Annotated in this window: 55 protein-coding genes; 25 read left to right on the top strand and 30 right to left on the bottom strand. The window is 72.3% G+C overall.

Annotated elements, in window-relative coordinates; all coding sequences use genetic code 11:
• Positions 1 to 386: 386 nt before the first annotated feature.
• The gene (locus AB0E88_RS31115; RefSeq protein ID WP_361637601.1) at positions 387 to 1,037 is read right to left on the bottom strand and encodes a DNA-3-methyladenine glycosylase; all 651 of its coding nucleotides are present in this window, start codon (positions 1,035 to 1,037) and stop codon (positions 387 to 389) included.
• A 157-nt stretch (positions 1,038 to 1,194) separates the two neighbouring features.
• Here AB0E88_RS31115 and AB0E88_RS31120 point away from each other — a divergent pair, with 157 nt between their 5' ends.
• From AB0E88_RS31120 to AB0E88_RS31130, 3 genes are all read left to right on the top strand, one after another.
• Positions 1,195 to 1,977: a sporulation protein gene (locus AB0E88_RS31120; protein WP_361637603.1), complete on the top strand. Its 783-nt coding sequence runs from the start codon at positions 1,195 to 1,197 to the stop codon at positions 1,975 to 1,977.
• Positions 1,978 to 2,017: 40 nt separating this feature from the next.
• Positions 2,018 to 2,557, top strand: a complete 540-nt coding sequence (locus AB0E88_RS31125; protein WP_361637605.1) for a YbhB/YbcL family Raf kinase inhibitor-like protein — start codon at positions 2,018 to 2,020, stop codon at positions 2,555 to 2,557.
• Between the two features lie 144 nt (positions 2,558 to 2,701).
• Complete coding sequence (locus tag AB0E88_RS31130) at positions 2,702 to 3,208, top strand: HNH endonuclease (protein WP_361637607.1); 507 nt, start codon at positions 2,702 to 2,704, stop codon at positions 3,206 to 3,208.
• 112 nt (positions 3,209 to 3,320) lie between these two features.
• Here AB0E88_RS31130 and AB0E88_RS31135 read toward each other — a convergent pair whose 3' ends face one another.
• The 3 genes from AB0E88_RS31135 to AB0E88_RS31145 form a co-directional block, all read right to left on the bottom strand.
• Positions 3,321 to 4,268: an SPFH domain-containing protein gene (locus AB0E88_RS31135; RefSeq protein ID WP_361637609.1), complete on the bottom strand. Its 948-nt coding sequence runs from the start codon at positions 4,266 to 4,268 to the stop codon at positions 3,321 to 3,323.
• A gap of 152 nt (positions 4,269 to 4,420) precedes the next feature.
• Positions 4,421 to 4,852 carry an NfeD family protein gene (locus AB0E88_RS31140; RefSeq protein ID WP_361637611.1) on the bottom strand — a complete coding sequence of 144 codons (432 nt, stop codon included), beginning with the start codon at positions 4,850 to 4,852 and terminating at the stop codon, positions 4,421 to 4,423.
• A gap of 60 nt (positions 4,853 to 4,912) precedes the next feature.
• Positions 4,913 to 5,710, bottom strand: a complete 798-nt coding sequence (locus tag AB0E88_RS31145; protein WP_361637612.1) for an ABC transporter ATP-binding protein — start codon at positions 5,708 to 5,710, stop codon at positions 4,913 to 4,915.
• A gap of 151 nt (positions 5,711 to 5,861) precedes the next feature.
• Here AB0E88_RS31145 and AB0E88_RS31150 point away from each other — a divergent pair, with 151 nt between their 5' ends.
• Entirely contained in the window at positions 5,862 to 6,641 is a 780-nt protein-coding gene (locus AB0E88_RS31150) for a hypothetical protein (RefSeq protein ID WP_361637614.1), read from the top strand.
• A 705-nt stretch (positions 6,642 to 7,346) separates the two neighbouring features.
• Here AB0E88_RS31150 and chpE read toward each other — a convergent pair.
• The 3 genes from chpE to AB0E88_RS31165 all read right to left on the bottom strand — a co-directional run bounded on the left by chpE (position 7,347) and on the right by AB0E88_RS31165 (position 9,517).
• Positions 7,347 to 7,592 carry a chaplin ChpE gene (chpE, locus tag AB0E88_RS31155; RefSeq protein WP_361637616.1) on the bottom strand — a complete coding sequence of 82 codons (246 nt, stop codon included), beginning with the start codon at positions 7,590 to 7,592 and terminating at the stop codon, positions 7,347 to 7,349.
• A 145-nt stretch (positions 7,593 to 7,737) separates the two neighbouring features.
• A complete protein-coding gene (locus tag AB0E88_RS31160) occupies positions 7,738 to 8,379 on the bottom strand; it encodes a response regulator transcription factor (RefSeq protein ID WP_361637618.1) in 642 nt (213 codons plus the stop codon).
• Positions 8,372 to 9,517 carry a GAF domain-containing sensor histidine kinase gene (locus tag AB0E88_RS31165; RefSeq protein ID WP_361637619.1) on the bottom strand — a complete coding sequence of 382 codons (1,146 nt, stop codon included), beginning with the start codon at positions 9,515 to 9,517 and terminating at the stop codon, positions 8,372 to 8,374. The genes AB0E88_RS31160 and AB0E88_RS31165 overlap by 8 nt, the downstream gene beginning before the upstream one ends.
• Before the next feature lie 285 nt (positions 9,518 to 9,802).
• Between AB0E88_RS31165 and AB0E88_RS31170 the strand changes: the two genes are divergently transcribed.
• The 3 genes from AB0E88_RS31170 to AB0E88_RS31180 all read left to right on the top strand — a co-directional run bounded on the left by AB0E88_RS31170 (position 9,803) and on the right by AB0E88_RS31180 (position 12,648).
• Complete coding sequence (locus tag AB0E88_RS31170; RefSeq protein WP_361637621.1) at positions 9,803 to 10,501, top strand: SDR family oxidoreductase; 699 nt, start codon at positions 9,803 to 9,805, stop codon at positions 10,499 to 10,501.
• On the top strand, positions 10,498 to 11,568 hold the full coding sequence (locus AB0E88_RS31175) for an S-adenosylmethionine:tRNA ribosyltransferase-isomerase (protein ID WP_361637623.1): 1,071 nt from the start codon (positions 10,498 to 10,500) through the stop codon (positions 11,566 to 11,568). The genes AB0E88_RS31170 and AB0E88_RS31175 overlap by 4 nt, the downstream gene beginning before the upstream one ends.
• Positions 11,569 to 11,883: 315 nt before the next feature.
• A complete protein-coding gene (locus AB0E88_RS31180; RefSeq protein ID WP_361637625.1) occupies positions 11,884 to 12,648 on the top strand; it encodes a transglycosylase SLT domain-containing protein in 765 nt (254 codons plus the stop codon).
• Between the two features lie 136 nt (positions 12,649 to 12,784).
• Here AB0E88_RS31180 and AB0E88_RS31185 read toward each other — a convergent pair whose 3' ends face one another.
• Positions 12,785 to 15,331 carry an FHA domain-containing protein gene (locus AB0E88_RS31185; protein ID WP_361637626.1) on the bottom strand — a complete coding sequence of 849 codons (2,547 nt, stop codon included), beginning with the start codon at positions 15,329 to 15,331 and terminating at the stop codon, positions 12,785 to 12,787.
• 239 nt (positions 15,332 to 15,570) lie between these two features.
• Here AB0E88_RS31185 and AB0E88_RS31190 point away from each other — a divergent pair, with 239 nt between their 5' ends.
• Complete coding sequence (locus tag AB0E88_RS31190) at positions 15,571 to 17,559, top strand: streptophobe family protein (RefSeq protein ID WP_361637628.1); 1,989 nt, start codon at positions 15,571 to 15,573, stop codon at positions 17,557 to 17,559.
• A gap of 222 nt (positions 17,560 to 17,781) precedes the next feature.
• Positions 17,782 to 19,023 carry a phosphoserine phosphatase SerB gene (serB, locus tag AB0E88_RS31195; protein WP_361637630.1) on the top strand — a complete coding sequence of 414 codons (1,242 nt, stop codon included), beginning with the start codon at positions 17,782 to 17,784 and terminating at the stop codon, positions 19,021 to 19,023.
• 75 nt (positions 19,024 to 19,098) lie between these two features.
• Here the strand turns inward: serB and AB0E88_RS31200 are convergent, their stop codons facing one another.
• The 4 genes from AB0E88_RS31200 to AB0E88_RS31215 form a co-directional block, all read right to left on the bottom strand.
• Positions 19,099 to 19,617 (bottom strand): histidine phosphatase family protein, encoded by a 519-nt coding sequence (locus tag AB0E88_RS31200; protein ID WP_361637631.1) that lies wholly within the window; start codon positions 19,615 to 19,617, stop codon positions 19,099 to 19,101.
• A gap of 80 nt (positions 19,618 to 19,697) precedes the next feature.
• Entirely contained in the window at positions 19,698 to 19,904 is a 207-nt protein-coding gene (locus AB0E88_RS31205) for a hypothetical protein (protein WP_361637633.1), read from the bottom strand.
• Between the two features lie 188 nt (positions 19,905 to 20,092).
• Positions 20,093 to 20,209 (bottom strand): SGM_5486 family transporter-associated protein, encoded by a 117-nt coding sequence (locus AB0E88_RS31210; RefSeq protein WP_361637635.1) that lies wholly within the window; start codon positions 20,207 to 20,209, stop codon positions 20,093 to 20,095.
• Between the two features lie 280 nt (positions 20,210 to 20,489).
• Positions 20,490 to 21,815: an MFS transporter gene (locus AB0E88_RS31215; RefSeq protein WP_361637637.1), complete on the bottom strand. Its 1,326-nt coding sequence runs from the start codon at positions 21,813 to 21,815 to the stop codon at positions 20,490 to 20,492.
• Between the two features lie 70 nt (positions 21,816 to 21,885).
• On the opposite strand from AB0E88_RS31215, the gene AB0E88_RS31220 reads away from it, so the two are divergent.
• The gene (locus tag AB0E88_RS31220; protein WP_361637638.1) at positions 21,886 to 22,575 is read left to right on the top strand and encodes a FadR/GntR family transcriptional regulator; all 690 of its coding nucleotides are present in this window, start codon (positions 21,886 to 21,888) and stop codon (positions 22,573 to 22,575) included.
• Between the two features lie 42 nt (positions 22,576 to 22,617).
• Here the strand turns inward: AB0E88_RS31220 and AB0E88_RS31225 are convergent, their stop codons facing one another.
• The 3 genes from AB0E88_RS31225 to fabG form a co-directional block, all read right to left on the bottom strand.
• Positions 22,618 to 22,959: a hypothetical protein gene (locus tag AB0E88_RS31225; protein ID WP_361637640.1), complete on the bottom strand. Its 342-nt coding sequence runs from the start codon at positions 22,957 to 22,959 to the stop codon at positions 22,618 to 22,620.
• 164 nt (positions 22,960 to 23,123) lie between these two features.
• Positions 23,124 to 23,891 carry an enoyl-ACP reductase FabI gene (gene fabI, locus AB0E88_RS31230; RefSeq protein WP_361637641.1) on the bottom strand — a complete coding sequence of 256 codons (768 nt, stop codon included), beginning with the start codon at positions 23,889 to 23,891 and terminating at the stop codon, positions 23,124 to 23,126.
• A gap of 5 nt (positions 23,892 to 23,896) precedes the next feature.
• Positions 23,897 to 24,601, bottom strand: coding sequence for a 3-oxoacyl-[acyl-carrier-protein] reductase (gene fabG / locus AB0E88_RS31235; protein WP_361637643.1), 705 nt, complete (start codon positions 24,599 to 24,601; stop codon positions 23,897 to 23,899).
• Positions 24,602 to 24,856: 255 nt separating this feature from the next.
• Here fabG and AB0E88_RS31240 point away from each other — a divergent pair, with 255 nt between their 5' ends.
• From AB0E88_RS31240 to tyrS, 3 genes are all read left to right on the top strand, one after another.
• Complete coding sequence (locus AB0E88_RS31240; protein WP_361637644.1) at positions 24,857 to 26,380, top strand: TldD/PmbA family protein; 1,524 nt, start codon at positions 24,857 to 24,859, stop codon at positions 26,378 to 26,380.
• Positions 26,377 to 27,771: a metallopeptidase TldD-related protein gene (locus tag AB0E88_RS31245; protein ID WP_361637646.1), complete on the top strand. Its 1,395-nt coding sequence runs from the start codon at positions 26,377 to 26,379 to the stop codon at positions 27,769 to 27,771. The genes AB0E88_RS31240 and AB0E88_RS31245 overlap by 4 nt, the downstream gene beginning before the upstream one ends.
• Before the next feature lie 91 nt (positions 27,772 to 27,862).
• Positions 27,863 to 29,131, top strand: coding sequence for a tyrosine--tRNA ligase (gene tyrS, locus AB0E88_RS31250; RefSeq protein ID WP_361637648.1), 1,269 nt, complete (start codon positions 27,863 to 27,865; stop codon positions 29,129 to 29,131).
• A 49-nt stretch (positions 29,132 to 29,180) separates the two neighbouring features.
• Here the strand turns inward: tyrS and AB0E88_RS31255 are convergent, their stop codons facing one another.
• On the bottom strand, positions 29,181 to 29,465 hold the full coding sequence (locus tag AB0E88_RS31255; protein ID WP_361637650.1) for a GlsB/YeaQ/YmgE family stress response membrane protein: 285 nt from the start codon (positions 29,463 to 29,465) through the stop codon (positions 29,181 to 29,183).
• Positions 29,466 to 29,678: 213 nt separating this feature from the next.
• On the opposite strand from AB0E88_RS31255, the gene AB0E88_RS31260 reads away from it, so the two are divergent.
• Positions 29,679 to 30,080, top strand: coding sequence for a DUF3099 domain-containing protein (locus AB0E88_RS31260; RefSeq protein WP_361637652.1), 402 nt, complete (start codon positions 29,679 to 29,681; stop codon positions 30,078 to 30,080).
• A gap of 212 nt (positions 30,081 to 30,292) precedes the next feature.
• Positions 30,293 to 30,511 carry a hypothetical protein gene (locus AB0E88_RS31265; RefSeq protein WP_361637654.1) on the top strand — a complete coding sequence of 73 codons (219 nt, stop codon included), beginning with the start codon at positions 30,293 to 30,295 and terminating at the stop codon, positions 30,509 to 30,511.
• A 25-nt stretch (positions 30,512 to 30,536) separates the two neighbouring features.
• Here the strand turns inward: AB0E88_RS31265 and moaA are convergent, their stop codons facing one another.
• From moaA to AB0E88_RS31280, 3 genes are all read right to left on the bottom strand, one after another.
• A complete protein-coding gene (gene moaA / locus AB0E88_RS31270) occupies positions 30,537 to 31,526 on the bottom strand; it encodes a GTP 3',8-cyclase MoaA (RefSeq protein WP_361637699.1) in 990 nt (329 codons plus the stop codon).
• 193 nt (positions 31,527 to 31,719) lie between these two features.
• Positions 31,720 to 33,342: a cation acetate symporter gene (locus tag AB0E88_RS31275; protein ID WP_361637656.1), complete on the bottom strand. Its 1,623-nt coding sequence runs from the start codon at positions 33,340 to 33,342 to the stop codon at positions 31,720 to 31,722.
• Positions 33,339 to 33,695 (bottom strand): DUF485 domain-containing protein, encoded by a 357-nt coding sequence (locus AB0E88_RS31280; protein ID WP_361637658.1) that lies wholly within the window; start codon positions 33,693 to 33,695, stop codon positions 33,339 to 33,341. The genes AB0E88_RS31275 and AB0E88_RS31280 overlap by 4 nt, the downstream gene beginning before the upstream one ends.
• Positions 33,696 to 33,941: 246 nt before the next feature.
• Here AB0E88_RS31280 and AB0E88_RS31285 point away from each other — a divergent pair, with 246 nt between their 5' ends.
• The 4 genes from AB0E88_RS31285 (at position 33,942) to AB0E88_RS31300 (ending at position 39,639) form a co-directional block, all read left to right on the top strand.
• On the top strand, positions 33,942 to 35,468 hold the full coding sequence (locus AB0E88_RS31285; RefSeq protein ID WP_361637660.1) for a S8 family serine peptidase: 1,527 nt from the start codon (positions 33,942 to 33,944) through the stop codon (positions 35,466 to 35,468).
• A gap of 65 nt (positions 35,469 to 35,533) precedes the next feature.
• A complete protein-coding gene (locus tag AB0E88_RS31290; RefSeq protein WP_361637662.1) occupies positions 35,534 to 37,054 on the top strand; it encodes a S8 family serine peptidase in 1,521 nt (506 codons plus the stop codon).
• 72 nt (positions 37,055 to 37,126) lie between these two features.
• Positions 37,127 to 38,497: a CoA transferase gene (locus AB0E88_RS31295; protein ID WP_361637664.1), complete on the top strand. Its 1,371-nt coding sequence runs from the start codon at positions 37,127 to 37,129 to the stop codon at positions 38,495 to 38,497.
• Positions 38,498 to 38,628: 131 nt separating this feature from the next.
• Positions 38,629 to 39,639: a CopD family protein gene (locus AB0E88_RS31300; RefSeq protein WP_361637666.1), complete on the top strand. Its 1,011-nt coding sequence runs from the start codon at positions 38,629 to 38,631 to the stop codon at positions 39,637 to 39,639.
• Positions 39,640 to 39,725: 86 nt separating this feature from the next.
• Here AB0E88_RS31300 and AB0E88_RS31305 read toward each other — a convergent pair whose 3' ends face one another.
• Positions 39,726 to 40,775 (bottom strand): zinc-dependent alcohol dehydrogenase family protein, encoded by a 1,050-nt coding sequence (locus tag AB0E88_RS31305; protein ID WP_361637668.1) that lies wholly within the window; start codon positions 40,773 to 40,775, stop codon positions 39,726 to 39,728.
• A gap of 193 nt (positions 40,776 to 40,968) precedes the next feature.
• Positions 40,969 to 41,679: a VIT family protein gene (locus AB0E88_RS31310; RefSeq protein ID WP_361637670.1), complete on the bottom strand. Its 711-nt coding sequence runs from the start codon at positions 41,677 to 41,679 to the stop codon at positions 40,969 to 40,971.
• 236 nt (positions 41,680 to 41,915) lie between these two features.
• Here AB0E88_RS31310 and AB0E88_RS31315 point away from each other — a divergent pair, with 236 nt between their 5' ends.
• The 5 genes from AB0E88_RS31315 to AB0E88_RS31335 all read left to right on the top strand — a co-directional run bounded on the left by AB0E88_RS31315 (position 41,916) and on the right by AB0E88_RS31335 (position 46,830).
• Entirely contained in the window at positions 41,916 to 42,914 is a 999-nt protein-coding gene (locus AB0E88_RS31315) for a DEDDh family exonuclease (protein WP_361637672.1), read from the top strand.
• Positions 42,915 to 42,994: 80 nt separating this feature from the next.
• Positions 42,995 to 43,228 carry a hypothetical protein gene (locus AB0E88_RS31320; protein ID WP_361637674.1) on the top strand — a complete coding sequence of 78 codons (234 nt, stop codon included), beginning with the start codon at positions 42,995 to 42,997 and terminating at the stop codon, positions 43,226 to 43,228.
• A gap of 186 nt (positions 43,229 to 43,414) precedes the next feature.
• Positions 43,415 to 44,212: an SURF1 family protein gene (locus tag AB0E88_RS31325; RefSeq protein WP_361637676.1), complete on the top strand. Its 798-nt coding sequence runs from the start codon at positions 43,415 to 43,417 to the stop codon at positions 44,210 to 44,212.
• A 69-nt stretch (positions 44,213 to 44,281) separates the two neighbouring features.
• Positions 44,282 to 46,069, top strand: coding sequence for a glycoside hydrolase family 15 protein (locus AB0E88_RS31330; protein ID WP_361637678.1), 1,788 nt, complete (start codon positions 44,282 to 44,284; stop codon positions 46,067 to 46,069).
• 5 nt (positions 46,070 to 46,074) lie between these two features.
• A complete protein-coding gene (locus AB0E88_RS31335) occupies positions 46,075 to 46,830 on the top strand; it encodes an SDR family oxidoreductase (RefSeq protein WP_361637680.1) in 756 nt (251 codons plus the stop codon).
• A gap of 18 nt (positions 46,831 to 46,848) precedes the next feature.
• Here the strand turns inward: AB0E88_RS31335 and amaP are convergent, their stop codons facing one another.
• From amaP to AB0E88_RS31360, 5 genes are read right to left on the bottom strand one after another with little or no spacing between them, the layout of a single operon-like run.
• Positions 46,849 to 47,436: an alkaline shock response membrane anchor protein AmaP gene (gene amaP / locus AB0E88_RS31340; RefSeq protein WP_361637682.1), complete on the bottom strand. Its 588-nt coding sequence runs from the start codon at positions 47,434 to 47,436 to the stop codon at positions 46,849 to 46,851.
• On the bottom strand, positions 47,433 to 48,071 hold the full coding sequence (locus AB0E88_RS31345) for a DUF6286 domain-containing protein (RefSeq protein ID WP_361637684.1): 639 nt from the start codon (positions 48,069 to 48,071) through the stop codon (positions 47,433 to 47,435). Before AB0E88_RS31345 ends, amaP begins: the two co-directional genes overlap by 4 nt.
• Positions 48,068 to 48,442 carry an Asp23/Gls24 family envelope stress response protein gene (locus AB0E88_RS31350; RefSeq protein WP_361637686.1) on the bottom strand — a complete coding sequence of 125 codons (375 nt, stop codon included), beginning with the start codon at positions 48,440 to 48,442 and terminating at the stop codon, positions 48,068 to 48,070. The genes AB0E88_RS31345 and AB0E88_RS31350 overlap by 4 nt, the downstream gene beginning before the upstream one ends.
• 5 nt (positions 48,443 to 48,447) lie before the next feature.
• Positions 48,448 to 48,633, bottom strand: coding sequence for a hypothetical protein (locus tag AB0E88_RS31355; protein ID WP_361637688.1), 186 nt, complete (start codon positions 48,631 to 48,633; stop codon positions 48,448 to 48,450).
• 49 nt (positions 48,634 to 48,682) lie between these two features.
• Positions 48,683 to 49,156 carry an Asp23/Gls24 family envelope stress response protein gene (locus tag AB0E88_RS31360; RefSeq protein WP_361637689.1) on the bottom strand — a complete coding sequence of 158 codons (474 nt, stop codon included), beginning with the start codon at positions 49,154 to 49,156 and terminating at the stop codon, positions 48,683 to 48,685.
• 85 nt (positions 49,157 to 49,241) lie between these two features.
• Here AB0E88_RS31360 and AB0E88_RS31365 point away from each other — a divergent pair, with 85 nt between their 5' ends.
• Positions 49,242 to 49,991: a nucleopolyhedrovirus P10 family protein gene (locus tag AB0E88_RS31365; RefSeq protein WP_361637691.1), complete on the top strand. Its 750-nt coding sequence runs from the start codon at positions 49,242 to 49,244 to the stop codon at positions 49,989 to 49,991.
• A 61-nt stretch (positions 49,992 to 50,052) separates the two neighbouring features.
• Here AB0E88_RS31365 and AB0E88_RS31370 read toward each other — a convergent pair whose 3' ends face one another.
• The 4 genes from AB0E88_RS31370 to AB0E88_RS31385 form a co-directional block, all read right to left on the bottom strand.
• Entirely contained in the window at positions 50,053 to 50,856 is an 804-nt protein-coding gene (locus tag AB0E88_RS31370) for an enoyl-CoA hydratase/isomerase family protein (RefSeq protein ID WP_361637693.1), read from the bottom strand.
• 159 nt (positions 50,857 to 51,015) lie between these two features.
• A complete protein-coding gene (locus AB0E88_RS31375; protein WP_190220789.1) occupies positions 51,016 to 51,237 on the bottom strand; it encodes a helix-turn-helix domain-containing protein in 222 nt (73 codons plus the stop codon).
• Positions 51,238 to 51,571: 334 nt separating this feature from the next.
• Entirely contained in the window at positions 51,572 to 53,170 is a 1,599-nt protein-coding gene (locus AB0E88_RS31380) for an ABC-F family ATP-binding cassette domain-containing protein (protein ID WP_361637695.1), read from the bottom strand.
• A gap of 226 nt (positions 53,171 to 53,396) precedes the next feature.
• Positions 53,397 to 54,707: a hypothetical protein gene (locus tag AB0E88_RS31385; RefSeq protein WP_361637697.1), complete on the bottom strand. Its 1,311-nt coding sequence runs from the start codon at positions 54,705 to 54,707 to the stop codon at positions 53,397 to 53,399.
• Positions 54,708 to 54,990 lie beyond the last annotated feature (283 nt).

Below are 54,990 nucleotides of genomic sequence, written 5' to 3' on the forward strand. Positions count from 1 at the left end.
ATCTGGCGTTGACTTTTGGCACGCTGTTGAGTTCTCAAGGAACGGTCGCTTCCTTTGTACTCACCCTCTCGGGCTTTCCTCCGGGCTTCCCTTCGGTCTTGCGTTTCCGACTCTATCAGATCCTTTCGGCGTCCGATTCCCGGTCGGCGGGATGTCTCCGGGGTTTTCGGCTTTCGCCGTCCGCCCTTTCGACATTCACTACGTTAGCTCATTCTCTCGGCGACTCATAATCGAGTCTCGCGAGTTCGAATTCGGGTACGCGAACGCACCAGAATCGACCCCGTTGAGGGGCTGTAGCTAGATAGTGGGTTGGCCGCTCCGGCTGCAGGCGATCGCCGTACCCGGTTCAGCGGCTCGGGCCACATTACGCACCTTCGCGCGCTGCGTCAACTGCGGCGCCGCCTCGGCACATGGGCCCGGTAGGGGCTCACCGTCGGGTCGTTGGCGACCCAGAAGCGCCAGGGGTGGGCGTCGCCGTTCCCGCCCTCGCCGGCCACGCCGGTGCGGGGGCCGTTGCGTACCTGGTCGGAGGGGATGGGCGTGCCCGTCAGCACCCGCAGCGGGGTCTCCCCCTCGGCGCAGGCGTCCGTGCCGTCCAGGGCGCGGCCCACGTCCAGGGCGGTGGCCAGGCGGGCGGGGCCCTTGGCCAACTCCTTGTCGTTCTTGGCCGAGAGACGACGGACACGGGCCAGTTCGGCGCCCTCGATGATCTCGCCGGCGCGGAGCAGGACGGCGCTGGCCCGTCCGACCGGTCCGCAGACCAGGTTCATGCAGTGCCACATGCCGTAGGTGAAGTAGACGTACACATGACCGGGCTCTCCGAACATCACGCTGTTGCGTGCGGTCTGGCCGCGGTAGGCGTGGGAGCCGGGGTCGTTCGGGCCGTCGTAGGCCTCTACCTCTGTCAGGCGCAGGGCGATCGGGCCGTCCGGGGTGGAACGGACGAGGACACGGCCGAGGAGGTCGGGCGCGACCTCGAGGACGGGCCGGTCGAAGAAGGCGCGGGGCAGGGGCGTACGGTCGGGGCTCGCGATCATGCTCTCCGAGCGTACTGGAGTCGGTCCGTGCCATGGGGTGGTCAGGGGGCGTGCGGCTTGCCAGGGTGAGGGCGCGGAACCGGCCGGGACCGGTTCGCGTTTGTACGGATCAAGGGCGCAGTCGCAGCCGTTGCAGTCGTAGTCGTTGAGGAGAGCCATGGCGTTCAAGAAGCTGCTCGCGAGCCTGGGGGCCGGCGGGGCCTCGGTCGAGACCGTGCTGACCGAGGTGAACGTGGTGCCGGGTGGCGTGGTCCAGGGTGAGGTGCGGATCCAGGGCGGGTCCGTCAGCCAGGACATCGAGGGCCTGTCGGTGGGGCTGCAGGCCAAGGTCGAGGTGGAGAGCGGCGACCAGGAGTACAAGCAGGACATCGAGTTCACCAAGGTCCGGCTCGGGGGTGCCTTCGAGCTGCAGGCGGGTGCCGTGCACGCGGTGCCGTTCGGGCTCGAGATCCCGTGGGAGACGCCGGTCACCATGATCGACGGGCAGTCGCTGCGCGGGATGCACATCGGCGTGACCACCGAGCTGGCGATCGCGCGGGCCGTGGACTCCTCCGACCTGGACCCGATCAACGTCCATCCGCTGCCGGCGCAGAAGGCGATCCTGGACGCGTTCATCCAGCTGGGCTTCCGCTTCAAGAACGCCGACATGGAGCGCGGCCACATCCGGGGCACGCGGCAGAAGCTGCCGTTCTACCAGGAGATCGAGTTCTTCCCGCCGTCGCAGTACCGCGGGCTGAACCAGGTGGAGCTGAGCTTCGTCGCCGACGAGCACGCCATGGACGTCGTCCTGGAGATGGACAAGAAGCCGGGTCTGTTCAGTGAGGGCAGCGACACCTACCGCTCCTTCCAGGTCGGTCTGAACGACTGGCAGGGGACCGACTGGGCGGCATACCTCAACCAGTGGCTGTCCGAGGTCGGCTCCAAGCGGAACTGGTTCTAGGCTCGGACCCACTGAACGCAAGCGATCAGGAGGTACCGAGGTGACCGAGCTCAAGAGGCGGCCTCTCCCCCACGACTTCCATCCGCCCGTGCCGTCCTTCACGGTCACGAGTGAGGACGTCCGCGAGGGTGCCACCCTCAAGGACGCTCAGGTCTACGCGAAGGGCAACACCTCGCCGCAGCTGCGGTGGGAGGGCTTCCCGCCGGAGACCAAGAGCTTCGCCGTGACCTGCTACGACCCGGACGCCCCGACGGGCAGCGGGTTCTGGCACTGGTCCGTGTTCGACATCCCGGTCTCGGTGACCGAGTTGCCGGCGGGTGCGGGGACCGGCAAGTTCGAGGGACTGCCCGAGGGTGCGGTCCAGGTGCGCAACGACTACGGCTCGAAGGACTTCGGCGGTGCCGCGCCGCCGCCCGGGGACGGCCCGCACCGGTATGTGTTCACGGTGTACGCCGTGGACCAGGAGAAGCTCGGTCCGGATTCCGACGCCTCTCCTGCCGCCGTCGGTTTCAACCTGCGGTTCCACACGCTCGCCCGGGCGCAGCTCATCGGTGAGTACGAGGAGTCCGCGGAAGCCTGACGTTCACGGAAGGTTTGCCCGCCTCTGGTCTTGGAAGTGATCGGAGGCGGGCATTTTTTATTGCGTTGTCCATCTCGGCGCGCCCGTCCAGAGTTGATCCAAGCCCGCCGGGGGGTGGGCCGGTGCACACGGGAGGTGGGCTTGATGCGTGACACGCTCGTTCTGAACGCCAGCTTCGAACCGCTGTCGACGGTGACGCTGAACCGAGCCGTCGTTCTGGTGCTTCAGGACAAGGCCGTCGTCGAGCAGGCCCACCCCGAGCTGCGGATGCGCGGTGCCGATGTGGACATACCCGCGCCCCGGGTGATCCGGCTGTGCCGGTACGTACGGGTGCCGTTCCGAAGACAAGCGCCGTGGTCGAGGCGGGGTGTGCTGGTCCGGGACCGGCACCGGTGCGGGTACTGCGGGCGCAGGGCGACGACCGTGGACCACGTGGTGCCTCGGTCCCGGGGTGGGCAGGACACGTGGCTGAACACGGTGGCCGCGTGTGCGGAGGACAACCACCGGAAGGCGGACCGGACGCCGGAGGAGGCCGGGATGCGGTTGCTCCGGGAGCCGTTCGAGCCTACGCCGGCCGATGCGATGCTGCTGACGCTGGGGGCGGATGATCTTGCCGCTCTTCCCGGGTGGCTGGCCCGGGACGCGGCCTGACCATTCACCGTAGGGCTGTGTGTGCGTTGTCGGCCGCGGGTTCGTCGTGGCTTGTCGCGCAGTTCCCCGCGCCCTTGTCGGGTCGCGGGGAACGTTGCTTCGGCCGGTCCCGTCAGTCGATCGACGGCTTCTCGCGGCGGTCGGTGCCGTTGCTCGTCGAGCCGCCGTTGCCCGAACCGCCGCCCATGCCGCCGAAGTTGCCCATGGCGCCGGAGAGGCCCTTGAGGGCGTCGCCGATCTCGCTGGGGACGATCCACAGCTTGTTGGCGTCGCCTTCGGCGATCTTCGGCAGCATCTGGAGGTACTGGTAGGACAGCAGTTTCTGGTCGGGGTCGCCGGCGTGGATGGCCTCGAAGACCGTGCGGACGGCCTGGGCCTCGCCCTCCGCGCGCAGTGCGGCGGCCTTGGCCTCACCCTCGGCGCGCAGGATCTGGGACTGCTTCTCACCCTCGGCGCGCAGGATCTCGGACTGCCGCACACCTTCTGCCTGGAGGATCGCCGCGCGCTTGTCCCGGTCGGCGCGCATCTGCTTCTCCATCGAGTCCTGGATGGAGGTCGGCGGTTCGATGGCCTTGAGTTCGACGCGGTTGACGCGGATGCCCCACTTGCCGGTGGCCTCGTCGAGGACGCCGCGCAGGGCAGCGTTGATCTCCTCGCGGGAGGTGAGGGTGCGCTCCAGGTCCATGCCGCCGATGATGTTGCGCAGCGTGGTGACGGTGAGCTGCTCGATGGCCTGGATGTAGCTGGCGACCTCGTAGGTGGCCGCGCGGGCGTCGGTCACCTGGTAGTAGATGACTGTGTCGATGTTGACGACCAGGTTGTCCTGGGTGATCACCGGCTGCGGCGGGAAGGGGACGACCTGTTCGCGCAGGTCGATGCGGTTGCGGATGGTGTCGATGAACGGGACGACGATGTTGAGACCCGCGTTCAGCGTCCGCGTGTAGCGGCCGAAGCGCTCCACGATGGCGGCGCTCGCCTGCGGAATGACTTGGATGGTCTTGATCAGGGCGATGAAGACCAACACCACCAGAATGATCAGGACGATGATGACCGGTTCCATCGTGGCTGCCCGTCCCCTTCTCCGCCTCGGCGCTTTCGGAAGATCTTATGGCTGTTGAAGATCTTGCTGGTCGAGTCTGACAGACCGTCGGAGGGCTCGGGGGGTGTTCGGCCGAGTCCGCACCGGGTCGCCTCTTGTCGCGTCGTAGGAGGTCACATGACGATCGCGGTGGCCCCCTCGATGTCCACGACGTCCACGTGGTCGCCCACTTCGAAGGCGCGGCCGGTGTCGAGGGCGCGGGCCGACCAGATCTCGCCGGCGAGTTTGATACGGCCGCCGGAGCCGTCGACGCGTTCGAGGACGACGGCCTGTCGGCCCTTCAGGGCGTCGATGCCGGTGGCGAGTTGGGGGCGCTGGCGGCTGTGCCGGGCCGCGATCGGCCGTACGACGGCGATGAGCGCGATCGAGACGGCGAGGAAGACGAGCACCTGGACGACGACGCCGAGGCCGAAGCCCGCGACGACCGCCGCGGCCACGGCGCCGACGGCGAGCATCCCGAACTCCGGCATCGCGGTGACCACGAGCGGGATTCCGAGCGCTGCCGCACCGACGAGCCACCACACCCATGCGTCGATGTCGTTCACACGGCAATCGTAGGGCCGCCGGTCCGGTTGCGGACAGGGCGCCGGGCGGGGCGCACGGGGTCAGGACAGGGGCAGGCCCTGGGCCGTCCAGCGTTCGCCGACCTGCTCGACGACGAGCGGGAGGCCGAAGCACAGGGAGAGGTTGCGGGAGGTGAGTTCGAGTTCCAGCGGGCCGGCGGTGAGGACCTTGCCCTGACGGATCATGAGGACGTGGGTGAACCCCGGCGGGATCTCCTCGACATGGTGCGTGACCATGATCATGGAGGGGGCGATGGGGTCGCGGGCCAGCCGGCCGAGGCGGCGGACCAGGTCTTCACGGCCGCCGAGGTCCAGGCCGGCGGCGGGCTCGTCGAGGAGCAGCAGTTCCGGGTCGGTCATCAGGGCGCGGGCGATGAGGGTGCGCTTGCGCTCGCCCTCGGAGAGGGTGCCGAAGCGGCGCTCGAGGTAGTCGCTCATCCCGAGACGGTCGAGGAAGGCGCGGGCGCGCTGCTCGTCGATCTCGTCGTAGTCCTCGTTCCAGGTGGCCGTCATGCCGTACGCGGCGGTGAGGACGGTCTCCAGGACGGTCTGGCGCTTGGGGAGCTTCTCGGCCATGGCGATGCCGGCCACGCCGATGCGGGGGCGCAGTTCGAAGACGTCGGTGCCGGGCTTGCCGAGGGTCTCGCCGAGGATGGTGGCGGTGCCCTTGCTGGGGTAGAGGTAGCTGGAGGCGACGTTGAGGAGGGTGGTCTTGCCGGCGCCGTTCGGGCCGAGGATGACCCAGCGCTCGCCCTCCTTGACCGACCAGGAGACCTGGTCCACCAGAGCCCGGTCCTCACGGACCACGGATACGTCCTGAAGCTCCAGAACATCGCTCATGAGCGCGTTGTCTCCCCTTGCAGTGTGGCCGGTCTCGGCTGTCGCGTACGCCTGTGGCTCTGTTCGCCGCGCCGGTGGGCGCGGCCCTGAACGAATCTACGCCACGGACCGGGCGAGCCGTTCCATCGGTCCGGTCCTTAGGGTGGGGGGCATGCTCGTGGAACCGCGCGCCGGCCGCCTTGCCGCCTGGGGAAATGCCCTTCTTGCCGGACTTGTCTCTCCGGATGACGCCGTGCTCGCCATCGTGGGCGAGGACGCGGTGCACCGGGTGGAGGGGCTGCCGGGTGAGTCGGCCCCGGTCGGCCTCACGCTCGCGCTCGGGCGGCTGCGGTCGCTGGGCGTGAGCGGGCTGCGCGTCGCGCTCCCGGCGCCGGGGCATCCGCTCGGGCTGAGCGGTCCGCCGGAGTTCAACAAGCGGGCGCTGGAGGCCGAGGAGGCGGTGATCTGCCACGGGGGCGCGCTGGGGCTGGTGCCCGAGGTGTACGAGGCCGGGCCCGACGGTGATGTGCATGTGGAGGTCGTCTGGCACTGCCTGCCGGTCCGGGAGGCTCCGCCGGCCGATGTGCCGTCGCTGGGTGAGGCCGAGCGGGAGCTGGCGGAGGGGCTGCGGGAGGCGACCGCAGCGCTGACACGGCTGGACGTCGCCGGGTCGGGGCCGGTGGCGCAGGCGGCGATCGACGCGTACCGGGCGCGGGCCGAGCGGGGGCGGGAGGTGCTGGCGCCGGGGTATCCGCCGCGGGCGGTGCGGGTGCTGGAGCTGGCGCAGCGGGTGGGGTTCCTGGTGTCCCTCGCGTCGGAGAAGGGGCACGGGGGTGCGGTGAGCGCCGGGGAGATGTTCGCGCGGGCGGAGGCGTTGCGGCCGGTGGAGCGGGTGGCTCGGCGGGCGCAGGTGGCCGCGTACAACGCGTATGTGGAGGAGCGTGAGCGGTGAGACGCGCCTTCGGCGGTTTTCCAGGGCGGTGAGCGTTCGTCGTTCTTGTGCCGGGGGGCGGCGGGGCAGGGCGGGTTCGTGGGCTTCCTTGCGTGGTGACCGGCGTCGCTGGTGACGGTCGGCTCGGCCGGGTTCCTCAGGCGGTGACCGGCGTCGCAGGTGCCAGGTCGGCTCGGCCGCGTTCCTCAGGCGGTGACCGGCGTCGCAGGTGCCAGGTCGGCTCGGCCGGGTTCCTCAGGTGGTGACCGGCGTCGGCGCTGAGGGGTTGGGTGCGTGGACCGGCGCTGCGGGGTGCCGGCCGCGCCCACCCGTGCCGCCCTGCGGCACGACTGCCCGCGGCTTGTGCGGCTAGGCAGCGCGGCTGCCCGGCTGCGGCCGGGGCGCGGCTGGTGCGGTGCGGCTGCGGGCGACCGGAGCCGGGGCGCGGCCGGAGCCGGGCGCGGCTGGTTCGGTGCGGCTGCCCATAACCGGAGCCAAGGGCAGCTTGTGCTGTGCGGCTGCCCGCAACCGGAGCCGGGGCGCCGACGGAGCCGGGGGTCGGCTGGTCCGGTGCGGGTGGCTGCGACCGGAGGCGCGGCCAGGCTGGTGCGGTGCGGGGGGCTGCGACCGGACCCAAGGGCAGCTTGTGCTGTGGGGGGGGACGAAGTCGGCAACGGCCTCCCGGGTGGGGCCGGGAGGCCGGGGCGGCGCGGGTGGTGCGGAGTGTCAGTGGTTCAGGCCGAGGTTGCCGAAGGCCGGGTTCAGCGCGCCGATGACGTTGACGCTGTTGCCCACGACGTTGACCGGCACGTGGACCGGGGCCTGGATGACGTTGCCCGAGACGACACCCGGCGAGCCCACGGCGGTGCCGTCGGCGTGCGCGCCCTCGGTGGCGGAGGCCATGCCCGCACCGGCGGCGATCAGCCCGCCGGCCACCATCGTCACGGCCGCTGCCTTCTTCAGGTTCTTCACTTCAAAGCCCTCCTTGCGATTGCCGCGGCAGTCGCCGCAGCACGCACTGGAGAACGGCGCGCCCCCACCGCGGGATACGCCATCCGGGGGACATTCCCACGACGGTATGAATCTCAGTCCGGAAGGGAACCTTCCGAGTTGCCGATCACCCGGACACACCGTGACGAACAGCCCACAGCGCGGCCTGCGTGCGGTCCGCCAGGTCGAGTTTCATCAGGATGTTCGAGACGTGGGTCTTCACCGTCTTCTCGGACAGGACCAGCGCGCGGGCGATCTCCCGGTTGGAGCGGCCGTCCGCGATCAGGCCCAGCACCTCGCGCTCCCGCTCGGTGAGCGCGTTCCCCCGGCCCTGACCGGAGTTCGCCTCCTCCTGGGAGAGCAGAGCGGTGGCGACCTCGGGCTGGAGCAGCACGTGCCCGGCGTGCACGGAGCGGATGGCGCCGGCCAGCGCGTCGGGGTCCACGTCCTTGTAGACGTATCCGGCGGCGCCGGCGCGCAGGGCCGGGACCACCGTGCGCTGCTCGGTGAAGCTGGTGACGATGAGCACGCGCGCGGGGTTGGCGAGTTCGCGGAGCCTGCGCAGGGCCTCCACGCCGTCCATGCCGGGCATCTTGACGTCCATGAGGACGACGTCCGGCTTCAACTCCTCGGCGCGGGCGACGCCTTCGGCGCCATCGGCGGCCTCGCCGACGACCTCGATGTCGTCCTGCACCTCCAGGAAGGTGCGCAGGCCCCGGCGGACGACCTGGTGGTCGTCGACGAGCAGCACCCTGATTGCCTCAGCCACCGGGGACCTCCATCTCGATCGTGGTGCCCTTGCCGGGCGCCGATTCCACGGTGAGCCTGCCGCCGGCCCCGTCCGCCCGGTCGCGCATGGAGACCAGGCCGAGGTGGCGTCCCGCGCGCCGTATCGCCTTCGGGTCGAAGCCGGTGCCGTCGTCGGTGACGCGCAGCACGGCACCGGGGCCGCGCCGGTCCAGGGTGACGTCGACATGCTCGGCCGAGGCGTGTCGCAGGGCGTTGTGCAGGGCCTCCTGGGCGACGCGCAGCAGGGCTTCCTCCTGGGCGGCGGGCAGGGCGCGGATGCCGCGGGCGGCGAACGTCACGCGCGCGGAGTGGGCGCGGTCGAGGACCTGGATCTGGGTGCGCAGGGTGGCGACCAGGCCGTCCTCGTCGAGCGCGGCGGGGCGCAGCTCGACGACGGCGGCGCGCAGTTCGTCGGCGGCCTCGGCGGCGAGGGCGGCCACCTGCTGCAGCTCGCCCTTGGCGCGGGCCGGGTCGCGGTCGACGAGGCGGGCGGCGGCCTGGGCGGTCAGACGCAGCGAGAACAGCTTCTGGCTGACCGCGTCGTGCAGTTCGTGGGCGAGGCGGGAGCGTTCCTCGGCGATGGTCAGCTCGCGGCTGCGCTCGTACAGGCGGGCGTTGGTCAGGGCGATCGCCGCGTGCTGCGCGAGGAGGGCCAGCAGTTCCTCGTCCTCCTCGGTGAAGCCGCAGCGGCCGTCCTGGCGCGGGCAGTTCTTGTTCGCGAGGAACAACGCGCCGATGACCTCGTCGCCGTCGCGGATGGGCAGGCCCAGGAAGTCGGCGAGTTCGGGGTGGGCGGAGGGCCAGCCCTCGAAACGGGGGTCCTTGCGCACGTCGGCGAGGCGCTCGGGCCTTGCCTCCTTCAGCATCGCCGCGAGGATGCCGTGCTGGCGCGGCAGCGGGCCGATGGCCTTCCACTGCTCCTCGCTGACGCCGTCGACGACGAACTGGGCGAACCCGCCGTGATCGTCGGGGACGCCGAGGGCGGCGTACTGGGCGTCGAGCAGTTCGCGGGCCGAGGCGACGATCGTCTTCAGGACGTCGCGCACCTCGAGATGCCTGCTCATGGCCAGCAGCGCGGCGCTCACCGCGGCGAGGCCGGACCGGGGACCGTGACTCATGACCTCACGGTACCGGCGGCCTCGGACATCACGGATCCGCCCCGTGACGGCCACCGCCCGGGTCCCGGGACCTAGGGCCGGGCCTAGGACGGGGCCTAGGACCGGGGTCGGTACGGGCGGACCCAGGGCGAGGGGGGCGGGCCTACGGCCGAGGGCGGTGGGGCGGGCCTAGGGCGAAGGGCCGGGCCGCTGTGCTGCCCGCGTCCGAGGCGGTGGCCGGGGCGGCGTTCCTACGGTGAGGTCACCGCCGGACGGAGGCGGCCGAGGGACGAGGAGACGGTTGTCATGCCGGTTGCGATCATCACGGGGGCCTCTAAGGGGCTGGGGCGGGCGCTGGCCGGGGCGCTGGCGGCGCGCGGCTGGGATCTGGCGCTGGACGCGCGCGGTGCCGGGGCGCTGAAGGAGACGGCGGCGGCGCTCGCGTCGTACGGCACGCGGGTGGAGGGGGTGGCCGGGGACGTGACGGACGCCCGCCACCGGTCGGAGCTGGTGGCGGCGGCCTGGAAGCTGGGCGGCGTCGATCTGCTGGTCAACAACGCCGGGGTGCTGGGCGTGGAGCCGCTGGTCCCGCTGGAGCGCCACCCGCTGGACGGGTTCCGGGCGGCGCTGGAGACGAACGTGATGGCTCCGCTGGCGCTGGTCCAGGAGGCGCTGCCGCTGCTGCGCCAGGCCGGGGCCGGGGCGGTACTGAACGTGACCTCGGACGCGGCCGTGGAGGCGTACCGCACGTGGGGCGGGTACGGCGCGACGAAGGCGGCCCTGGATCAGCTGTCGGCGGTGCTGGCCGTGGAGGAGCCGGGGCTGCGGGTGTGGTGGGCCGATCCGGGCGGCATGCGGACCGGGATGCTGGCCGCGGCGGAGCCGGACGAGGACCTCACGGGGACGCCGGCGCCGGAGGAGATCGCTCCGGTCTTGCTGCGGCTGCTGGACGAGCGCCGGCCGAGCGGGCGGTACACGGCGGCTGAGCTGCGGGAGCGGTCGTGACGCTCGCGCTGCGGGTCCCCGGGGAGCTGTCCGCGCGCGTGCCGGTGGAGCAGCGGGGGCCGGGTCTGGACCGGGACGCGGTGCGGCTGCTGGTGTCGCGCGGGTCACAGGTGTCGCATCACGCGTTCACGGAGTTGCCGCGGCTGCTGCGGGCCGGGGACCTGCTGGTGGTGAACACCTCGCCGACGCTGGCGGCAGCGGTCGACGGGCGGCTCGGGCACGCGCGCGTGGTGGTGCACTTCTCCACCCGCGGCGACGACGGCCGGTGGGCGGTGGAGCTGCGGGAGCCGGACGGCCGGGGCACCACGCGCGCGCGTGCGGGGGCGCCCGCGGGTGCGTCCATAGGTCTGCCCGGAGGCGTCCGGCTCGTTCTGGAGGAGCCGGTGAGCGAGCGCGGCGCACGGCTCAGGTGGGCGCGGGTGACCGCGGGGGACGTACTGCGGCTGATGCGGGAGCGTGGGCGGCCCATCCGGTACGCGTACACGGAGCGGGACCAGCCGCTGTCCGCCCACCAGACGGTGTTCGCGCTGCCGACGGCGGACGGCACGGGCAGTGCGGAGATGCCGAGCGCGGCGCGGCCCTTCACGGCACGGCTGGTGGCGGAGCTGGTGAGCCGGGGGGTGCAGTTCGCGCCGGTGACGCTGCACACGGGGGTGGCCTCGGCCGAGGCGCACGAGCCGCCGTATCCGGAGCGGTTCGCGGTGCCGCGGGCGTCGGCGCGGCTGATCGACGCGGCCCGTGCGGGAGGCGGGCGGGTGATCGCCGTGGGGACGACCGCGGTCCGGGCCGTGGAGTCGGCGGTGGGCGCCGACGGGGCCGTACGCGCGCGTGGGGGGTGGACGGACCTGGTGGTGACGCCCGCGCGCGGGGTGCGCGTCGTGGACGGGCTGCTGACCGGGCTGCACGAGCCGCAGGCCTCGCACCTTCTGATGCTCGAGGCCGTCGCGGGGAGGGCGGCGGTGGCCCGTGCGTATGAGGAGGCGCTGCGGGGTCTGTACCTCTGGCACGAGTTCGGCGACCTGCATCTCATCCTGCCGGAGGAGGGCCCTCACACAGCGCATTGCTGACGCAACTGCCGGTGAGAGCGGACCCCGGCCGGTGTGAGCCCGCGCATAGGGTCCAGGTCACGTACGAAGGGGATTAGGAGGACAAGCACCCCCACATGAACGGGGCAGACAGTCCAGTCTGTCCCGTTTTGCCATTACCTGATCCACTATCGGGCTTCGTACGTCACACCTTTGCCAGCGAATTTTGCGGCCGCTAAGAATTGCTTCGTCGCTCAGCGCCGCGGGCTCCAGGTCCGCGGCGTTCGTGCGGGAAGTGCCCGTAGTCCCCCGCCGGACGTGAGCGACCTCCGCGCTATTCGAAGAGGTCCGTTACGCATGCCCAAGAACTTTTCCTCCCGTCTCTATAGTCGCTCGCTGACCAAGCACCAGAAGCTCGCGGCCGCCGGTGTCGGCGTCCTCGGTGCCGCGGCGATCGCCATGTCCGCGGTGCCCAGCAGCGCCGAGGGCAAGACCACGGTCACCAGCGAGGCCGCCGTGGCGCCCGCGAAGGTCGCCTACAGCACCGAGCAGATCAAGGACGTCAAGGCGAGCATCACCGACCAGCTCGCCACGGCCGACCTCAAGGCGCAGCAGATCGCCGCGCAGAAGAAGGCCGAGGCCGCTCAGAAGGCCGCCGTCGCGAAGGCCGTCGCCGCGAAGAAGGCCGCCGCCGCCAAGGCCGCCGCCGCCAAGAAGGCCGAGGCCGTCCGCAAGGCCAAGGAGGCCGCGAGCCGCGCCGCCAAGCGCCCGGCCCTCAAGCCGCACGTGGTCAAGAGCTACCCGAACAACCTCGACGGCTGGATCCGTGAGTCGCTCGACATCCTGAAGAAGCACCACATCCCGGCCAGCTACTCCGGCATCCACCGCAACGTCATGCGGGAGTCCTCCGGCAACCCGATGGCGATCAACGACTGGGACATCAACGCCATCAACGGCATCCCGTCCAAGGGTCTGCTCCAGGTGATCCCGCCGACCTTCAAGGCGTACCACGTCCCCGGCACGTCCTGGAACATCTACGACCCGGTCGCCAACATCACCGCCGCCTGCAACTACGCGGCCGACCGCTACGGCTCGATGGACAACGTCAACAGCGCGTACTGAGGTCGGCGCGGACCTCTTCTCGCACCCGCGACGTATCCGCGAAGACCCGGTTCTCGACAACCGTTCTCGCGAGCACAGACGCCGAAGGGCGGCACCCAACTGACGGGGTGCCGCCCTTCGGGGTTGTCCGGGCGTCCTACTTGCGCATGACCTCGGGCTCGTGGCGGCGCAGGAAGCGCGCCACGAAGAAGCCGCAGACCACGCCGAGCGCGATCAGCGCGACCATGTCCAGGCCCCAGGCGCCGACCGTGTGGTCCCACAGCGGGTCGGTCTCGCCGGCCTTCTCCGGCGGGCTGATCTTGTTGAAGTCCAGCGTGGCACCGGCGGCGGCCACCGCCCAGCGCGACGGCATCAGGTACGAGAACTCGTTGACGCCGATCGAGCCGTGCAGGCTGAACAGGCAGCCGGTGAAGACCACCTGGATGATCGCGAACATCACCAGCAGCGGCATCGTCTTCTCGGCGGTCTTCACCAGCGAGGAGATGATCAGGCCGAACATCATCGAGGTGAAGCCCAGCGCCATGATCGGCAGGGACAGCTCGACCAGCGTGGCGCCGCCGAGGACCAGGCCCTGCGAGGGGATCTCCCGGCTGGCGAAGCCGATCACACCGACCAGCAGGCCCTGGCCCACGGTGATCAGGCCGAGCACGAAGACCTTCGACATCAGATACGCCGACCGGGACAGGCCGGTCGCGCGCTCCCGCTCGTAGATCACCCGTTCCTTGATCAGCTCACGGACGGAGTTGGCGGCGCCGGCGAAGCAGGCGCCGACCGCGAGGATCAGCAGGACCGTGGTCGCCGTGCCGTTCGGGATGATCCGGCCGGTCTGCGGGTTGACCGGGTTCGGCAGCAGGCCGCGGTCGTGGTCGATGAGCAGGCTCACCGCGCCGAGGACGGCCGGCAGGATCACCATCAGGGCGAGGAAGCCCTTGTCGGAGACGATCACCGAGACGTAGCGGCGCACCAGCGTGACCCACTGCGACAGCCAGCCCTGCGGCTTCGGCGGCTTCATCGCCTGCATCGGCGGGAGCTGTACGGCCTGCGGGGCGACGGCGTCGATGTCCGCGGCGTACATCTGGTAGTGCTGGGAGCCCTTCCAGCGGCCCGCCCAGTCGTAGTCGCGGTAGTTCTCGAAGGCGGAGAAGACGTCGGCCCAGGTGTCGTAGCCGAAGAAGTTCAGCGCCTCCTCCGGCGGGCCGAAGTAGGCGACCGAGCCGCCCGGCGCCATCACCAGGAGCTTGTCACACAGTGCCAGCTCGGCCACCGAGTGGGTGACCACGAGGACGGTGCGGCCGTCGTCGGCGAGACCGCGCAGCAGCTGCATCACATCGCGGTCCATGCCCGGGTCGAGACCCGAGGTCGGCTCGTCGAGGAAGATCAGCGACGGCTTGGTCAGCAGCTCCAGGGCGACCGAGACGCGCTTGCGCTGGCCACCGGAGAGGGACGTGACCTTCTTGTCCTTGTGGATGTCGAGCTTGAGCTCGCGCAGCACCTCGTCGATCCGGGCGTCACGCTCGGCGCCCGTGGTGTCCGCCGGGAAGCGCAGCTTCGCCGCGTACTTCAGCGCCTTCTTGACGGTCAGCTCCTTGTGCAGGATGTCGTCCTGCGGGACCAGACCGATGCGCTGGCGCAGCTCGGCGAACTGCTTGTAGAGGTTGCGGTTGTCGTACAGGACCTCGCCCTGGTCGGCGGGCCGGTAGCCGGTCAGCGCCTTCAGCAGCGTGGACTTGCCGGAACCGGACGGGCCGATGACCGCGATCAGCGACTTCTCGGGGACGCCGAAGGAGACGTCCTTGAGGATCTGCTTGCCGCCGTCGACCGTGACGGTCAGGTGGCGGGCGGAGAAGGACACCTCACCGGTGTCCACGAACTCCTCGAGCCGGTCGCCGACGATCCGGAACGTCGAGTGGCCGACACCGACGATGTCGGTCGGGCCGAGCAGCTGCGAGCCGCCCTTGGGGATCGGCTGGCCGTTGACGTACGTGCCGTTGTGCGAGCCGAGGTCGCGGATCTCCATGCGCCCGTCGGGCGTGGCGTGGAACTCCGCGTGGTGCCGGGAGACCTGCAGGTCGGACACGACCAGCTCGTTCTCCAGGGCACGGCCGATGCGCATCACGCGGCCGAGGGAGAACTGGTGGAAGGTGGTCGGGCTGCGGTCGCCGTAGACCGGCGGCGCCCCCGCGCCACCGCCGGGCGTGTGCTGCGCCGGGCCCTGCTGCTGCGGGATGCCCGGGGCGGACTGCTGCTGCCACTCGGCCTGCGGGGCCTGCGGCTGCGCGGTCTGCGGCTGGGGCGTCTGCTGCCAGTCGGCCTGCGGCGTCTGCGGCTGGCCCCAGGCCGGGTTGGCGGCCTGCGCGGCGTACGGCTGCTGGGGCTGGGCCACCGCGGCGCCCGCGCCGGAGAGCTTCAGCAGCGGGCCGTCGGTGGCGTTGCCCAGGTTCACCGCCGTGCCGGCGGCGAGTTCCAGATGGTGGATCCGCTGGCCCTGCACGAACGTGCCGTTGGTGCTGCCGTGGTCTTCGATCGCCCAACTGCGGCCGTTGAAACTGACCGTGGCGTGACGCCAGGAGACCCTGGCGTCGTCGAAGACGATGTCGCCCTGCGGATCGCGTCCGAGGGTGTATGACCTGGATGGATCGAGCGTCCAGGTACGTCCGTTTGATTCCAGTACGAGTTCCGGCACTCCATGCCCCACTGAGTTGTCCCCCGAGTTACCCCCGTCGCAGGGAGTCTAGGGATGTCGAACATCGGGGGGAACTATTTCAGTAGCGGCCCCCTGACCGAAAGTCGGGCCTTGTGAAGAGCGCTCACGAGCGTCTGCGCCGTTTCCGTTGACGGGGTGGAAACCGGGCCGGAGAGTGGTAATCCCCCGCGAGGGGGACAAGCACGGCGCAAGCCGCGGCGCGGATCGGGGGGTCTGCCATGGGCTCAGCTGCGAGGACCGGGGACGCGCGGTCCGGCGCCGAAGTGCCCTGGACCGACGTCCTGTTGTCCTCGATCGCCGCCGTGAGCTGGGCGCTCGCCGGTATGGCGGCCACCGCCGCGCTCGGTCTGCATCTCCTCGGGGCGGACACGGCGGGCTCGTTGGGGCCGATGACCGCGGCGATGGTGGCGCTCGGGGCGGGTGGGGCGGTCGACCCGTCCGGGAAGGTGTCCGCGTTCGGAGTCCAGGGCGCCGAAGCCCACACCGCCATCGAGATCACGCCACTGGGGGTGAGCCTGGTCGGCGCCCTGCTCCTGTCGTGGTTCTTCCTGCGGTCCCTGCGGACGGCCGGGGTTGTCGTCGCACCGGCCGAACTCCTCGCGCGGGTCGGCACGGTGCTCGTCCTGTTCACCGGCGTGATGGGCCTGCCGGCCTGGGCAGGGCACGACGTGGTGACGATCGACGGGGGCGCGCCGGGGCCGGCCCGGTTGCCGGGCGGTGCCGGTGGCGGCGGTGGGCTGGAGATCCCCGGGCTCGGTGACGTCGGGGACATCGGCGGGTCGCTGCCGGACCGGATCGGCGACCTGGCCGGCGCCAAGGCGACCGTGGGGTTCAGGGTCGACGCGGTGCCGACGCTGCTCGGCGCGCTGGGCTGGGCGGCCGGCGTGCTGCTCGTCGCGCTGCTGGCCTCACGGCGCACTCCCCTGCCGCGCGGCTGGGAAGCCGTCCACCGGGTGATACGGCCGGCTGCTTCCGCGCTGGTGACGGTGCTGCTCGTGGCGGTGGCCGCCGGGCTCGCGGCAGCGGCGTACGCGGCGATCGGCGACGCCCATCCCCGGCGGATCGCCGGCGCGGCGCTGCTCGGCGCGCCCAACGGGGTCTGGCTCGGCGTGCCCCTCGGCCTGTTCGTCCCGTGGGACGGCCGGGCGAGCGGAGTCCTGTCCCGGGTTCTGCCGGACCCCGTGGACGACCTCCTGGGCTCCGGCGCCGACCGGCCGCTGACGCTCACCCGGCTCGCCGAGCTGGACGGCCGGGTGTGGCTCCTGGCGCTGGGCGCGGCCCTGCTGATGCTGCTCGCGGGAGTGCTGACGGCGGTACGGCTGCCGGCGGGCGGCGCGGAGCTCCGGGCCACGGCTTGCGCCGGGCGGTGCGCGGCGGGGCTGGCCGCCGTGACCGCGCCGGCCCTGGTGCTGCTCGGGTGGCTGACGGGGCTGTCGGCCGACGCGTCGGTGTCCGTCCTCGGCTTCGACGCCTTCGGCGCCGCGCTCGAACTGCACGAGCGGTGGGGCCCGGCCTTGCTGCTGGGGGCTGTGTGGGGCGCGGGGGCGGGGGCTGCCGGGGGGTTGCTGGCGTACGCGGCGGGGAAGGCCGGGGCACGGGCTGTGACGTGGGAGTTCGCGGGGGCCGAGGGGGCCGACGGCGCTGATGACGGGGCGGTGAAGGCATGGGGGGCGCCCGGGGCCGGCCCGGAGTGGCCGGACGGGGCCCGCCGTGCCGACGGGGCTGACGGTGGCGACGGGATCGACGGGATCGACGGGGCCGGAGAGCCTGCCGTGGCCCCGGCGCCGTACAGGCCGGCCGAGCCGTCGGGGCCGTATGCCCCGAGGACCCCGTACCGGCCGCCGAACCCGGACACGAACCCCTATCTCCGGGTCTCGGAGCCCCGAACGGAACCGGAGGACGCACGGCCGGCCGCGGAGCCGGGGCGCGAGGGGCCGGAGCGTGGAGGGCCGGAAGGTCAAGGGCCGGAGCGCGGAGGGCCGGAAGGTCAAGGGCCGGAGCGCGGAGGGCCGGAAGGTCAAGGGCCGGAGCGCGGAGGGCCGGAGCGTGCCGGGCCGGGGGCGGACGTGTACGGCGCTCCGACTGTCGTCGGTCCGCTCGCGCCGCCTCGGAAGGGCCGGCGGTCGCCGTCCTGGCCCGACGAGGTGCCGCCTCCGCCACCGCCACCGCCCGCTCCCCCGCCGCGCGGGCCCAAGAGGCCGCGCTGAGCCGCGGGACCCGGCGGGTGCGGGACGGCGTGTCAGCGGGGGACGCGCCCGCGTACGCCTCCCCGCGCGCCCCCGCGCGCCGCCCCGGCGGGGGACCCCGCCGCACCGGGCCGGACTCCTCCCCGTCGACCCGGCGTCACCCGAGTGTCGTCGAGTGTTCCGTGTCCGCCAGGCGGACCTCGAGGGCGCAGGGCACTCGGTGCCGGATACGGTGGGAACACCATGAGCGCTTCGCAGACCTCGACCCCCGGGACTCCCGAGACCACCGAGTACTCGGACGTCCCCACCCTCCTCGTCAAGATCTTCGGCAAGGACCGGCCGGGCATCACGGCGGGACTCTTCGACACCCTCGCCGCCTACTCCGTCGACGTGGTCGACATCGAGCAGGTCGTCACCCGTGGCCGGATCGTGCTGTGCGCGCTCGTGACCCAGCCCCCGCAGGGCCTGGAGGGTGACCTGCGGGCGACCGTGCACAGCTGGGCCGAGTCGATGAAGATGCAGGCCGAGATCATCTCCGGCCACGGCGACAACCGTCCGCGCGGGCTCGGCCGCTCCCTGGTCACCGTGCTGGGCCACCCGCTCACCGCCGAGGCCACCGCCGCCATCGCCGCGAAGATCACCAAGGCCGGCGGCAACATCGACCGTATCTTCCGCCTGGCCAAGTACCCCGTCACCGCGGTCGAGTTCGCCGTGTCCGGCGTGGCGACCGAGCCGCTGCGGACCGCCCTGGTGACGGACGCGGCGGCACTGGGTGTCGATGTCGCGGTCGTCGCGGCCGGTCTGCACCGCAGGGCGCAGCGGCTCGTGGTGATGGACGTGGACTCCACGCTGATCCAGGACGAGGTCATCGAGCTCTTCGCCGCGCACGCCGGCTGCGAGGACAAGGTCGCCGAGGTGACCGCGGCCGCGATGCGCGGGGAACTGGACTTCGAACAGTCGCTGCACGCGCGCGTGGCCCTGCTGGAGGGCCTGGACGCGTCCGTGGTGGACAAGGTGCGCAGCGAGGTGCGGCTGACGCCGGGCGCGCGCACGCTGATCAGGACGCTGAAACGACTCGGCTACCAGGTCGGCGTGGTCTCCGGTGGCTTCACCCAGGTGACCGACGACCTGAAGGAACGCCTCGGCCTCGACTTCGCCCAGGCCAACACGCTGGAGATCGTCGACGGCAAGCTGACCGGCCGGGTCACCGGCGAGATCGTCGACCGGGCAGGCAAGGCGCGGCTGCTGCGCCGGTTCGCCGCGGAGGCGGGCGTACCGCTGTCGCAGACGGTGGCGATCGGTGATGGCGCCAACGACCTGGACATGCTGAACGCGGCCGGGCTCGGCGTGGCCTTCAACGCCAAGCCGGTGGTACGGGAGGCCGCGCACACCGCGGTGAACGTGCCGTTCCTGGACACGGTGCTGTATCTGCTGGGGATCACCCGTGAAGAGGTCGAGGCGGCGGACACGGTCGCCGGGGAGTAGAGCGACGGACATGCCAGGGGCCCGGCACCGCGAGGGTGCCGGGCCCCTGTGCGTCGGGCCGCGGGGGTGGGGTCGTCAGTCGGAGGGCGCCCAGTAGTCGGCCAGCGTGGCCACGCCCGGCTCCAGGGACTTCCAGGGGGCGTCGAAGGTGAGCGCGGCGAAGGCCGCGGCCGGGAAACCGCGTCGGTTCATGCTCGCGCGTGCTTCCTCCTCGGCCGCGCCGGCCAGGACCTCGGCGAGGCCCTGGACGCCCGGGTTGTGGCCGATGAGCAGCAGACTGCGCACGTCGTCCGGGGTCTCGTTGAGCAGGGCGATCAGTTCACCCGGGGAGGCCTCGTAGATCCGCTCCTCGTAGACCGTTTTCGGCCGGTGCGGGAACTCGTGGGCGGCGAGCTTCCAGGTCTCGCGGGTGCGGGTCGAGGTGGAGCACAGGGTCAGGTCGAAGGGGATGCCGGTGTCGGCCAGCCTGCGTCCGGCTTCGACGGCGTCCTTGCGGCCCCGTTCGGCGAGCGGCCGCTCATGGTCGGGCACGGGGGGCCAGTCGGCTTTCGCATGCCGGAAGAGGACGATCCTGCGGGGTTCTGCGACGCTCATGCGTCCCAGCTTCGCATGAAACAGGCCATGGGGCGCAGGGAGTTGACCGGCCTTCCCTCCATGGGAGTCCTGGGCACCCCTCAGCGCCCGACGAGCGCCTGAAGGTGCTGGAACAGCTGGGTGATCGCCGGCTCGCCGGTGCCCGCCTGCGCGTCCGTCGGGTTCAGTATCAGCACGAACAGGGTGACGAAGGCGAGGGCGGGCAGAGCGAGGGCCCACCAGGGCAGCCGGGTCTGGACGCCGCCCGTGGTCGCCGGGTGGGGCGGGGTGTGCGAACGGGCCGACATGGGTGCCTCCGCGGTCGTCGAGCGTGCCGTGAACGGTCGTGATCCGCCGTTCGGCGGCCACGTCTCGACGCTACGGAAGCCGCGGGCCGCGGCCCATCCGGTGATCCACCCACTTGACCCTGACCCTGGCCCCCTAGGGGACGGTGGGGGTAGCCCCACCGTCGGCCGGGGCGGAGATCAGTGAGGGTTCACGGGGAGGCGATCGTCGCGATGACGGCGATGATCACGAAGATGGCGAGGAACGAGCCGAAGACGATGAGCATCTTCTTCTGGCCGTTCTGGGGGTTCGGCTCGAGCACGGGCATGGCGCCAGTCTCGCACCCCGGCCCGGAACGCCCGGCTCCGGGGTCCACCGAAGCCCCCCGTCACCCACCGGACGCTGTCACCCGGCGGGCACCTTCACCCACCGGACGCTGTCCCCCGCGGACACCTTCACCCGCCGGACGCAGTCACCTCGCGGACACCTTCACCCACCGGACGCAGTCACCTCGCGGACACCTTCACCCACCGGACGCAGTCACCTCGCGGACACCTTCACCCACCGGACGCAGTCACCTCGCGGACACCTTCACCCGCCGGACGCAGTCACCTCGCGGAAGCAGCCGCCTCGTCCTCCACCGTGCGGTCGCGTCCGGCGAGGAAGCCCACGGCCATCTGCGGCACCATCAGCGCGGCCATCAGGGCGATCGGCAGGCCCCAGCCGCCGCTGCTCTGGTACAGCACGCCGACCAGCAGCGGTCCGGGGATCGAGATCAGGTAACCGGTGCTCTGGGCGAACGCCGACAGCTGGGCCACGCCCGCGCCCGTCTTCGCGCGCATGCCGACCATGGTCAGCGCGAGCGGGAAGGAGCAGTTGGAGATGCCGAGCAGCAGCGCCCAGGCCCAGGCGCCGGCGGCCGGCGCGAAGTACAGGCCGGCGTATCCGGCGAGGCCGCAGGCGCCGAGGGCGAGCACGATGGGGCCCTGCTGGGGCAGGCGGGTGGCCAGTCGCGGGATGACGAAGGCGAGGGGCACGCCCATCGCCATCGTGACGGCGAGGAGCACGCCGGCGGTGCCCGCGGAGACCCCCGAGTCACGGAAGATCTGCGCCATCCAGCCCATCGTGATGTAGGCGGCGGTGGCCTGGAGGCCGAAGAAGGCGGCGAGCGCCCAGGCGGTGCGGCTGCGCGTGATGCGCAGCGCGGGCGCCGCCTCCTCGGCCGGGCCGCCGTGCCGTGAGGCGGCGGTGGCACTCCGCCGCGACGGGGCGGGATCGGCGGTGCCGCGTTCCCGCAGGACCGGCAGCCAGGGCACCACGGCCGCGGCGGCCAGGACGGCCCACACCACGAGGCCGGACTGCCAGTCGCCGCCCAGGGCGCGGGTCACCGGCACGGTGGTGGCGGCGGCGATCGAGGTGCCGCACGCGAGGAACATCGAGTACAGGCCGGTCATGGAACCCACCCGGTCGGGGAACCAGTGCTTGACGATGACCGGCATGAGCACGTTGCTGACGGCGATGCCCATCAGGGCGAGGGCGCTGGCCGCGAGGAAGCCGCCCGTGCTCCCGGCGTACGGCCGTACGGCCAGGCCGACGGCTATGGCGGCCATGCCCGCGCACACGACGGCGGCGGGGCCGAAGCGGCGGGCGAGCCGGGGGGCCGTCACCCCGAACACGGCGAAGCACAGCGACGGCACGGAGGTGAGCAGGCCGGCCACGCTGCCGCTCATCCCGAGCCCGTCGCGCACCTCCTCCAGGAGGGCGCCGAGGCTGGTGATGGCGGGGCGGAGGTTGAGCGCGGACAGCATGATGCCGATCACGACCAGGCGCGTCGCCCACGTGCGCGGGGCGGCACCGCCGGTCTTCCTGCTCGCCTCGGGCTGGGTCGGGGTCGTCATCGTCCGGGTTTCCTCACTAGCCATGCCACCCATCATAGAATCATGGGATGATTGGTTGTCCATTCCCGGGCGGCCGGCCCCGGCCGCGCGCGTGCGAAGGTGTCCCATGCCCCTGAGCCATCCCCGACGTTCGGTGCTGTCCGAGCAGGTCATCGCCGAGCTGCGCAACCAGATCACCTCCGGCGAGTGGCCGGTCGGTTCCCGCATCCCGACCGAACCCGAGCTGGTCGAGCAGCTCGGTGTGGCCCGCAACACCGTCCGCGAGGCCGTGCGCGCCCTCGCGCACAACGGCCTGCTGGACATCCGCCAGGGCTCCGGCACCTATGTGGTCGCGACCAGTGAGCTGGCCGGTGTGATGCACCGCCGGTTCGCCGACGCGGACCCCCAGCACGTCGCCGAGCTGCGCTCCACGCTGGAGTCGAGCGCGGCCCGGCTCGCCGCGCACCGGCGCACGGAGAAGGACCTCAAGCAGCTGGACGCGCTGCTGCTGCGGCGCGAGGAGGCGTGGGAGTCGGGGGACGCGGAGGCGTTCGTGACGGCGGACGCCACCTTCCACCTCGCGGTGGTCTCGGCGTCCCACAACGACGTGCTGAAGGCGCTCTACGCCGACCTGGGCGAGGTGCTGCGGGACTGGCTGCGCGAGGACGTCGGCGGTCAGCTGACCCCGGAGACGCACATGGACCACCGGCGGCTGCTCGACGCGCTGCGCGACGGCGACGCCGAGACGGCCGCCGTGGAGGCCGCGAGCTACCCGTTCCTGTGCCGCCCGGGCCGGTTCACGCCGCCTGGCGCCTGACCCGCGCCGCCGGAAGGCGGCCGCCCCCGTCGTCCGCCCCGCTCACCCCTTGTCGTGGCTGATCCACACCGCCTCGACCTCCTTCCAGCAGCGCCCGGTCAGCCGTACCGTCGTCGCCGGTCCGGCGGCCACCGGGGCGGAGTCGGTGTCGAGGTCCCACCATCGGGCGCACTCGATGTGCAGAGCGACACGATCGGTGTCCACATAGGGGTTGTGGCACCAGGCGACGACCTCGGAGCCATGGACGGTCGTGCGGCACTCGGCGCCGAAGGGCTGCTCGGCGGCCGGGCGCGCCGCACGCCCGTAGGGCAGCGCGTCGTACGGAAGGCAGAGGACGACGACGGCGGCGACGGTCACTGGGGCGAGGCTGCGGAACAGGCGCACAAGCAGACCTCCTCGGCCGTACGGCTGCGGGGCGGTGCCCTTCCAGCGTGCGTGGTGAGCGGCGCCGTCCGCCCGGCCGGTGAGCCGAACGGGTGACGCGGAAAAGGCCCGCACCCAGGGGGTGCGGGCCCTTCACGGCCGGTCGTGACCGGGGTCGGCGGTGATCAGGCGCCGATGGCGTGCAGACCGCCGTCCACGTGGATGATCTCGCCGGTGGTCTTCGGGAACCAGTCGCTCAGCAGCGCGACGATGCCGCGGCCGGCCGGCTCCGGGTCCTTCAGGTCCCACTCCAGCGGGGAGCGGGTGTCCCACACGGCGGCCAGGTCGCCGAAGCCCGGGATGGACTTGGCGGCCATCGAGCCGAGCGGGCCCGCGGAGATGAGGTTGCAGCGGATGTTCTGCTTGCCCAGGTCGCGCGCGATGTAACGGCTGGTGGCCTCCAGGGCGGCCTTGGCCGGGCCCATCCAGTCGTACTGCGGCCAGGCGAACTGCGCGTCGAAGGTGAGACCGACGACCGAGCCGCCGTTCTGCATCAGCGGCAGGCAGGCCATGGTCAGCGACTTCAGGGAGTACGCCGAGACGTGCATCGCGGTGGCGACGGACTCGAACGGCGTGTTCAGGAAGTTGCCGCCGAGCGCGTCCTGCGGCGCGAAGCCGATGGAGTGCACGACGCCGTCGAGGCCGCCCAGCTCCTCGCCGACGACGTCGGCGAGGCGACCGAGGTGCTCGTCGTTGGTGACGTCGAGCTCGATGACCTTGGTGGGCTTGGGGAGCTTCTTGGCGATGCGCTCGGTCAGCGTGGGCCGCGGGAACGCGGTCAGGATGATCTCGGCGCCCTGCTCCTGAGCCAGCTTCGCGGCGTGGAAGGCGATGGAGGACTCCATCAGCACACCGCTGATCAGGACGCGCTTGCCCTCGAGGATTCCGCTCATGGTGATCAGTGACCCATTCCCAGTCCGCCGTCAACGGGAATGACGGCTCCAGTGATGTACGAGGCGTCGTCCGAGGCGAGGAACCGCACCGTCGCGGCGATCTCGTCCGGCTGCGCGTAACGGCCGAGCGGCACCTGCGCCACGATGTTCTTGCGCTGCTCGTCGGTGAGCGTCTTGGTCATGTCGGTGTCGACGAAACCGGGCGCGACGACGTTGAAGGTGATGTTGCGCGAACCCAGCTCACGGGCGAGGGAGCGCGCGAAGCCGACCAGGGCGGCCTTGGAGGCGGCGTAGTTGGCCTGCCCCGCCGAGCCGAGCAGCCCGACGACCGAGGAGATCAGGACGACCCGGCCCTTCTTGGCGCGCAGCATGCCGCGGTTGGCGCGCTTGACGACCCGGAAGGTGCCGGTGAGGTTGGTGTCGATGACCGAGGTGAAGTCCTCCTCGGACATGCGCATCAGGAGCTGGTCCTTGGTGACGCCGGCGTTGGCGATGAGCACCTCGACCGGACCGTGCTCGGCCTCGATCTCCTTGTAGGCCTGCTCCACCTGCTCGGGGTCGGTGATGTCGCACTTGACGGCGAGGAAGCCGGCCGGCGGCTCCCCCGAGCGGTACGTGATGGCGACCTTGTCGCCGGCGTCGGCGAACGCGCGGGCGATGGCGAGGCCGATGCCCCGGTTGCCTCCGGTGACGAGAACCGAGCGGCTCAACGGATCACCCTTTCGATTACGGTCGGACACACCCGCCCGGACAGCTGGATGACAGGCGGCTTCCCGGAAAACCTATCGGTCCGCCCGGGCGCGCGGACATTCGGGCACCGACAGCGGCATACGGAACTGACTGTGGGGTCCCTACAGAAAGCGACGCACGTCAGCCGCAAACCTGTGGTCCGCGGCCGGGCGGGCGCGACATGATCGGGCAAGCACAGGTCACGACGACAGGTCACGACGACAGGAGAGACCTCGGTGCCTCATACGATCGACGAAGCCTTCACGGCACTCCCCCTGCGCGCCCTCGCCGACGCCGCGCTCGCACGCGCGCGTGCGCTCGGGGCCGAGCACGCCGACTTCCGGCTGGAGCGGGTGCGCAGCGCGTCCTGGCGCCTGCGCGACGCCAGGCCGGCCGGATCGTCCGACACCACCGACCTCGGGTACGCGGTGCGGGTCGTGCACGGCGGAACGTGGGGGTTCGCCTCGGGCGTGGACCTGACGATGGACGCCGCCGCCAGGGTCGCCTCCCAGGCGGTGGCCATGGCCAAACTGTCCGCGCAGGTCATCAGGGCCGCGGGGTCGGACGAGCGGGTGGAGCTGGCCGGTGAGCCCGTGCACGCCGACAGGACGTGGATCTCGGCCTATGAGATCGATCCGTTCTCGGTGCCGGACGAGGAGAAGGCCGGGCTGCTGACCGAGTGGAGCCGGCGGCTGCTGGACGCGGACGGGGTGGACCACGTCGACGCCTCGCTGCTCACGGTCCACGAGAACAAGTTCTACGCCGACACCGCGGGCACCGTGACCACCCAGCAGCGGGTGCGGCTGCATCCGGTGCTCACCGCGGTCTCGGTGGACGACTCCAGCGGCGAGTTCGAGTCGATGCGCACCCTCGCGCCGCCCGCGGGGCGCGGCTGGGAGTATCTGACCGGCACCGGCTGGGACTGGGACACGGAGCTCGCCGAGATCCCGGAGCTGCTCGCGGAGAAGATGCGCGCGCCGAGCGTCGAGCCGGGGCTGTACGACCTGGTCGTCGACCCGTCGAACCTGTGGCTGACCATCCACGAGTCCATCGGGCACGCCACGGAGCTGGACCGCGCGCTCGGCTACGAGGCCGCCTACGCCGGCACCTCCTTCGCCACCTTCGACCAGCTCGGCAAGCTCAGGTACGGCTCGGAACTGATGAACGTCACCGGCGACCGCACCGCCGAGCACGGGCTCGCCACGATCGGCTACGACGACGAGGGCGTCGCGGCGCAGTCCTGGGACCTGGTGAAGGACGGGACACTGGTGGGCTACCAGCTGGACCGGCGGATCGCGAAGCTCACCGGGTTCGAGCGGTCCAACGGGTGCGCCTACGCCGACTCCCCCGCGCATGTGCCGGTGCAGCGCATGGCCAACGTGTCGCTCCAGCCGGACCCGGCGGGGATGTCCACGGAGGGTCTCATCGGGTCGGTGGACCGCGGGATCTACGTCGTCGGGGACCGGTCGTGGTCGATCGACATGCAGCGCTACAACTTCCAGTTCACCGGTCAGCGGTTCTTCAGGATCGAGAACGGGCGGATCACCGGGCAGCTGCGGGACGTGGCGTACCAGGCCACGACCACGGACTTCTGGGGCTCCATGGCGGCCGTCGGCGGCCCGCAGACGTATGTCCTCGGCGGTGCGTTCAACTGCGGCAAGGCCCAGCCGGGGCAGGTCGCGGCGGTCTCCCACGGCTGCCCTTCCGCCCTGTTCAAGGGCGTCAACATTCTGAACACCACGCAGGAGGCAGGTCGATGAGCGCCGCGACGAACAAGCCGCACGAGATCGTCGAGCGGGCCCTTCAGCTGTCCCGGGCCGACGGCTGCGTGGTCATCGCCGACGAGCGGTCCACCGCGAACCTGCGCTGGGCCGGGAACGCGCTCACCACCAACGGCGTCACCCGCGGGCGCACCCTCACCGTGATCGCGACCGTCGACGGCAAGGAGGGCACGGCGTCCGGCGTGGTCTCCCGGTCCGCGGTGACCGCAGACGAGCTGGAGCCGCTGGTGCGGGCCGCCGAGGCCGCCGCGCGCGGCGCGGGCCCGGCCGAGGACGCGCAGCCGCTGGTGACCGGGGTGCCGCAATCCGCCGACTTCGCCGAGCCGCCCGCCGAGACCTCCTCGGCCGTCTTCGGGGACTTCGCCCCGGCACTGGGCGAGGCGTTCGCACGCGCGCGTGCGGGCGGGCGGGAACTCTACGGCTTCGCCAACCACGAGCTGGTCTCGACGTACCTGGGCACCTCGACGGGGCTGCGGCTGCGGCACGACCAGCCGACCGGCACGCTGGAGCTGAACGCCAAGTCGCCCGACCGCACCCGCTCCGCGTGGGCGGGCCGCGCCACGCGGGACTTCAAGGACGTCGACCCGGCGGCGCTGGACGCCGAGCTGGCCGTGCGCCTGGGCTGGGCGGAGCGGCGTGTGGAGCTGCCCGCCGGGCGGTACGAGACGCTGCTGCCGCCGACCGCCGTGGCGGACCTGCTGATCTACCAGCTGTGGTCGGCGTCGGCACGGGACGCGGCCGAGGGCCGGACGGTGTTCTCCAGGCCGGGCGGCGGCACGCGCGTGGGCGAGCGGCTCACCGACCTGCCGCTGACCCTGCGCAGCGACCCGCACGCGCCCGGCCTTGAGTCGGCGCCGTTCGTGATCGCGCACTCCTCGGGCGGGGACCAGTCGGTGTTCGACAACGGTCTGCCGGTGGCGGACACCGAGTGGATCAGCCGGGGTGAGCTGAGGCATCTGGCCACCAGCCGGTACAGCGCGGGCCTGACCGGTCTGCCGGTCGCGCCGGGCGCGGACAACCTGATCCTGGACGGCGGTGCGGACCGCTCCCTCGAGGAGATGGTCGCGGGTACGGAGCGCGGGCTGCTGCTGACCTGCCTGTGGTACATCCGCGAGGTCGACCCGGCGACGCTGCTGCTGACCGGTCTGACCCGGGACGGCGTCTACCTGGTGGAGAACGGCGAGGTGACGGGCGAGGTGAACAACTTCCGGTTCAACGAGTCGCCGGTGGGCCTGCTCGGGCGGGCCACCGAGGCGGGGCGTACGGAAAAGACGCTGCCGCGGGAGTGGAGCGACTGGTTCACTAGGGCTGCGATGCCTGCCCTGCGGGTGCCGGACTTCAACATGAGCTCGGTCAGCCAGGGCGTCTGAGGTGTCGGTGGCCCCCCATAGACTGGGGGGACCCCGTCCTTCGGGGGATCCTGATCCTTCGTTTTTCCTTCGTTCGAGGAGACATACCACCGTGACGGACATCGTCGACGAGCTGAAGTGGCGTGGGCTGTTCGCCCTGTCCACCGACGAGGACGCATTGCGCAAGGCTCTCGCGGACGGTCCCGTCACGTTCTATTGCGGCTTCGACCCGACCGCGCCGTCACTGCACGTGGGGCACCTGGTGCAGGTGCTCACCGTGCGCCGGCTCCAGCAGGCCGGCCACCGGCCGCTGGCGCTGGTCGGCGGCGCGACGGGCCTGATCGGTGACCCGCGGCCGACCGCCGAGCGCACGCTGAACGACCCGGAGACGGTCGCCGGCTGGGTGGACAAGCTGCGCCGCCAGATCGAGCCGTTCCTGTCCTTCGAGGGCGAGAACGCCGCGGTCATGGTGAACAACCTCGACTGGACCGCGGGCCTGTCCGCGATCGAGTTCCTGCGGGACATCGGCAAGCACTTCCGCGTCAACAAGATGCTGACCAAGGATTCCGTGGCCCGTCGCCTGGAGTCCGACCAGGGCATCAGCTACACCGAGTTCAGCTACCAGATCCTGCAGGGCATGGACTTCCTGCAGCTCTACCGACGCTACGGCTGCACGCTCCAGCAGGGCGGCAGCGACCAGTGGGGCAACCTCACGGCCGGCCTGGACCTGATCCACCGGCTGGAGCCCGACGCCACGGCGCACGCGCTGGCGACGCCGCTGATGACCAAGGCGGACGGCACCAAGTTCGGCAAGACCGAGGGCGGCGCAGTCTGGCTCGACCCGGAGATGACGACGCCGTACGCGTTCTACCAGTTCTGGCTGAACGTGGACGACCGGGACATCTCGCGGTACCTGCGCATCCTGTCCTTCAAGTCCCGCGAGGAGCTCGAGGAGCTGGAGAAGCAGACCGAGGAGCGTCCGCAGGCCCGTGCGGCGCAGCGGGCGCTGGCCGAGGAGCTGACGACGCTGGTGCACGGCGCCGACCAGACGGCCGCCGTGATCGCCGCGTCCAAGGCGCTGTTCGGCCACGGCGAGCTCGCCGACCTCGACGAGCGCACGCTGGCCGCGGCACTGTCCGAGGTGCCGCATGTGCGGGTCGCCGAGCCGGCCTCGGTGGTCGACCTGTTCGCCGAGGTCGGCCTCGTGCCCAGCAAGTCGGCCGGCCGGCGCACGGTCAAGGAGGGCGGCGCCTACGTGAACAACGTGAAGGTCACCGCCGAGGACGCGGTCCCCGCCACGGAGGACCTGCTGCACGGGCGCTGGCTGGTACTGCGGCGCGGCAAGAAGAACCTGGCCGCCGTCGAGGTCACCGGAGCGTGAGCGCGGTGCCGGGCCCCGCATCCTTCGAGGGGTGCGGGGCCGGGCCCGTTCAGGCCCGCTGACGCTGCCTGCGGTTCCCCCACATGGCCATGTACGCCATGTCGCCGACGGCCACGATGATGATCGCGGCGACCAGCTGGAACAGGTGCCGCATCCAGTCGATGCCCGAGGTGGCCTCGACGCCCGCGGCGCGGGCCACGGCGTTGCCGACGATGGCGCCGAGCATGCCGAAGATGGTCGTCAGCCACAGGGGGCTGTGCTGCTTGCCCGGGATGATCGCCTTTGCGATCAGCCCCAGCACGAATCCGACGATGATCGCCCACAACCAGCCCATGGCTGCCTCCTCGTCCCGCTCGACATGAGCATTACGACGAGTCTCGGGCCGTACGCCGTACGGCGCATGCCGGGTACCGCCGTACGCGCTACGGCGCAGGTCGCGCGCCCCCCTCAGGGCGGGGACCCGGTCTCGTGGGCGGCGTGGGGGCGGCGTACCGTGGACGTGTCCGGGATGTCCGGGGGAGTCCGAGCGGGCGGGTGGTGGAATTCGATGCGGAAGCTGCAGCACGACAGCGGCAACACCCAGGTGTTCCGGATCACGGGGGCGCGCACGGGTCTGCAGGAGGACGTGCGCGGTCGGCAGCGCCGGTACGTCATCTCGATGACGATCCGCACCCTGTCGGTGATCCTCGCGGTCTCCCTGTGGAACGTGGAGCGTTATGTCGCGATCGCGGCGCTGGTCCTGGGCGCGGTGCTGCCCTACATCGCGGTGGTGGTCGCCAACGCGGGGCGGGAGAACGCGCCGGGGCTGCCCTCGACGTTCCTGACGACGCCGGTGAGGACGATGATCGCGCCCCCGCGGGACGACGAGCGGTCCGGCGAGGGCTTCGCGGAACCGGGAGCGGAACGGGCCGAGCGGGCCGTCAAGGAGCCGCCCGAGCCGCAGGTGTGAGTGCGGTGCGCGCCGGTTGTGCGCGGCCTGTGCGCGAACCTCAAGAAAAGCTCAGATCAATCCTGTTGTTCCGCTGCCCTGCGGCCAGTGGGTCGTGACATACTGCGTACGCGCTCCGCATCCCCCGTCGGAGCGACGGACCGACGCCGGGCAGCTCCCCCCGTGGCTGCTCGGCGTCGCCTTTTGTGCGCCTGTTCCTGTGAGACGAAGCTGTGAGTGACGAGACCCCGATCTGTTCCGCCAAGGGCTGCCGCGCCGACGCCGTGTGGGTGCTGGCGTGGAACAACCCGAAGATCCACACGCCGGAGCGGCGCAAGACGTGGCTGGCGTGCGAGGAGCACCGGGAGCATCTCTCCCAGTTCCTCGGGGTGCGGGGTTTCCTCAAGGACGTCGTGAGGTTCGAGGAGTGGCAGGCGCCCGAGGGCGCCTGAGCCCCGTGGTGTGCCGCGCCGGGGGCTAGCCCCCGATCGCCGACATCGGGCGGTCCGGCTGGATGAAGCTCGGGTCGTCCAGGCCCGCTCCGGCCTTCTTGCCCCACATCGCCAGGCGCCAGACGCGGGCGATCTCCTCGTCGGGGGCGCCCGAGCGCAGGGCGGCGCGCAGGTCCGTCTCCTCCGTGGCGAACAGGCAGGTGCGGACCTGGCCGTCGGCCGTGAGGCGGGTGCGGTCGCAGGCGGCGCAGAAGGGGCGCGTGACGGAGGCGATGACGCCCACCACGTGCGGGCCGCCGTCGACGACCCAGCGCTCGGCCGGGGCCGATCCGCGCTTCTCCTGGCCCTCGGCACTCAGCTCGAAGCGGGTGCGCAGCGAGGTCAGGATGTCCCCCGCGGTGATCATGCCGTCGCGCTTCCAGCCGTGCTGGGCGTCGAGCGGCATCTGCTCGATGAACCGCAGCTCGTAGTCGTGCTCGATGGCCCAGGCGAGCAGGTCGGGGGCCTCGTCGCCGTTCAGGCCGGGCATCAGCACGGTGTTGACCTTGACGGGGGTCAGTCCGGCCTCGCGGGCGGCGTCGAGGCCTTCCAGGACGTCCTTGTGCCGGTCGCGGCGGGTGAGGGTCTTGAAGACGTCCGGGCGCAGGGTGTCCAGGGAGACGTTGACCCGGTCGAGGCCGGCCGCCTTCAGGGCGGCGGCGGTGCGCTTGAGGCCGATGCCGTTGGTGGTCAGGGACATCTGCGGGCGCGGGGAGAGGGCGGCGACACGCTCGACGATGCCGACCAGGCCGGGGCGCAGCAGCGGCTCGCCGCCGGTGAAGCGGACCTCGGTGATGCCGAGGGAGGTGACGGCGATGTCGATCAGCCGGACGATCTCGTCGTCGGTGAGCAGGTCCGGCTTGGCCAGCCACTGCAGGCCCTCCTCGGGCATGCAGTAGGTGCACCGCAGGTTGCAGCGGTCGGTCAGCGAGACCCTCAGGTCGGTGGCCACCCGGCCGTAGGTGTCGATGAGCACGTGGGCCCCCTCCCTCGTCACGGAGCAGTCGTACCGGTCACGGGTATCCAGCTCACCAGTTCGTCACCTGTGAGCCTACGTGACACCACTGACAGCGACACCAGCCCGATCCCACGAGGTAAGACGCGGCCGTGTCGTAGGTACCTACCAGGTGCCTGCGGCACGGCCGCTCGGAGGATGTGCCAGGGGCCGCTCAGTGGGCTCCGGTGCCGGTCAGCGAGCGCACCTCCAGTTCGGCGTACTTGCCGGTGTCCGGAGTCTCCTTCGACAGCAGGGTGCCGAGGACGCCCAGCAGGAAGCCCACCGGGATGGAGATCAGGCCGGGGTTCTCCAGCGGGAACCAGTGGAAGTCGACGTCCGGGAACATCGACGACGGCTTGCCGGAGACGACCGGGGAGAACAGCACGAGGCCGACCGCGGTGACCAGGCCGCCGTAGATGGACCACAGGGCGCCGGCGGTGGTGAACCGCTTCCAGAACAGGCTGTAGAGGATGGTCGGCAGGTTGGCAGAGGCGGCGACCGCGAAGGCGAGGGCGACGAGACCGGCGACGTTGAGGTCGCGGGCCAGGGCGCCGAGGACGATGGAGACCGCTCCGATGCCGACGGTGGCCCAGCGGGCGGCGCCCAGTTCCTGCTTCTCGGTCGCCCGGCCCTTCTTGATGACGTTGGCGTAGATGTCGTGCGCGAAGGACGACGAGGACGCCAGGGTCAGGCCGGCGACGACGGCGAGGATGGTGGCGAAGGCGACCGCCGAGATGGAGGCCAGCAGGATGGCGCCCCAGCTGGAGTCGGTGCCGCCGAGGTGCAGGGCGAGCAGCGGGGCGGCGGTGTTGCCGGCCTTGTTGGAGGCGATGATCTCGTCCGGCTTGATGAGCGCGGCGGCGCCGAAGCCGAGGGCGAGGGTCATCAGGTAGAAGGCGCCGATCAGGCCGATGGCCCAGATGACGGACTTGCGGGCGGCCTTGGCCGTCGGGACGGTGTAGAAGCGGATCAGGATGTGCGGCAGGCCGGCGGTGCCGAGCACCAGGGCGATGCCGAGGGAGAGGAAGTCCAGCTTGGTGGTGCCGGTGGCGCCGTACTTCAGGCCGGGCTCCAGGAAGGCGGCGCCCTTGCCGCTGTTGTCGGCGGCGGAGCCGAGCAGGTCGGAGACGTTGAAGTGGAACTTCAGCAGCACCAGGAAGGTCAGCAGCAGGGCGCCCGCGATGAGCAGGACCGCCTTGACCATCTGGACCCAGGTGGTGCCCTTCATCCCGCCGATGGTGACGTAGACGATCATCAGGACGCCGACCAGGGCGACGATGCCGATCTTGCCGCCGTCGCTGGTGATGCCGAGCAGCAGCGAGACGAGGACGCCGGCGCCGGCCATCTGCGCGAGCAGGTAGAAGATCGACACGACGATGGTGGAGGTACCGGCCGCCGTGCGCACCGGGCGCTGGCGCATCCGGTAGGCGAGCACGTCGCCCATGGTGTAGCGGCCGGAGTTGCGCAGCGGTTCGGCGACCAGGAGCAGGGCAACCAGCCAGGCGACGAGGAAGCCGATGGAGTACAGGAAGCCGTCGTAGCCGAAGAGGGCGATGGCGCCGGCGATACCGAGGAAGGACGCGGCGGACATGTAGTCGCCGGAGACGGCGAGGCCGTTCTGGAAGCCGGTGAACTGCCGCCCGCCGGCGTAGAAGTCGGCGGCGTCCTTGGTCTGCCGGCCGGCCCAGACGGTGATGACGAGGGTCGCGGCGACGAAGACGGCGAACAGGGTGATGATCAGCGTCCGGTGTTCGCTCGCCTCACCGGCGGCCAGGGTGATCGCTGCCGCGCTCATGTCCGGTCCTCCATCCGGGACTTGATCGCCTCCGCCTTGGGGTCGAGCTTGGCGGCGGCGTGCCGGGCGTACCACCAGGCGATGAGGAACGTGGTGAGGAACTGGGCGAGGCCGAGCGCGAGGGCGACATTGATGTTGCCGACGAGCCGGGTGCCCATGAACGCGCCCGCGTAGTTGGAGAGCAGGACGTACAGCAGGTACCAGACGATGAACGCGACGGTGAGCGGGAAGGCGAAGGAGCGGTGGGAGCGGCGCAGTTCACGGAACTCCGCACTGGCCTGCATATGGACGAACTCCTCGGTGGCGGGGAGTGCGGTGGGGGTTTCGGAGGGGGGTGGTGTCTCGGTGGCCACCTGTTTCTCCTCGCGTCGCGGACGGTTGCGGGCGGGCCCCCGGCACTTCGGGGGCTCCATATACAACGGCACGGCGCCCCGCGGGGACCGGTTCAGTGCGCTCTTTTTCTTTCAGCCGCATCGTCGTAGGTCATTGCTGGGGCTCGAGCCGGCGGGATAGCTTCGGCCTGCACCACCCGTCATGTACCTGCCCGAGGACCATCTGTGTCTCGGGCCGGTTTCTTTTCCGGATGATGTGGAGACCCCATGGCTCATCTGCGCTCCAGACGCCGTCTCGCCCTCGCCGTGCCCGTCGTGCTGTCGCTGACCGCCTCGCTCGGCTTCCTGCCGTCGGTGGCGTCGGCGGCGCCGCACGCCGAGTCCACCGCACAGGCGAGCACGGCCGGAACGCTGGCGTACGTCGTCAACACGCGCACCGACCACCGCACGATCGAGTCGGTAGGGCGGGCGATCACCGCGCACGGCGGAAGTGTCGTGGCGACGTACGCGCGCATAGGCGTCTTCGTCGTGCACTCCGCCAACCCGGACTTCGGCAAGGAGATACGCGCGGTGCGCGGCGTGCAGTCGGCGGGCGCCACGCGTACGGCCCCGCTCAGCGCGGCGGGCACCACCGAAGAGGGCGCGGTGCAGTACCTGTCGAAGGCGGAGGCCGCGAAGGTCACCCAGGGCGCCACGGCGGGCGAGGAGCCGCTGGAGGCCGACCAGTGGGACCTGCGCGCGATCGGCGCCGACAAGGCGGCGAAGACCCACCCGGGCAGCCCGAAGGTCACCGTCGCCGTCATCGACACCGGTGTGGACGACACCCACCCCGACCTGGCGCCGAATTTCTCCCGGTCCCAGTCGGCCAACTGCGTGGGCGGTGTCGCGGACACCAGCGAGGGTGCCTGGCGGCCGTACAACCCGGCCGAGGACTACCACGGCACGCATGTCGCCGGTGAGATCGCCGCGGCCCGCAACGGCATCGGGGTGGCCGGTGTCGCGCCGGGTGTGAAGGTCGCCGGCATCAAGGTGAGCGACCCGAAGGACGGCCTGTTCTACCCGGAGAACGTGGTCTGCGCGTTCGTGTTCGCCGCCGACCACGGCGTGGAGATCACCAACAACAGCTACTACGTGGACCCGTGGCTGTACAACTGCATGGACGACCCCGACCAGCGGGCCATCGTCGACGCCGTCAACAGGGCCCAGCTGTACGCCCAGCGCAAGGGCACCCTCAACGTCGCCTCGGCGGGCAACTCCAACGACGACCTGGACTCCGACGCGCTGGTGGACGACTCCAGCCCGGACGACGCGACCCCGGTGACCCGGACGGTGAACCCGCACGAGTGCTTCGACGTGCCGACCCAGCTGCCCGGCGTGGTCACGGTGAGCGCGACCGGCGTCAAGGGCACCAAGTCGTACTACTCCAGCTACGGCCTGGGGGTGGTGGACGTGGCGGCGCCGGGCGGTGACAAGTACCAGATCCCGGACACCCCGTCGAAGAACGGCCGCATCCTGTCGACGATGCCGGGCAACCAGTACGGCTTCCTCCAGGGCACCTCGATGGCCTCCCCGCACGTGGCCGGCGTGGCCGCGCTGCTGAAGTCCGCGCACCCGCACGCGACCCCGGCCCAGCTGCAGGCCCTGCTCAAGGCGCAGGCGGACAACCCGGGTTGCCCGGCCGGCCCGTACGACGGTGACGGCGACGGCGTGGTCGACGCGACCTGCGTGGGTGGCAAGCGCGTCAACGGCTTCTACGGCTTCGGCGTCGTCGACGCGCTGCGCGCGGTCAAGTGACCGGTGCTCTCCGGCACTTCCGCACGGCCCGCTCGTACCGCGAACGAACTGGAGACATGCACACCATGACAGCGTCCCACCAGCGCCACCGCCGTCTCGTGGCGATACCGGCCGGCATGGCCCTGGCCACCGCTCTGGCGTTCCTGCCGAACGTCACCGCCTCGGCCGCGCCGCAGCAGCCGGTGCCCGTGGCCGCCGACGCGGCCGCGCTCAGCTATGTCGTCAATGTCCCGCCGGGGCACGGCGTCTCGGCGCACGTGAAGCGTGCCATCACCGAGGCCGGCGGCACGGTCGTGACGTCATACGACCAGATCGGCGTGATCGTCGTCCACTCCTCGAACGCCGACTTCGCCAAGACCGTGCGCAAGGTGCCGGGCGTGCAGTCGGCCGGCGCCACGCGTACCGCGCCCCTGCCGGCCCAGTCCACGGGCGACATGGGCGCGCCGAAGGTGCTCACCGCGCAGGAGGTCGCCGCCGCGCAGGCCGCCGCCGGGCAGGACCCGCTGGAGCCGTTGCAGTGGGATCTGCCGGCCATCAAGGCGGACAAGGCGCACGAGAAGACGCTGGGCAGCCGGGACGTCACCGTCGCGGTGATCGACACCGGCGTCGACGACACCCACCCGGACATCGCGCCCAACTTCGACCGGGCCGCGTCCGTCAACTGTGTGTCGGGCAAGCCGGACACCACCGACGGGGCGTGGCGGCCGAGCGCGGCGGAGAGCCCGCACGGCACGCACGTGGCCGGGGAGATCGCCGCCGCGAAGAACGGCGTCGGCATGACCGGGGTCGCGCCGGGCGTGAAGGTCGCCGGCATCAAGGTGGGCAACCCGGACGGCTTCTTCTACACGGAGGCGGTCGTCTGCGGGTTCGTCTGGGCGGCGGAGCACGGCGTCGACGTGACGAACAACAGCTATTACACCGACCCGTGGTACTTCAACTGCGCCGACGACCCGGACCAGAAGGCGCTGGTCGAGGCCGTCACGCGCGCGTCGCGGTACGCGGAGAAGAAGGGCGCGGTGAACATCGCCGCGGCGGGCAACGAGAGCTACGACCTCGCCGCCGACGAGATCACCGACCCGGTCTCGCCGAACGACTCCACCCCGGGCGACCGGGTGATCGACCCGTCGAAGTGCTTCGACATCCCGACCCAGCTGCCGGGCGTGGTGACGGTGGCGGCGACGGGCGCGAAGGGGCTCAAGTCGTCCTTCTCCAACTACGGCCTGGGCGTGATCGACATAGCCGCCCCCGGTGGCGACTCGACCCGCTACCAGACCCCGGCCCCGCCGGCCACCAGCGGCCTGATCCTGGGCACGCTGCCCGGCGGCAAGTGGGGCTACATGGCCGGTACGTCGATGGCGACGCCGCACGTCGCCGGCGTGGCCGCGTTGATCAAGTCCACGCACCCGCACGCCTCGCCGGCCCTGGTCAAGGCCCTGCTGTACGCCGAGGCCGACGCCACACCGTGCACCGACCCCTACGACATCGACGCCGACGGCAAGGTCGACGCCGTGTGCGAGGGCACCAGGAACCGCAACGGCTTCTACGGCTGGGGCATGGCGGACGCGCTGGACGCGGTGACCAAGTAGGCACCCCACCGAGGGGACGATCAAGGTGGTCCGGTCCACATATTGATTCAGTCAATACTGCATAGTTCAGTCATGACTGACATCAAGTCCGCGTGGTCCGCGCTGGGCGGCGATCCCGCCCTCCTCGCGCGGACGTCCACCGTGGTGCGGGAGGGCGCGCTGACGGCGCGCCTTCCCGTGCGGGAGCTGGCACGCGCGTGCGTCGGGGCGTGCGCGCTGGCCGCCGCCGAGCTGGCGGCGCACCGAGCCGGACTCCCGGACGTGCCGGCCGTGCGGGTGGACGACGGCGCCGTGGCCGCCGCCTTCGGCAGCGAGCGGCTGCTGCGCGTCGACGGACGGGCACCGGTCTCGTTCGCGCCGCTGTCCCGGCTGTGGCGCACGGCCGACGGCTGGGTGCGCACCCACGCCAACTACCCGCACCACCGCGCCCGCCTGCTCGCCGCGCTGGGCGGCCTCCCGGAGGACACGGGCGTCGTCCGGGACGTGCTCGCCGGGCGGTCCGCCGCCGACGTCGAGGAGAGCGTGTACGCCGCCGGCGGGCTCGCCGTCGCCCTGCGCACCCCCGAGGAGTGGGCCCGCCATCCCCAGGCCGCCGCCCTCGCCGGGCGCCCCCTCGTCGAGCGGGAACGGCTGGACGACTCCCCCGCGCGCGTGCTCGCACCGCTCACCGGCACGCCCCTGCTGCCCGCCGCCGGGCTGCGCGTACTGGACCTCACCCGGGTCCTCGCCGGACCCGTCGCCACCCGCACCCTCGCCCTGCTCGGCGCGGACGTGCTCCGCGTCGACGCCCCCCGGCTGCCCGAACTGCCCGACCAGCACGCCGACACCGGCCTCGGCAAGCGGTCGGCGCTGCTGGACCTCGCGGCCGACGGCGGGACGTTCGAAGAGCTGCTGGCGGGTGCGGACGTCGTCGTCACCGGCTACCGGCCCGGCTCCCTCGACCGGTTCGGGCTGTCACCGCGGGCGCTCGCCGCACGCCGGTCCGGGATCGTGGTGGCGCAGGTCTCGGCGTGGGGAGCGCGCGGACCATGGGCGGCACGGCGCGGGTTCGACAGCCTGGTGCAGGTCGCGACCGGCATCGCGGTCACCGAGGGGTCGGCCGGGGAACCGGGCACGCTGCCCGCGCAGGCCCTCGACCACGGCACCGGGTACCTCCTCGCGGCAGGGGTGCTGCGGGCGGTGACGGAACAGACGCGGCAGGGCGGCAGCCGGTGCGTGCGGCTGGCGCTGGCGCGCACGGCGGCGTGGCTCACGGACGGCAGCTTTGACGCGCCGGCCGGGTCGCACGCGACGTACGAGGGGCCCGGGGAGTGGCTCGCCGAGGCCGACAGCGCGCTCGGCCGGCTGCGGTACGCGCGGCCCGCCGTGTCGTTCGCCGGCGGCCCCGCCGACTGGGCCCGCCCCTCCGGCCCGTGGGGCGCCGATCCGGCCCGCTGGGCGTGAGCCCGCCCGCTGGGGCGTGAGCCGGGGCGTGAGCCGGTCCGCGGCCGGAAACGTACGGATCGGCGGAATGCCGTACAGCCGGGTGTTTCCATGGACTTGCCCGGTTCCGGGCGGCTGGTGAAGATCTTGAGGTGACCTTGATACGACCGACCCCCGAGGTCGCCGACGCGGGCGGCGCCGGGCAGCGGACCGGCACGGGCCGGACCGTCGCCGTCCTCGTCCTCGTCGTGCTCGGGGCGCTGATACCGCTGCTCGGCCCGCCGGCCGCGCTGCACGGCACCGGGGAGGCCGCCGCCCCCGGTGTCGCGGGCATCGGCCTGCTGCGCACCGTGCTGTTCGCCGCGGCGGCCGTGCCGGCGGGCGAGCTTTTCGCCGGCCGGCTCGCCCGGCGGGTGCCCGGGGCGCCGGTGGAACGGCCGCGCAGCTGGGCACCGTACGCCGCGGCCGCCGGTTTCCTCGCCGCGCTGGCGCTCGCCTCGGTGGTGGCCACCGGCAACCTGGTCCCGCACAGCCTCGGCCAGATCGACGTCGGCGGCCTCTACCGGTCCCGCGACGGCAAGCTGGCCCTGCTGGAGGTCAACGCCTTCCTGGTGGCCGGCCTGTGCGCGCTGTCGGAGCGGCCCGGCCGACAGGTGTGGCCGCTGACCGCGGTGGTCGTCGCCGAGGCGCTGCGCGCGCATCCGACGACCGAGCACACCCCCTTGCTCGGCTCCGCGCTCACGATGGTGCATCTGACCTGCGCGGCCCTGTGGACGGGCGGTCTGCTGTCCGCGCTGCGCACGCTGCGGCGCTGGGGCGGCGGTGCCGCCGGGGCGGCCCTGCTGGGCCTGTACGCGCGCGTGGCCGTCGTCCTGCTCGCCGCGATCACCGCGACCGGGGTGTGCAGTGCGCTGCGCCGCATGCCGCCGGAGACGATCGTGGAACAGCTGACGACGACGGCCTACGGGCGCACCCTGCTCGCCAAGGTGCTGCTCGTGGCCGTCGTCGCCGTGCTCGCCCTGGTGGCGCGCAGGCGGCTGCGCCGGGCCGCCGACCCGCTGAGCGCGTGCGCCCCCGCACGGGCGGAGGTGTTCGCGCTCGGGGCCGTGGTCGCCGTGTCGGGCCTGCTGACGGCGCTGCCGCTGCCGATCCGCTGGTCCTAGCGGCTCACCGAACGCTGCGCCTCACCGGTCGCCCTGGCTGACCGGCCGTCCCGGTTACCGGTCGTCCCGGTTACCGGTCGTCCCGGCTACTGGTCGTTGGTGACGAGCACCTTCAGGGCCGTGCGCTCGTCCATCGCCTTGTAGCCGTCGGGCACGCCCTCGATGCCGACCGTCATGTCGAACACCGGCGAGGGGTCGATACGGCCCGACAGGACGTCGGGCAGCAGCTCGGGGATGTAGGCGCGGACCGGGGCGACACCACCGCGCAGGGCGACGTTCCGGTCGAACATCACACCGAGGTCGAGACCCGTGCCGCTGCCGTGCGGCACGCCGACGAAGCCGATGGCGCCGCCGTCGCGGGTGATGTGGACGGCCGTCTTCATGGACTGCTCGGTGCCGACGGCCTCGACGACGGCGTGCGCACCCTGGCCGCGGGTGAGTTCGCGGACGGCCTCGACGGCCGCGTCCCCGCGTTCGGCGACGACGTCGGTGGCGCCGAAGCGGCGGGCGATGCCGGTGCGCACCTCGTGCCGGCCGAGCGCGATGATCCGCTCGGCGCCGAGCCGCTTGGCCGCGAGCACCGCGCACAGGCCGACCGCGCCGTCCCCGACGACGGCGACCGTGGCGCCGGGACGGGCACCCGCGCCGAGGGCCGCGTGGTGGCCGGTGCCGAGCACGTCGGACAGGGTCAGCAGGGCGGAGAGCAGGTGCTCGTCGGACGCCGCGTCCTTGGGGAGCTGCACCAGGGTGCCGTCGGCGAAGGGCACGCGCACGGCCTCGCCCTGGCCGCCGTCGTAGCCGACCGAGCCCCAGAAGCCGCCGTGCTCGCAGGAGGTGGTCAGGCCCTCGCGGCAGTAGTCGCAGACGCCGTCGGACCACATGAAGGGCGCGACCACCAGGTCGCCGCGCCGGACCGTCGTCACCTCGGAGCCGGTCTCCTCGACGACCCCGAGGAACTCGTGGCCGATGCGCTGGCCCGGCTGACGGGCCGCCTCGCCGCGGTACGCCCACAGGTCGCTGCCGCAGATGCAGGCGCGCAGCACCCGGACCACGGCGTCGGTGGGCAGCTGCACCACGGGCTCGGGCACGTCCTCCACGCGCATGTCGTACGGGGCGTGGATGGTGGTGGCGCGCATGGCGAGGATCTTTCTCGTGCGGTGGCGTGACAGCGCTCAGGGGTGGCGAGCGCACTTCACGGTACGCCAGTGACCTCGGCGGCCGCCCTTCGGAGGGCGCCCGTCCCCCGCACCGGTGCCACCCCGCCGCCCGCACCGGCTCCGTCGGACCCCGCCCCCGCCCCTCCGGACCGGGTCGCAGCCCCGAGCCCCCTCAGACCCCGGCCGCTCCGAGCAGGGCCCCCGCCGCGTAGGTCACGCCCATCGCCAGGGCGCCCCCCGCGACGTTGCGCAGCACGGCCCGGCCCGGGCGCGCCGCCCCGAGGCGGGCGCTGCTCCACCCGGTGAGCACCAGGGCGGCGAGCACGGAGACGACCGTGACCGCGAGCCGCAGGCCGGCGGGCGGGAGCACGATGGCGAGCAGCGGCAGCAGCGCGCCCACGGTGAACGCGAAGAAGCTCGCCCAGGCCGCGTGCCACGGGTTGGTCAGCGCGTCGGGGTCGATGCCGAGCTCCACACGCGCGTGCGCGCGCAGCGCGTCCCGTTCCGTCAGCTGCCCGGCCGCCTCCCGCGCCACCTCGTACGACAGCCCGCGCTCCTCGAGGAGTTGGGCCAGCTCCTCCAGCTCCGCCTCCGGCTGGCCCCTCAACTCCCGTTTCTCCAGGGCGAGCGCGGCCAGCTCGGAGTCGCGCTGGGTGGACACCGACACGTACTCGCCGGCCGCCATCGACATGGATCCGGCGAGCAGCCCGGCCAGGCCGGCCGTCAGCAGGGCCGCACGGTCGTCGGTGGCCCCGGCCACACCGACGACGAGACCGGCGGTCGACACGATGCCGTCGTTGGCGCCCAGCACGGCCGCCCGCAGCCAGTTCAGCCGCTCCCCGAGCGCCCCGCCGTGGGCTTCGTCATGGTTGGAGTCGGTCACACCGGGAGCATGGCACCGGGCGACGAGGGCCGAAGCGCCGACCCGCCGTTGCGTCGCGGGGGCGAACACGCCGGGGCGAGCACCGCGGGCGAGCACCGGGAAGGCGAACACGGCGGAAGCGGCGGCGTTTCGGCGGAAGAGGGGACGTATCGGGCACTCCGGTGGCGCGAATCCGCCTGGCACGGGGCAGACCTGACGGACGGTGCTGTCAGTGGCGGCCCGTATCCTCAGTGACCATGCTCGAAGACCTCGCGACCGCAGTCTCCTCCCCCACCGAGTGGCCGGCCGCGTATCCCCAGGGATACGCGGTCGTTGACGTGGAGACCACCGGCCTGGCCCGGGACGACCGCATCATCTCCGCGGCCGTCTACCGGCTGGACGCGCGCGGCGAGGTCCAGGACCACTGGTACACGCTGGTCAATCCCGAGCGCGACCCGGGGCCGGTGTGGATCCACGGCCTGACGAGCGAGGTCCTCGAAGGGGCGCCGTTGTTCCGGGACGTCGCCGGGGAGTTCGCGGCGCGGCTGTCCGGCCGGGTGCTGGTGGCGCACAACGCGGTCTTCGACTGGCAGATGATCGCGCGGGAGTACGCGCGCGCCGAGAGCGAGGCGCCGGTGCGGCAGCGGCTGTGCACCATCGCGCTGTCCAAGGAGTTGGGGCTGCCGCTGCCCAACCACAAGCTGGAGACGCTGGCCGCCCACTTCGGTGTCGTCCAGCAGCGGGCACACCACGCGCTGGACGACGCGCGCGTGCTGGCGGAGGCGTTCCGGCCGAGCCTCAGGGCCGCGGCGGCGAGCGGGGCGCGGCTGCCGCTGCAGGAGTGCCGGCCGCTGACGGAGTGGCGGGACGGGCCCGCCCCGCTGATCGGACGGCAGCCGGGCGGGTCGTACGGCTACGGCGGCTCGAGCTCGGGCAGTTGGCGCCCGTCCCGCAAAAGGCCCGCTTGCCCCTATCCCAACCCGGGCCGGTACGAAGAGGGCAAAAGGCTCAAGCAGGGAATGCGCATCGCCTTTTCCGGTGACACGTCGACCGATCGCGAGCTGCTGGAGGACCGGGCGGTCGAGGCCGGGCTGCACGTGGCGACCAGCCTCTCCCGGCTGACCAGCCTGCTGGTCACGAACGACCCCGATTCGGGCACGTCCAAGGTGGTCAAGGCCCGGCAGTACGGCACGCCGGTGGTGGACGAGGCGGCGTTCGGCCAGCTGCTGGCGGATGTGGAGCCGGCCGACGGGTGACCCGTACGGACGGGTGATTGCGTCGCGACTCGCCCGGCGCCCGCTCGCCCGCGTCCGGCCGACGGCTCACCCTGTGCCCCATGGCGAGATGCGAAGTTTGCGGCAATGACTACGGAATGACCTTCGAGGTCCACGCCCAGGGCGCGGTGCACGTCTTCGACTGCTTCTCCTGTGCGATCCACCGCATGGCCCCCATCTGCGAACACTGTCGTGTCCAGATCATCGGCCAGGGCGTGGAGGTCGAGGGCCACTGGTTCTGCGGCGCCCACTGCGCCCGCGCGGAAGGGAAGGCGGGCATCGTCGACCGGGTCTGAGCGGGGCCGGAAGCACCTCCGGAGAGCACCTGAGCCAGGGCCGGACCGGCCCGGACCGGCCGCGGAGCACCTCCCGGCGCACCCGGCCCCGACCGGGTCCGGACCGGCCGCGGAGCACGTCCCGGCGTGTCCCCTCGGCACACCCCCTGTGCGAGCACCCCACGGCCCGAGATGTACCGTCGTGGGGTGTACCGCTTCCTGTTGACCCGCCAGTGGGTGATCCTCACCGTCGTCGCGATCGCGCTGATCCCGACGATGATCCGGCTGGGTTTCTGGCAGATGCACCGCTACGAGGAGCGCAGCGCCCGCAACGCGCTGGTGTCCGCCGCCCTCGACTCCAAGCCGGTACCCGTGGAGCGGCTGACCTCCCCGGGCCACACCGTCACCACCGAGCAGCGCTACCGCAACGTGACCGCCACCGGCCGCTTCGCACCGGAGCGCGAGGTCGTCGTGCGGCGGCGGGTCGACGACTCCGGTGAGGTCGGGTTCCACGTCCTCACCCCCTTCGTCCTCACCGACGGCAGGATCGTCCTGGTCAACCGCGGCTGGATCCCCGCCGACGGCCCGACCCAGACCGCCTTCCCCAAGATCCCTCCCCCGCCGGCCGGCCGGCTCACCGTCACCGGGCGGCTGATGCCCGACGAGACGACCGCGGCCAGCGGCATCAAGGAGGTCAAGGGACTGCCCGACCGGCAGATCATGCTGATCAACAGCGAGCAGCAGGCACGGCGGCTGGGTGCGCCGGTGGTCGGCGGCTACCTCGCGCTGAGCGCGCCGCATCCCAAGGGCGGCAGCCCCGAGCTGATCGGCGGCACGCCCGGCATGGAGGACTCCGCGCTGAACTACGCCTACGCCATCCAGTGGTGGCTGTTCGCCGCGTGCGTCCCCGTCGGCTGGGCGGTCATGGCCCGCCGCGAGATCCGGGACCGGACCCAGCAGGCAGCGCGGGAGACGGCCGAGGAGAGCACTCCCGCGACGGTGTGAGCGGCCGGGTCTCACTCCCCCGGCGCACCCGCTGATTGCCGTGATCCCCGCGCGGGAACCCGGAACTGCGTGCACCCCCGCATCGAGGACTACGCCCTGATCGGCGACGAGCAGACCGCGGCCCTGGTGGGCCGTGACGGCTCCGTGGACTGGCTCTGCCTGCCCCGCTTCGACTCCGGCGCGTGCTTCGCCCGGCTCCTCGGCGACGAGGACAACGGCCACTGGCGCCTCGCTCCGCAGGGCGTCGACGGCCCCTGCACCCGCCGCGCCTACCGCCGCGACACCCTCGTCCTCGACACCGAGTGGGACACCCCCGACGGCCGTGTGCGGGTCACGGACCTGATGCCGCAGCGCGACCGCGCGCCCGACCTGGTCCGCATCGTGAAGGGCCTGGAGGGCCGGGTCACCATGCGCAGCACCCTGCGGATCCGCTTCGACTACGGCTCGGTCGTCCCGTGGATGCGCCGCTCCCGTGACCACCGGGTCGCCGTCGCCGGACCGGACTCGGTGTGGCTGCGCAGCGAGCCCTCGGTGCGGACCTGGGGCGAGGACTTCGGCACCCACTCGGAGTTCACCGTGGGCCGGGGCGAATCGGTCGCGTTCGTGCTGACCTGGCACCCCTCGCACGAGCCGCGCCCCCGGCAGATCGACCCGTACAAGGCGCTGCGCAGCAGCGTGCGGGACTGGCGGAGCTGGGTCGCCCGGTGCCGCTACGACGGGCCGCACCGCGACGCGGTGGTCCGCTCGCTGATCACCCTCAAGGCCCTCACCTACGCCCCCACCGGCGGCATCGTCGCCGCGCCGACGACATCGCTGCCGGAGCAGATCGGCGGTGTGCGCAACTGGGACTACCGCTACAGCTGGCTGCGCGACTCCACCCTCACCCTGGGCGCGCTGCTGACGGCCGGTTACCGGCACGAGGCGGAGGAGTGGCGCAACTGGCTGCTGCGCGCGGTCGCGGGCGACCCGGCCGACCTGCAGATCATGTACGGGCTGGCGGGCGAACGGCGGCTGCCGGAGGTGGAGCTGCCCTGGCTGTCCGGCTTCGCCGGCTCCGCCCCCGTACGCATCGGCAACGACGCGGTCAGGCAGCTCCAGCTCGACGTGTACGGCGAGGTGATGGACTCCCTCTGGCTGGCCCGCCGCGCCGGGCTGTCCACCAGGCCGCACATGTGGGCGATCCAGCGCTCCCTGCTGGACTGGCTGCGCGACCAGTGGCGCCGCCCCGACGAGGGGCTCTGGGAGGTGCGCGGCGGCCGCAAGCAGTTCGTGCACTCCAAGGTGATGGTGTGGGTCGCCGCCGACCGGGCGGTGCGCACGCTGGAGACGCACCCCGAGCTCGACGGAGACCTCGACGGCTGGCGGGCGATGCGCGACGAGGTGCACCGCGAGGTGTGCGAGAAGGGCTTCGACAAGCAGCGCAACACCTTCACCCAGTACTACGGCTCCAGGGAACTGGACGCCGCGCTGCTGCTCATCCCGCGCGTGGGCTTCCTGCCGCCGGACGATCCGCGGATGCTCGGCACGATCGACGCGATCCGCGAGGAGCTCGGCCACCACGGCTTCGTGCGCCGCTACTCCACCGACGGGACCACGGTGGACGGGCTGCCCGGCGACGAGGGCACGTTCCTGGCGTGCTCGTTCTGGCTGGCGGACGCCCTGCACGCGAGCGGCCGCACGAAGGAGGCGCGGGAGCTGTTCGAACGCCTGGTGGGCGTGGCGAACGACGTGGGGCTGCTGTCCGAGGAGTACGACCCGGCCGGCCGCCGCCAGCTGGGCAACTTCCCGCAGGCGTTCAGCCACATCGGCCTGGTCAACACCGCCCTCGCCCTCTTCGGCGGGCAGGAGGCAGGATAGGGGCCATGGATCTTGGACTGAAGGACCGGGTGTACGTCGTCACCGGGGCCACGCGCGGGCTGGGCAACGCCACCGCGCGGGAGCTGGTCGCCGACGGCGCGAAGGTCGTCATCAGCGGACGGGACGAGAAGCGGGTGGCGGACGCGGCCGCCGAACTGGGCGCGAACGCGGTCGGGGTGGCCGTGGACAACGCCGAGGCCGACGCGCCCGAGCGGCTCGTCGCCGCCGCCCGTGAGCACTTCGGCGGCTTCCACGGCATCGTCGTCAGCGTCGGCGGTCCGCCGCCCGGCTTCGTCGCGGACAACACCGACGAGCAGTGGCGGGCGGCGTTCGACTCGGTGTTCCTCGGCGCGGTACGGCTGGCGCGGACCGCGGCGGCCGAACTGGAGCCGGGCGGAGTGATCGGCTTCGTGCTGTCCGGGTCGGTGCACGAGCCGATCCCGGGCCTGACCATCTCCAACGGGCTGCGGCCGGGGCTCGCCGGGTTCGCCAAGTCCCTCGCGGACGAGCTGGGTCCGCGCGGCATCCGGGTCGTGGGGCTGCTGCCGGGCCGTATCGACACCGACCGGGTGCGCGAGCTGGACGCCCTGTCGGCCGACCCGGAGGCGACGCGGGCGGCGAGCGAGTCGCGCATCCCGCTGCGCCGCTACGGCGCCCCCGAGGAGTTCGGCCGCACGGCGGCGTTCCTGGTCTCCCCGGCGGCCTCCTACGTCACGGGCGTGATGCTGCCCGTGGACGGCGGCACTCGGCACGGGTTCTGAGCCGACGGGCCCGCCGGCTCAGCTGACCCGCTCCGCCCCGTGTCTGACGCCCCGTAGCCGCACTTCCGCGGGCAGCGAGGACAGACCTGTCGCGTCGCGGGCGTGGGCGAGGGTCCGGGCGGTGAGGTGGTGCAGGGCCGTCTCCGGGTTCACCTGCGGTTCGAGGTGGACCCGGATGCGGGCCGAGGGCGACGTGCGGTGGCCCGTGAGGTGCGCCTGCGCGCGGCCGACGCCGTCCAGCGTGCCCGCCTCCCCGGTGAGGACCCGCTCCAGGGCCCGGCCGCGCAGCCGCGCGCCCTCTCCGTCACCGGTGTCGACGAGGACCTCGGCGAGCCGGCGGCGCCGCAGCACCGCGGTCAGCCACCACAGGGCCAGCAGGAGCAGGACGGCGAGCGCGGCGATGATCGCCGGCCACCACCAGTCGGCACCCCGCCAGTGGGTGCGCTCGGCGTCGCTCAGCAGTACGTCGTGCCGGTCGGCGTGGATCCACCAGGAAGGCGCCGGCGCGCCCAGGCCCACGGCGAGGACCGCACCGCCCAGCGCCACGAGCACGAGCCCGGCCAGCGCGAGCAGCACCCGGTTGACGGTGGTGAGCATCGAGGTCACCCCTTGCGTCCGGGCCGCCGGACGCGCACGGCGAGGCGGGGCGGCCGGGCGAGGCCCAGTCCGCGCACCGCGTCGCCCAGCACCTCGTCCAGGTCGGCGTGTACGTCGTCGAGTTCACGGAAGTGCGCCATCGCGCGGACGTCCGCTTTCCTGCGGTGCACCCGGACCCGCGCCGACTGCACACCGGCCACCTCGATCGCCCGGTCGCGCAGCACGAGCGCGGCCGCGTCCCGGGTCAGCGCGGCCCGCACGTCGGGGTGCGTACGGCGCATCGGCAGCAGGGCCCGCAGTCCGGGGGTGAGGGCCAGCACGATCAGCCACAGCCCGAGGGCGGCGGCGACGCCCGCGCCGACCCGCACCCAGGTGTCGTCCAGCGGCCGTGTGGCGAGCTGCTGGGCGAGGACCCGGCGCCAGCGCATCGCCGGATGGCCGGCCCGGACGGCGCTGATGTCGTACAACAGCAGTCCGAAGCCGCCGAGGAGCAGCGCGGCGACGATGCCGGCGGGGATGCGGCGGGCCGACCAGAAGCGCCGCGCGGGGAGGTGACCGCCCTTCTCGGGGGCGGGTTCGTCCTTCTCCGGCACGGGCAGCCGCTGGGTGACGCCCTCGGGTTCACTCGTGGCGGGTTCACTCATGACGTCCTCCCCTGAAGCCCGTCGTGCGCCGGCGTGAGGTGCAGCCGTTCGACGTGGACGGCGACCTCCGGAACGTCCATGCCGACCAGGTCGTGCACCCGCTCGGCGACATGACGCCGCACCGCGCGGCACCGGGCGCCGATGTCGGTGGGGTAGTCGAGTTCGACGTGGAGGCGCAGTTGTGCGGTGTTGCGGTGCACGACCACCGTGGCGTGCGGGGTCGCGGCGTCCTCGGGCAGCGTGCCGATCGCCTCGCGCGCCGCCTGTGCGGCGACCTTGGCCACCACCCGGTCGGCGATCCGTGTCGCGCCGCGCTCGCCGGGCGGCACGGCGGCGCGCGGGCTGCGGAGCGCGGTGGCCCCACTGGTCACGGGCGTCACCGCCGCCGGTCGCTACGGCCACGGAAGAAGTCGCCGATCTCGACGTCTCCCTCCAGCAGCCTGCCGACCACGAACCCCACTGCGCCCAGTGCCGCCACCAGCACGAAGGCGCCGAAACCGCCGAAGTATCCGGCGAAGCCCAGTGCCAGTCCGGCGATCATGCCGGCCACGGCCATGCTCATGCTGTGCTCCTCAGCTCGTCAGCCTGCTCGACGGCCCGCGCGGGTGCCGTCACTGGATACGGGGCTGCTCCTGCTCCTCTTCCTCCTCCTCGGGAAGCTTCACGTCGCTGACGGCGATGTTGACCTCGACGACCTCCAGGCCCGTCATCCGCTCGACGGCCGCGACGACGTTCTCCCGGACCCCGCGCGAGAGTTCGCCGATCGACACGCCGTACTCGACCACGATCTCCAGGTCGAGTGCGGTCTGCACCTCGCCGACCTCGGCCTTCACCCCCCGGGTCACCGACTTGGCGCCGCCCGGTACGCGGTCGCGCACGGCGCCGATGGTGCGGGACAGACCGCTGCCCATCGCGTACACGCCCGGCACGTCGCGGGCGGCGAGACCCGCGATCTTCTCGACCACGCCGTCCGCGATCGTCGTCCTGCCGCGGCTGCCGGGATCACCGCCACCGCGACGGGTGGCCTGCGGCTCCTTGTGGATCTCAGAGGTACTTGCCCGGCTTCCGGTCGTCATGTCGCTCATCGCCATGTCCTTCCGCATTGTCGTACTTCGACCACCGTAAGTGCGGTGACGCGATCGCGCGCCCGTGATACGGCAGGCTGGAGGAATGACAGCGGAGCACTGGACGCGGGACGTACGGCGGCGGCTGGGCCTCGGCAGGCTGCTGCCGCTCGGCGAGGCGGGTGACGGGGCGTGGCTGGCGGAGTCCGCGGCGCGGGCGTTTCTGGCGGGGGCCGTGGTGAGCCTGCCGGACGTCCTGCTGGGCGCGGTGCGCGTCGGGCTCGCCGATCCGGCGGACGTGGCCGAGCCGGTGGTACCCCCGCCGCCGAGTGCGCTGCCGCCGGGGCCCTTGCGGGTGACGGCCGAGTTCTCGGCGACGGCGGCGGAGCCCCTGCCGGTGACCGCGCAGCGGCTGCGGACGGCGCTGGCGACGGCCGCGCGGGAGGGGCTCGGGCTGGCCGTCGCGGAGGTGGACCTGCGGGTGATCGCCCTGCTGGACGAGACCATGGAGCCCGCGCGGGACACGGGACCGGCGCCCGTGGACACCGCCGGCGGCTACGGAGTCCGTGCGGGCGGCGACACGGGCGGTGCCGACGAGGCACTGGCCGCCACGGCGGCGCTCGCGGTGCCGGGCGTGGCGGGGCTCACCGGTTCGCTGGGCGGACTGGGCCGTCCGGTGCATCTGGAGGAACGTACCCAGGACGGCGTGGCGTTGCCGCACCGTCACGCGCGCGTGGAGATCACCGTGCGCGCCGGACATCGGCCCGTGGACGTGGCACGGGCCGTCCGCGCGGCGGTGTCCCAGGCACTGCCGGACCGTCCGACGGTGGCGGTACTGGTCACGGCGATCTCCTGAGACACCCCGGCGGCGGCGCCGGTTCAGCCGACCGGGGTGGTACCCCGTACGGGTTCTGCCCTCACTCGCCCATGCCGGCCAGGTCGCGCAGGCGGCGTGCCTGGGCCTGGCGTTCGGCGGCGCGCTGTTCGTCGTAGGTGCGGTCGACGGCGCCGCGCAGCAGGGCCTTGGTCTCGATGACGGCGTCACGGGGCGCGGCGAGCAGGGCGGCGGCCAGGTCCTTGACCGCGCCTTCGAGCTGGTCGGCGGGCACGGCGAGGTTGGCCAGGCCGGAGGCCACCGCTTCCTCGGCCAGGACGAAGCGCCCGGTCGCGCAGATCTCCAGCGCCCGGGCGTAGCCGACCAGTCCGACGAGCGGATGCGTGCCCGTCAGGTCGGGGACCAGTCCGAGGCTGGTCTCGCGCATGGCGAACTGCACGTCGTCCGCGACGACCCGCAGGTCGCAGGCGAGTGCGAGCTGGAAGCCCGCCCCGATGGCGTGGCCCTGCACGGCGGCGATCGACACGACGTCGTTGCGCCGCCACCAGGTGAACGCCTCCTGGAACGCGGCGATGGACGCGTCCAGGTCCGCGTCGCTGCTGCGGGCCAGGTCGATGAATGACGGCTCGCCCTCGATCCCCTCGGGCGTGAACATCTGCCGGTCGAGCCCCGCGGAGAAGGACTGCCCCTCACCGCGCAGCACGACCACCCGGACCGCGCCCGGCAGCCGCCGGCCGGCCTGGGCGAGCGTCCGCCACATGGCGGGGCTCTGCGCATTGCGCTTGGCCGGATTGGTCAGCGTCACCGTGGCGATCGCGCCGTCGACGGTGAGCCGTACGCCGTCCTGGTCGAGCAGGGGAACGAGTTCCGGGCCGGGCGTGGCCATGGGGCGCCTCCGATGCGTGCGGTCACTGGGGATGCCCAGGTGGGCATCCGTCGGCCGGATGCCCGTGCGGGCCATCCGTAAGTGACTGCACAGTAACCACCCGCCCGGCCGGTCGGCCGACCGGGTGGCCACCATCGGAGTCCTGGGGCCGCCCGGGGCTCAGGCCGTCTGGGCCTTCTTGCCCCGGGTAGCCCCGCCGCGTCCGCGGAGCGTGACGCCCGACTCGCTGAGCATGCGGTGCACAAAGCCATACGAGCGGCCGGTCTCCTCGGCCAACGCCCGGATGCTCGCACCGGCGTCGTACTTCTTCTTCAGGTCTGCCGCGAGCTTGTCGCGCGCGGCGCCGGTCACCCGGCTGCCCTTCTTCAGAGTCTCGGCCACCCGTGCCTCCTCATGGGAAGTGCGCTCTGGTCTCCTCATGATCACCCCTCCGGCGCGGGTTGGCCACCCATTCGGCAAGGTCCGTGCGACACCGTTGTGACGACAGGAGCGCGTCCACACGATCGGAAGCCCTCATTCCGCGCCTGGCTGTTCGCAGGATCGAACCGGCCCGTCGGCGAATGCGCAGGTCAGAGATGGCGAACGGCCGGCCCTCCGCACAGGGAGGGACCGGCCGCCAGATACGTGTATGACACACCTCGATACGAGGAGATCTCACACAGATGATGGATCACGGCTCGGCCGAATGATCCATACCGCTGGATCATCCATTCGATCAAGCCAGGGCGACGAGATCCGCGTAGTCCGCGCCCCACAGGTCCTCGACACCGTCCGGGAGCAGGATGATCCGCTCCGGCTGCAGCGCCTCCACGGCTCCCTCGTCGTGGGTGACCAGGACGACGGCACCCTTGTAGGTGCGCAGCGCCCCGAGGATCTCCTCGCGGCTGGCCGGGTCGAGGTTGTTGGTCGGCTCGTCCAGCAGGAGGACGTTCGCCGAGGAGACCACCAGGGTGGCCAGGGCCAGACGGGTCTTCTCACCGCCGGAGAGCACACCGGCCGGCTTGTCGACGTCGTCGCCGGAGAACAGGAACGAGCCGAGCACCTTGCGGACCTCGACGAGGTCCATGTCGGGGGCGGCGGAGCGCATGTTCTCCAGGACCGTGCGGTCCGGGTCGAGCGTCTCGTGCTCCTGCGCGTAGTAGCCGAGCTTGAGGCCGTGGCCGGGGACGACCTTGCCGGTGTCGGGCTGCTCCACGCCGCCCAGCAGACGCAGCAGGGTGGTCTTGCCGGCACCGTTGAGCCCGAGGATGACGACCCGGGAGCCCTTGTCGATGGCGAGGTCGACGTCGGTGAAGATCTCCAGGGAGCCGTACGACTTCGACAGGCCCTCGGCCATCAGCGGGGTCTTGCCGCAGGGCGCCGGCTCCGGGAAACGGAGCTTGGCGACCTTGTCGGACTGGCGGACCGCCTCCAGCCCGGAGAGCAGCTTGTCGGCGCGGCGGGCCATGTTCTGCGCGGCGACCGTCTTGGTGGCCTTGGCGCGCATCTTGTCGGCCTGGGAATGCAGGGCGGCGGCCTTCTTCTCGGCGTTGGCCCGCTCGCGCTTGCGGCGCTTCTCGTCGGCCTCGCGCTGCTGCTGGTAGAGCTTCCAGCCCATGTTGTAGACGTCGATGGTGGAGCGGTTGGCGTCCAGGTAGAACACCTTGTTCACGACCGTCTCGACCAGTTCCACGTCGTGGCTGATGACGATGAAGCCGCCGCGGTAGGTCTTCAGGTAGTCCCGGAGCCAGATGATCGAGTCCGCGTCGAGGTGGTTCGTGGGCTCGTCCAGGAGCAGCGTGTCCGCGTCCGAGAACAGGATCCGGGCCAGCTCGATACGGCGGCGCTGACCGCCGGAGAGGGTGTGCAGCGGCTGGCCGAGCACCCGGTCGGGCAGGTTCAGCGCGGCGGCGATGGTGGCGGCCTCGGCCTCGGCGGCGTAACCGCCCTTGGTGAGGAACTCCGTCTCCTGCCGCTCGTACTGCTTGAGGGCCTTCTCGCGGGTGGCGCCCTGTCCGTTGGCGATCCGCTGTTCGTTGTCGCGCATCTTGCGGATCAGTACGTCGAGGCCGCGCGCGGACAGGATGCGGTCGCGGGCGAGGACGTCGAGGTCGCCGGTGCGCGGGTCCTGCGGGAGGTAGCCGACCTCACCGGAGCGGGCGACGGTGCCGGAGGCGGGCATGCCCTCGCCGGCGAGGACCTTGGTGAGCGTGGTCTTGCCGGCGCCGTTGCGGCCGACGAGCCCGATGCGGTCGCCCTTCGTGACGCGGAAGGTGGCGTTCTCGAGGAGGATGCGGGCACCGGCGCGCAGCTCGATACCGGAGGCGGAGATCACGGGGTCAGACTCCTGGGCGATGGGGATTGACGGTGGAAGGCTGGTGGACGGTCCCGCCGTCTAATGCGCGAGGAGAATGGCCATGGGGACCAGTCTAACGGCCCCATGCAACTGGTTTTCCGGCCCGCGCAGGGGCCGGGACGCGCCCGCGGTGGGGGCGGGGCCGTGGTGGGACGACCCGTGGTGGGGGCGTACGTCCGCTGCGGTTCGTGCGCCCCCGGTGCGGTCAGCTGCCCCCGGTGTGCACCTGGAACGCCGCGCGGCGCACGGCCTTGGCCAGGGCCGGGTCCGGGTGGGCGGCGGCCAGGGCGACCAGGACCTGCACGGTGCGCGGGTGGCCGACGGCGCGGACCTCGTCGAGCAGGGACGGCACGGTCGGCTGCAGGGCCGACTCCAGGTGCCGGACCAGCATCGGGGCCTCGCCGTGGTCGGCGACGGCGGCGGCCGTGTCGACCCACAGCCAGGTGGCCTCCTCGCGGGTGAGCACCTCGTGGGCGTCCTCGGGGTCGACACCGTCGTGCTCGGCCAGCCACAGCAGGGCGTACGGCCGCAGCGTCGGCTCCTCGACCACGGCGCGGACGTCGGGCTCGGCGGGGGCCCCGACGACGCGCAGCGCCTCGAAGGCCAGGCCGCGCAGCAGGGCGTCGTCGCCGCGGGCGGCAGCGAGGAGCTCGCCCACGGCGTTGCCGACGGGACGGGCGGCGAGCCAGGCGCGGTACTCGGCGCGGGCGGCGTTCGGCCGCAGCTGGGCGCAGCCGCGCAGCATGTCCTCGGCCGCCTGCTCGATGTTGCCCGCGGGGCTCTGCGCGGCGACGCAGATCTGCTCCAGCTTGACCCAGACCGCCCAGCTGCCGAGCGGGGTGAGCGTGGCCTGCCCGTCGCCGTAGGTGAGGGCGCCGACCGCGGCGAGGGCGCGCAGCGCCCAGTCGAGCAGCGGTGCGAGCTCGGCCTCGGCGACCGGTACGGCGGCCTCGGCGGCGGACACGGCGGCACCCGCGGCCGCGGTGGACCCGGAGACGCGGGGCACCTCCGGCGCGCCCGAGGCGGGGGCGTAGGGGACCTCGCAGCGCTCGGTGCGCAGTTCGGTGACCCGCTGGCGGAGCAGGTCGAGGAGCTGTTCCACGGGGACGGGACCGGCGGAGAGCTGGAGGAAGGAGAGGACCTGGGGCATGGCCGAGACGACCTCGGCGACGGCCGCGGGCTCGAGGTCCCCGGGTTCGGGGTGGGCGAGCGACCAGGCGTCGAACAGGGCGACCCAGCCCCGCAGGACGGCGCTGTCGTCGCGGTCCCAGGCGCGCAGCCGCCAGCCGGGGCGGGCGCTGTCGCCGTGGACCTCGACGAGGCCGGCGAGGCGGGCGATGTCCCAGTCCGCCCGGACCTGGTCCACGGTCAGGCCCAGTTCACGTGCGGCGCGTTCCGCGGTGGTGTCGGAGAGGGTGGCCTTGCCGTCGGCGGTGGCACCGGCCCGGCCGGGGCCGAGGGCGGCGTCGGCCCAGCGGGCGACGCGGGCGGCGGCGGCCAGGCCGGAACGAGCCATTCCGGCCAGCTCCGCGGGCGCCGGGGTGCCCTCGGGCGGGCGGGGCGCCCGACGGCGCGGGCGCCGCTGGTTCACGGCTCTGGGGGCGGCGGCCAGGGGTCGGGGTCGGACGAGTCGAAGCCTGGAGTCGCGCGGGATACGGGACGTCACGGGTGCAGTCTTCCGGTTGACGGTCCGAAAACCCAAACGGACTCGATGCCGGGTATCTCCGGCGGGCGGTGGGCGACGGTCGCGCCGAACACGATGTCGTCGCGGCCCAGTTCCCGGCCGAGGAGCAGCGCCC

Source organism: Streptomyces sp. NPDC028635 (assembly GCF_040637635.1).
Classification (GTDB): domain Bacteria; phylum Actinomycetota; class Actinomycetes; order Streptomycetales; family Streptomycetaceae; genus Streptomyces.

Coding starts and splice junctions, on each gene's coding strand:
- AB0E88_RS31170 (WP_361637621.1), top strand. CDS start 9,803: ATGCCGGTTGCGATCATCACGGGGGCCTCTAAGGGGCTGGGGCGGGCG.
- AB0E88_RS31210 (WP_361637635.1), bottom strand. CDS start 20,209: ATGCCCGTGCTCGAGCCGAACCCCCAGAACGGCCAGAAGAAGATGCTC.
- AB0E88_RS31370 (WP_361637693.1), bottom strand. CDS start 50,856: ATGGCCACGCCCGGCCCGGAACTCGTTCCCCTGCTCGACCAGGACGGC.
- AB0E88_RS31290 (WP_361637662.1), top strand. CDS start 35,534: ATGACAGCGTCCCACCAGCGCCACCGCCGTCTCGTGGCGATACCGGCC.
- AB0E88_RS31150 (WP_361637614.1), top strand. CDS start 5,862: ATGCTCGTGGAACCGCGCGCCGGCCGCCTTGCCGCCTGGGGAAATGCC.
- AB0E88_RS31315 (WP_361637672.1), top strand. CDS start 41,916: ATGCTCGAAGACCTCGCGACCGCAGTCTCCTCCCCCACCGAGTGGCCG.
- AB0E88_RS31115 (WP_361637601.1), bottom strand. CDS start 1,037: ATGATCGCGAGCCCCGACCGTACGCCCCTGCCCCGCGCCTTCTTCGAC.
- AB0E88_RS31220 (WP_361637638.1), top strand. CDS start 21,886: ATGCCCCTGAGCCATCCCCGACGTTCGGTGCTGTCCGAGCAGGTCATC.
- fabI (WP_361637641.1), bottom strand. CDS start 23,891: ATGAGCGGAATCCTCGAGGGCAAGCGCGTCCTGATCAGCGGTGTGCTG.
- AB0E88_RS31190 (WP_361637628.1), top strand. CDS start 15,571: ATGGGCTCAGCTGCGAGGACCGGGGACGCGCGGTCCGGCGCCGAAGTG.
- AB0E88_RS31335 (WP_361637680.1), top strand. CDS start 46,075: ATGGATCTTGGACTGAAGGACCGGGTGTACGTCGTCACCGGGGCCACG.
- AB0E88_RS31345 (WP_361637684.1), bottom strand. CDS start 48,071: ATGAGTGAACCCGCCACGAGTGAACCCGAGGGCGTCACCCAGCGGCTG.
- AB0E88_RS31295 (WP_361637664.1), top strand. CDS start 37,127: ATGACTGACATCAAGTCCGCGTGGTCCGCGCTGGGCGGCGATCCCGCC.
- AB0E88_RS31255 (WP_361637650.1), bottom strand. CDS start 29,465: ATGGGCTGGTTGTGGGCGATCATCGTCGGATTCGTGCTGGGGCTGATC.
- AB0E88_RS31385 (WP_361637697.1), bottom strand. CDS start 54,707: ATGGCTCGTTCCGGCCTGGCCGCCGCCGCCCGCGTCGCCCGCTGGGCC.
- AB0E88_RS31205 (WP_361637633.1), bottom strand. CDS start 19,904: ATGTCGGCCCGTTCGCACACCCCGCCCCACCCGGCGACCACGGGCGGC.
- AB0E88_RS31200 (WP_361637631.1), bottom strand. CDS start 19,617: ATGAGCGTCGCAGAACCCCGCAGGATCGTCCTCTTCCGGCATGCGAAA.
- AB0E88_RS31135 (WP_361637609.1), bottom strand. CDS start 4,268: ATGGAACCGGTCATCATCGTCCTGATCATTCTGGTGGTGTTGGTCTTC.
- AB0E88_RS31365 (WP_361637691.1), top strand. CDS start 49,242: ATGACAGCGGAGCACTGGACGCGGGACGTACGGCGGCGGCTGGGCCTC.
- AB0E88_RS31180 (WP_361637625.1), top strand. CDS start 11,884: ATGCCCAAGAACTTTTCCTCCCGTCTCTATAGTCGCTCGCTGACCAAG.
- AB0E88_RS31215 (WP_361637637.1), bottom strand. CDS start 21,815: ATGATGGGTGGCATGGCTAGTGAGGAAACCCGGACGATGACGACCCCG.
- AB0E88_RS31260 (WP_361637652.1), top strand. CDS start 29,679: ATGCGGAAGCTGCAGCACGACAGCGGCAACACCCAGGTGTTCCGGATC.
- serB (WP_361637630.1), top strand. CDS start 17,782: ATGAGCGCTTCGCAGACCTCGACCCCCGGGACTCCCGAGACCACCGAG.
- AB0E88_RS31145 (WP_361637612.1), bottom strand. CDS start 5,710: ATGAGCGATGTTCTGGAGCTTCAGGACGTATCCGTGGTCCGTGAGGAC.
- AB0E88_RS31120 (WP_361637603.1), top strand. CDS start 1,195: ATGGCGTTCAAGAAGCTGCTCGCGAGCCTGGGGGCCGGCGGGGCCTCG.
- AB0E88_RS31320 (WP_361637674.1), top strand. CDS start 42,995: ATGGCGAGATGCGAAGTTTGCGGCAATGACTACGGAATGACCTTCGAG.
- AB0E88_RS31355 (WP_361637688.1), bottom strand. CDS start 48,633: ATGAGCATGGCCGTGGCCGGCATGATCGCCGGACTGGCACTGGGCTTC.
- AB0E88_RS31275 (WP_361637656.1), bottom strand. CDS start 33,342: ATGAGCGCGGCAGCGATCACCCTGGCCGCCGGTGAGGCGAGCGAACAC.
- AB0E88_RS31360 (WP_361637689.1), bottom strand. CDS start 49,156: ATGAGCGACATGACGACCGGAAGCCGGGCAAGTACCTCTGAGATCCAC.
- AB0E88_RS31130 (WP_361637607.1), top strand. CDS start 2,702: ATGCGTGACACGCTCGTTCTGAACGCCAGCTTCGAACCGCTGTCGACG.
- AB0E88_RS31285 (WP_361637660.1), top strand. CDS start 33,942: ATGGCTCATCTGCGCTCCAGACGCCGTCTCGCCCTCGCCGTGCCCGTC.
- AB0E88_RS31245 (WP_361637646.1), top strand. CDS start 26,377: ATGAGCGCCGCGACGAACAAGCCGCACGAGATCGTCGAGCGGGCCCTT.
- AB0E88_RS31305 (WP_361637668.1), bottom strand. CDS start 40,775: ATGCGCGCCACCACCATCCACGCCCCGTACGACATGCGCGTGGAGGAC.
- AB0E88_RS31165 (WP_361637619.1), bottom strand. CDS start 9,517: ATGAGTCACGGTCCCCGGTCCGGCCTCGCCGCGGTGAGCGCCGCGCTG.